Genomic DNA, 57,671 nt, shown 5'->3' with positions numbered 1-57,671 from the left:
CCTGACGGATGATCAGCGCATCCCCAAGGAACAGATCGCTGTTCACACAGGACCGCGCAAAGACCTTGATGCTATTTCTGATATCCGGGACCCGAAATGTCCGGTGCGTTACATCATTACTGTGTCCAAGCTCAAAGAGGGCTGGGATTGCCCTTTTGCCTATGTGCTATGTTCAGTGGCCGATCAAGTGTCGCCAGTGGCGGTAGAGCAAATCCTCGGCAGGATTCTGCGAATGCCGCAGGCCAAGCGTAAACGGCGTGACGCCTTGAACCAGTCCTACGCCTACATCGTGTCGCGCAGCTTTGACGATACCGCACAACAGCTTAGAAATGGGCTGATTGAGGGGGCGGGTTTCAACAAGATGGAAGCCGACGACATCATTGCACCACAACAAAACATGGGCTTTGACGCGGCCGCCGACGAGACGGGGCACGAATCTGACCCGTTGCCCGATGACTCTGCCGCGCCCTCGAGTGTTGTTGCGGCAATTGAAAAACTACCGCCGTCTGTTAAGACGCGGGTTTCGTTCAACCCCGAGACCCGCACAATCACTTACAAAGGGCCGATGACGCGCGAGAGCCGAAATATCCTTCATCTTGGGCTGGCGGCAGTTCCGCAAGTCGGCAAGGCCATAGACAAACTGTATGCCAAATCCAACAATTTCCAAACCAGCGCCGCAGACGATGAAGATAAACCGCCGTTCATCGTGCCGATGCTTGGGTTCCGCAAGCAGGGCGAGTTGCAACTGTTTTCGCAAGAACACTTTCTGGACCTGCCATGGCGCTTGGACGAGTGCGATGTGGTCGACATCACCAATCGGTTCAGTGTCGCGGACAGTAGCCGGACCGGAACAATCAATGTGAGCGACCAAGGCAAGGTCGAAATCAATTTTGTCAAACAGCTCCAAGGACAACTGGCGGGTGTTATCAAGGAACCGACTTGGACGCTCCCGCGCCTTGCTAACTGGATTGATGCTGGCATTATTCATCCCGACATCACCAAACCAAGCGCGGTTGTGTTCATTTCCCGTGCGATTGATGCATTGATCGCGTCAGGGTTGGCGTTGGATGTTCTTGCCCGCAACAAGTACGACCTTCGTAAAGCTTTGGGGCAGTTTATCAAAGATTTGCGGGGCGAACGGGAAACGAGCCAATACAGCGCGCTCTTTACCGCAAATACTGCAGACTTTGCCACCACTGCTGACTTGTCCATGATCTTTGATGAACAATCCTACGCGCCCAATCGGCCGTATTCTGGTGGTACTGTATTCAACAAACACTACTTTTCGTTGCTTGGAGACTTTGACAGCGGAGAAGAGTGCGACTGTGCCATATATCTCGACCGGCACGAAAAGGTCCGTTACTGGGTTCGCAATGTGGACCGCAAGAAGTCGTCCTTCTGGCTGCAATTGCCCCATGCGAAATTCTACCCCGATTTTGTCGCGATGCTGACCGATGGGCGAATTCTGGTCGTCGAATACAAGGGGCAGCATCTCTACGACGCGGAAGCGGTCAAACGACAGATTGGTGCCGTTTGGGCTGACGCCCGCAATGGTGAAGGCCTATTTTGTATGCCGACTGCCCGAGACTTTGAGTTAATCAATCGCACCATCGGGTGAGACATAGATGGTGAAGCGCACCAAATTCCCGCGATCCGACAAGCGATGCAATTTTTCCATTTGCAGAAAAGGTCGGCTGTCCGCCCGAAATGGCCAGCATATCGATGCAGAGATCGAACATTTGGAAATGGCAATTGATGCTGTGTAACCAGGTGCGTTTCCACTAATTTTATCTCTCATTGAGCCTCTATAGGAAAAACCGCCAGAGGTCTCCCCCCCCGGCAAAAAGTAACGATGTCTGCAAACACTTGGGCGCGCGCAATAGCGTGCCCGGTTTGCAATAAGGGGCATCGTTGCATGACACGACCGGCAGTTAGCTGGAACATTTCACTGGGTTCGATTTTGAGCCTGGTGACGATCCTTGCCTCTCTGGCGTTTGCCTGGGGCCAGTTCAATACCCGCATGGAAGTCACAGAAGCCAAGCTTGACCGGCTCGACGGGCAGGTCGTGGCAATGGATGATTTTGAGCGTTTGGAACGCCAGTTGGAAGATCTCGGCCCGCGTCTGCGTCAGGTCGAGCAACGGATCAGCGCACAAGATGCCACTCTAGACCGCATTCTCGAAACACTGGTGGACATCCGTGCGCGGCTCGACCGCCGGTCGCCACCGTTGCCCAACTATTACCCAGAAAATCAATAGGAGACGCTGCATGAAACTGGTCAAAAACTGGAAGCAGGTGCTGTCGGGTGCCTGGTCGGTGCGCCTCATGGTGATTGCTGCCATTGTCTCTGTGCTAGGTGTATTTCTCAGCATTGTGTCCTCTGACCTGCTGGGTTGGAACCCGGTTTGGTTTGCGGTTGTGGCGTCGGTGTTCAATGTACTGGCTATCCCAGCCCGGGTGATCATGCAGGAAGGCATCAAGGTATTTCAGAGCTTTCGTAGCGATGAAAGCGGAGCCATTGGACGGCGTGGTGCAGTTGCTGGCGCAAGCGCCGCTGTGGTTATGGCCCTGGCCACGCCATTCATTGCCCAGTGGGAGGGTGTTCGGCTCGAGGCCTACAAGGATATTGTCGGTGTCGAGACGATCTGCTTTGGCGACACACACGGTGTCCAGATGGGGGACACGGCCACCATGGAAGAGTGTGTGGCGCGGTTACAGGAAGACGTTGAGAGATTTTATGCAGACATCGCCGGATGCATGACAAACCCGGATATTCCTGCGGGCGTGCAGGCTTCCATGTTGGAATTGGCTTTCAATGTCGGATCGCCAAAGGTGTGTCGGTCGACCATGGTGCGTAAGGCCAATGCGGGCGACTACGCTGGAGCTTGCAATGAGCTGCGTAGGTGGGTGATAGCTGGCGGACAGCGCTGGCCCGGGCTGTCCAATCGCCGTGCAGACAGCAAACGGTCGTTGTGTTTGCGCGGCATATGATGGGCTATCGTCCGGTTCTCGCTCTCTGTCTGGCCTTGGCTGCCTGTGGCACACCAGTCGGGAAGCTGGCAGGAGCTATGGGTGGCGGGCCAAACGTAGCAGCCAATGTGCAGGCGGGGCGCACCAATGCCCAGACAGTGGGCGTCGCTGACTTCACCGACCAGCGGGTCAGCAGCTCGCAAGCAAGATCCATCGAGCAGAGCGCAGGGCGTACTGGCGTGCGTAGCGAGAACGTGCAGACCATCGTGGTGAATGAGGGCCCAAAGCCTTGGCAGCTGTTGCTGGGCTTTCTGGGCTGGCTGCTGCCGACGCCTATGCAGATCGGCAAGGCGGCTGCGTCTGGCATTGGTCGGCTGTATTCGCGGGTCCTTCCCTAGGGGGGACGCTGTGAGGGTGTTCATATGCGCAGGAATTCATGTGTGCGTGCCGCTGGGGTTTGGGGTTGTTGTTTATATAGATCTGGCAAGTGCATGAAGCGAATGAGAAAATCCGTTTCGGAACACCAAATCGCCTCGGTCTTCAAGCCAAACAGGTTTGATATTCATAAGAGGGTCAAGTGGCTGTAAAAAAAGAGAAAACACGTGGTCGGGAAGTAAACCGAACAGAGTTGGCGGAAATCAATGGCGTGTCTCTTCCGACCGTTGAAAGTTGGGTCCGCCGTGGTTGTCCTGTTGTCCAACGTGGCGGGCGTGGTCGTGCGTGGCAATTCAATACCGCCGAAGTTCGCAATTGGCGCGAGGATGATATTCGAGCTGAAGCGAGCCACACCACACATGCCAACAAAGATGAGTTGCTTCTGCGCAAGCTGGCAGCCGAAACAGAGCAAGCCGAACTGGATCTGGCAAAGGCAAAAGATGAGCTGGTCCCGGTCGAGCAGCTGGAACGCGCATTGACTAAGGCCTTTGGCGAAGTGAGGGCAGGGATGCGCAATGTGGTGCCTGGTCGGGCTGCACGCCGGTTGATTGGTGAGACGGATGAAACCAAATTCAAGGTGGTTTTACTGGAAGAGATCGACCATGCGCTTGGTGCGCTGGCTGATGATGATCTGATCAATGAGGCAGACCTCGATCTCGAAGATGATGAGGGTGACAATGCCGAGGGCGAAGGGGCGAAAGGTGCGTGAACGCCCGGGCTGATTTTTCCAATGCCCGTGCTGTAATTCGCGCGGTTCGGCGGGCGCGGTCTTTTCTGCGGCCCCCGCCAAACCTGAAACCATCACAATGGGCCGAGGCTAATATTCAAATCCCGGTTGGCAATGCCGTACCCGGACCCATGCGGTTTGATAATGCGCCTTATCAGCGCGAAGTGATCGACATGACCGTTGAGCCGAGTTGTAACCGCATCACGCTGATGTGGGGTGCGCAGGTCGGCAAGACCCAGACGGCACTGGCAGCTCAGGCTTACCGGATCGGGTTCAATCCAGTTTCTCAGCTGATGATGCAACCGAGCCAGGGTGACCTGACCACTTGGCTGGAAACCAAATTCAACCCGCTGGTCGATGCCAACGAACGGTTGCAGGAATTGATCGCCAAACCCCGCGGGCGGGACGGGGTGAACAACCAACGCATGAAGAGTTACCCGGGCGGGTTTCTGATGTTCAGCTGGTCGGGTTCACCTAAGACCATGCGCGGCCGCTCAGCCCCATTCATCGTTTGCGACGAAACCGATGGTTATGATCGAACCGATGAGGGTCACCCGGTTGGCTTGCTATGGCAGCGGGCTGCGACCTTTGGCGATCAGCGACTCTTGCTGGAAATCAGCACGCCAACGATCAAGGGCGCCAGCTGGATTGAAAGCGCATTTGAGGAAGGGGATCAGCGGCAGTTTCATGTGGTTTGCCCGCACTGCGAGCACAAGCAGGTTTTAAAATGGGGGCAAGTGACTTGGGACAAAAACGACGATGGTTTGCACCTTTCGGAAACAGCCGTCTATCACTGCGAAGGGGATGGCTGCGGCACGGTTTGGAATGACGGCGAGCGTTGTGCTGCCATCAGAAATGCCGAACGCCTGGGTGGTGGCTGGATCGCTAAGAAACCGTTTCGCGGCCATGCTTCCTACCATTTGTCTGAACTTTATAGCTGCTTTCGTAACCTGAAAGACATTGTTCAGAGCTTCCTGGACAAGAAGGCTGCAGGGGATTTGCAAACCTTCGTCAACGTGTCCCTGGCTGAAACATGGGAAGAGGAAGGTGACAAGCTCGAGGCCGACACTCTGATGGCCCGGGCCAAAGAATTTGGGGCGCAGGCGCCGATGGGTGTTGGTGTCGTGACCGCTGGCATCGACATGCAGGGTGACCGGCTAGAACTGGAGGTTGTTGGCTGGGGGCTGGGCGAAGAATCGTGGTCGCTTGGCTATAAAACTCTTTGGGGCGACCCGCTGCGACCTGATGTCTGGAAAGAGCTGGACGAATTTCTCGAGGCAACCTGGACCCACGAGACTGGGGTCGAGCTGCGGATCACGGCTGCCTGCCTCGATACTGGGGGCGAGGCTGGATACACGCAGGCCGCCTATGATTATGCCCGAATGCGACTTGGTCGAAAGCTGTTTGCCATCAAGGGTGTTGGCGGGTGGGGCCGCCCCATCGTCACAGCGCCCAGTAAAATAAAACAACGCGGCGTTCGACCGGTTCAGTTGTTCCCGATTGGGGTTGATGAGGCCAAGGTGGTGGTGGCACAGCGGGCGCGGATTTCTGAGCCGGGGCCGGGATATAATCACTTTCCTCTGACCAGAGATCCCAATTGGTACGACATGTTCACGGCCGAGGCCCTGCGCAGCCGGAAAGTGAAAGGGTTTACCGTGCGTGAGTGGCACAATGTGCGGCCCAGAAACGAGGCCTTTGACTGCCGGGTCTACGCCTATGCCGCGCTGCGCATCCTCAACCCGAATATCCCGCGCTTGGTGCGGGCGCTGGAAGAGCAGGGCCGCGATATTGAATTGCCAGAGACGCCACAGGCCGAGGCCGCACCTGCGGAAAAACCGCCAGAGGCAGAGGACGCCCCAAAACCGGAGACTGCGAGAAAGCGCCGGTGGAAGCCTATGAGCAAAAGGCGGCGGCGCGGTATCTGAATAGGGCGTGAATGTGAGCACAATTCCCGGCGAAATCGGGGCAGGGGTGACCTTTACGGTTATTGCTTGCCTGCCTGTATACCCTGCGCCGGACTGGTCGATTGACCTGATCCTGCGCGGTCCCAGCCAGATTGATATCAGCAGCGTCAGCAACGTCGAAAATCATGAGTTGCGCGCCGCCGCCTCTGTCACCAAAGACTGGAAACCGGGACGGTATCGCTATGAGATCCGGGCCAGCAATGGTGACGATGTGGTCACAGTTGAGTCCGGTGAAGTGAAGATCTCGCCAGACCTATCTGCTCAGGTTGCAGGGTTTGACGGGCGCGATCATGTGCAGCGGGTTCTCGATGCCGTTGAGGCCGTGATCGAGAATCGCGCGACCATCGATCAGCAGCACTACCAGATTAACAACCGCTCGCTGACCCGGACGCCGATGGATGATCTTCTGAAGCTGCGTGCCAAATACCGCGACGAGCTGGCCGGGCAGAAACGTGCGCACCGGGGCGGTGGGCTTGGCCCGCAATACAAGGTACGGTTCTGATGTTCGGCAAGCTGTTCTCCCGTTCCGCTCCAATGGTAGAGGCGCCGCGCCGCAAGGCCCCGCCAATGCTGGCGCGCCAGCGTCGATCTGGGGGCGTCCGCAATTTCGACGCAGGGCAGAATGACCGGCTTACCAGTGGTTGGACAAATACACCGCTGCCTGCGGATCAGATTATTCGTCGGAACTGGCGCACCCTGGTGGCGCGGTCGCGCGAGCAGGCTGCCAATAATCCATATGGCAAAGCCTTCCAGCGCAGTGCGCGCCGCAATATCGTGGGCCAGCAGGGGTTGGTGCTGCAGGCCCGCACTAAGGATGGCACCAAGGGCACACTGGATCAGGGTGCAAACCGCGCCATTGAACGGGCCTGGAAGTCCTGGTGCAAGGCTCAGAATTGCGATGTGACGGGCCGCCGGTCGTTCCGCCAGATCCAAAAAGAGCTGATCAACGGCTGTGTCACTGACGGCGAATTCATGGTGCGTTTTGTCTATGGGCGGGACGCTGGGCCATGGGGCTTTGCTCTGCAGGTGCTGGACCCCATGCGCTGCCCGGTGGATATGGATGAAGAAAAACGCCCCGGTGGTGGGTTCATCCGGGCGGGCATTGAGTACACCAAGCTTGGCCGACCCATTGCCTATTACTTTACCACATTAAGCCCGAATGAAGCCGACTATAACTATGGTGGACGCGGTTTTGTAAAAGTGCCGGCCGATGAGATTGTGCATTGGTTTGAGGCGGATATCGTCGGGCAAAAACGGGGCCTGCCCTGGATGGCCACGGCCCTGTGGCGCATGCACCAATTGGGTGAATTTGAGAAGTCAGCTTTGGTTGCGGCTCGTGACGGCGCCAACCGGCAAGGGTTTATTGAGTGGGCCGAGGGTTTCGGACCTGAACTTGATGAGGATGACGACGAAGACGGCATCGAGATCGAGAGCGAGGCGGGCGTTTATCAGAGTTTGCCTCAAGGCGCGAAGATTGCTGACAGTAAGTCCCAGTATCCCAACGGCGAAATGGCGGTGTTTTCCAAGCATATGCTGCGTGGTGTCGCCAGTGGTCTGGGTGTCGCCTACAACGATCTGTCCAATGACCTCGAGGGGGTGAACTTTAGCAGCATTCGCCACGGCATGCTCGCAGAGCGGGACCATTGGAAAGAGCTGCAAGAGAGCATGGTTGAGAGCTTTGCAGTACCGGTCTATGAGCGCTGGCTTACCTATGCTCTGCTGGGTGGTCGTATCACGCTTGAGAACGGATCGCCCTTGCCAGCGGCCAAGCGTCAGAAGTTCATGGATGTGCAATTTCAGCCCCGGCGCTGGGACTGGATCGATCCGGCCAAGGATGTGAAAGCTGACGTTGAGGCGATGGACAACCTGATCAAATCGCACGGGCAGGTGATCCGCGAACGCGGGCGAGATCCGCAGGATGTCTACGGCGAGATCGCCGCAGACATTGAGGGCATGCGTGCCGCAGGTATCTCCGAAGACATCATCACCGCAGTTATGACAGGAAAGCTCAAAGGAGGGCAGGGCAATGGCCAGCAAGGCAGTTCCCCCAAAGCCGGAACCCCCGGTGAAGACGACACTGAAGACAAAGCCGGAGACTGAGTTGATTGGCCGGTCGCTAACCCGAGACATCACACCAGAACAGATCAACGCAGGCGAGCAGGGTGCAAGCCGTGGGTTGTTGCGGACTGTTGAGGTCGGCGCCATCGATGAAGAGGCGCGCACAGTGGAACTGGCCTTTTCCAGCACGACGCCCGTGGCGCGCTGGTTCGGAGAGGAGGTGCTGTCACACAAGCGCAAAGCAGTAAAGCTACAGCGTTTGAATGACGGCGGCGCGATCCTGGTTGGCCATGATTGGGGCGATCAGGTTGGCGTGGTGGAAAAAGCCCGCGTCGATAGCGACCAGATGGGGCGTGCCGTTGTCCGGTTTGGCAACAGCCCCCGGGCGCAAGAGATCTTTCAGGACATTGTCGATGGTATCCGGCGCCATGTGTCCGTGGGCTACACGGTCAGCAAAATCGAGGAAGAGGTGCGCGAGGGGCAGCCCAACCTGGTGACGATCACTGAATGGGAACCCTACGAGATTTCCATTGTATCGGTGCCAGCCGATCAGAGCGTCGGCGTGGGGCGGGGTGCGGAAAATCCGCCAGAGGGAAGCCCCGCACCTGCAGGGCAAACTGCGGGGAACGATACGGGCGCGGATGGCTTGCCCGCTGATACTCAACAGAGGGAACTCAAGATGAACACCATCATTACCCGCGATGCTAAGGGCAATAAGGTTCGGGCCAAAGTGGATGAAAACGGCGAAATCGTCGAAGTTATTGAAGTGCTCGAGCGCGCCAGTACAGGTGTCAGTAGTGATGTTGAGGCCGCTGCAGTGACCCGTGGCCGTGAGCAAGAGCAGACCCGCGTTCGCGAGTTGACCGAACTGGGTACGGCCTATGATGCTGGCGATCTGGCCACCCGCATGATCGCAGAAGGCAAAGGCGTCGAAGACATGACGCGCGATTTGAATGACCACCTGCACCAGCGCAGCACCCAGCGCCACCTGTCTGACAACAGCGATGTTGGCCTGACCGATGCTGAGGCCGGGAACTTTTCCTTTATCCGGGCTATGCGCGCCCTGGCAGACCCGACCAACCGTCGCGCCCAGGAGGCGGCGGCCTTTGAATTTGAAGCTTCTGATGCAGCTGCCCAGAAAATGGGTCGTGATGCGCAGGGCGTAATGGTGCCCACCGAGGTTCTGACCCGTGCGTTGAACACTGACAGCAGTGGATCTAGTGCTGGTGATACTGGTGGGTTTTCGGTTGGATCTCCTCTGCTGGCTCAAAGCTTTATCGAAATGCTGCGCAACCGCGCTGTGCTGATGCGCTTGGCCACACCGCTTGGTGGGTTGACCGGAAACCCTGATATTCCGACGCAGGAATCGGGAGCCTCAGGCTACTGGATCGGTGAAGACGATGATGCGCCGGAAGATATCCTTGGTCTGGGCCAGCGTCAGATGAGCCCCAAGACCGTGGCGGCCTATTCGGAAATCACCCGCCGCACTCTGAAACAATCCAGCCTCGATGTTGAGGCCCTGGTGCGCCGTGACCTTGCATCGGCTCTGGCCCTGACTATCGATCATGCTGGATTCTATGGATCTGGTGCAGGTAATGAGCCGCTGGGGATCAAGAACACCAATGGCGTCAATGCCATCGACTTTGCAGGGGCTGCATCCGGTGGCGGCGTTGCGTTGCCGACCTGGGGTGAAGTGATCCAGATGGAGACTGAAATCTCTGCTGACAACGCTGATGTCAATTCGATGGCCTATGCGTTTAACGCCCGGATGCGCGGTCACTTCAAAAGCACAGAGAAATTCTCGAGCACCAGTGGTCAGCCGATTTGGGAAAACGGAAATTCTGTGAATGGCTACCGGCCCGAGGTCACCAACCAGATCGCAAATGGCGATCTGTTCTTTGGCAACTTTGCAGATCTTATCCTTGGTATGTGGGGAGGTCTCGACATCACCGTTGATCCTTACACCGGCAGCAAGAAAGGCCGGTTGCGGATCGTAACGATGCAGGATGTGGACTTTGTGATCCGTCATGCTGCGAGCTTCTGCTACGGCTCCGACGCCTCCTAAGTTGCAGATCTGAATTCTTTGGCGGGCTGAACCGGCCCGCCGCTTTATCTCTCAAAACAGAGGACACAGAATGTCAAAACCATCTGACTACACAGTCACCAGCTCGTTTGTCTGGGACAAGAAGATCATGAAGCCAGACGATCCAATTGCCCTGACGGATACGCAGGCTGCACCGCTGAAATCCCGTGGCAAGATTGAACCGGGCAAGCCTAAAGCGAAGAAACCCGCTTCCAAAACTGCGGCCACCAAAGACTGATGCCCGCCCCCTCCTGGGAAAATCCTGATGCCTTCCTGCAGCTTGACGACTTTGCCATTGCGGTGACGGTCACGCCGCAGGGGGGCGTTTCTCGTGTGGTCCGGGGCATATTTGACGAACCTTACCTGAATGCTCAGCTGGGTGAGTATGACGCGGATGTCGTTGAGCCGCGTCTGACCTGCAAGGCTGCTGATGTGGCTGATCTGGCGGCCAAAGATGCGGTTCAGATTGATGGGGTCCCCTATTACCTGCTGACTGGGCCGCAGGCTGATGGCACCGGCTTTGCGGTTCTGCGCCTGGCCAAGGGATAGAACAATGCTAGCGTTCGACTTTGACACGAGCGAGATGAAACGTATCGCTGATGAGTTCGATGCCAGCGAAAAAGATCTGTGGCATGCTTATTCCAGAGCCCTGCGGCGCACCGCTTCCACCATGAAAACCCGGGGCCGCAAGGGGCTGCGCACTGAGCTGGGGCTGCGCAACGCCGCCGAGCTGCGCAAGCGTCTGCAGGGTTTTAGGTTCAAGCGTGGCAAGGCGATGGGCGAGGTCCGCATGTGGTTTGGTTTGAACGATATGCGGGTGTCTGCATTCAAAGGGCGAGCAGCCCGCACCGGCGCCGGGGCTTCATTTGCCGGGCAAGATTTTGATGGCGCTTTTGTTGGTCGGAACGCGAAGGGGCGGCAAACGGTCATGCGGCGCGTTTCCAAATCCCGCTGGCCGGTCAAAGAGGAACGCATGTCCATCGAGGACAAGGCGCAGATCTACATTGAAGACGAGGTTTTTGACGAGATCGAAGAGGTGTTTTTCATGAATTTCCGCGCTGAGGTGCGATCACGGACGCTCTATGGCGTTGGGAAGAGGGACTGACGTGGCGGATAACATCGACCTGGACCAGCTGCATGATGCAATTTTGGCCAAGATCAAAGAGCAGTTTCCAAGCCTGCAAACTGTCGAGGCCTACGGCGCTGATCGTAAAGACCTGGTGGTGCCTGCGGTGTTGCTCGAGCTGGTCGACATGGAAGCTGACCCGGATAGTGACCCAGGCACCGAACAGCTGGCAGTGGTGACCAAATGGGCAGCGCGGGTGGTGTTTTCCTTCCGGCAGGGAAACGTAAAACGAGAGATCCGCAAGCTGGCGGGGGCTCTGGCGGTGTTGGTGCATGACAATCGCTGGGGGCAGTCCGTGAATCCTGCAAAAGTCACAGTGATCGGGCCTGACGCCTTTGACCCTGCCTTTGACAAGTTTGAGGTCTGGGCGGTTGAGTGGGATCAGCAGGTTGATCTGGGCGCGAGTGTCTGGACAGGTGAAGGGGTGACACCAGACCGTGTCATGGTTGGCTATTCGCCTACTATTGGGCCCAGCCAAGAGGGCGAATATACAGAATTGGTCAGCACCGCATGAGCTATGGCGCCGCCAGAAATGAGCAGGCCCGCGAGGGTATTGTGCGATTTGGTGTCGTGACGGCCGTCGATGCCGGGACGGCCCGTGCCAAGGTGAGCTTTGGTGGCGAGAGCGAAAGCGCCTGGCTGCCCTGGCTGGCAGAGCGCGCGGCGGCGATTACAGTCTGGGCACCAGTCTCAATCGGTGAACAGGTTGTTGTGCTGTCTGAATCGGGGGAAACTACGCAGGGCGTGATCCTTGGTTCGGTGTTCAGCGATGGCAACCCGGGTGCAGGTTCAACGGAGGCCGTGCATCGTGTCAAAATTGGCGGGTCATCGATCACGATAAACGGGTCGGCAATCACCTTGTCCAGCAATGGATCAACCATAGTTGTGGACGCCGGAGGGGTCGCCATAAACGGCGCCCGGATTGATCTGAACTGATGCCTGGGGTCACGCGCAAAGGCGATAGTTGCACTGGTCACGGGCCGTTTCCGCCACGCGCCAGCACCGGGGGCAGCGGTACTGTGTTTGCGAATGGCATTCCTGTGCATCGCCAGGGCGACAGCTGGGCAGTCCACTGTATTCCGGGGCCGGTGTGTCATGGCGGTGGCCTTGCTTCCGGGTCGGGTTCAGTGTCAGCCAATGGTCAGCAGCTGGGGCGGATTGGTGATCCTGTTGATTGCGGATCAGTGGTTGCGGGTGGGTCAAGCAATGTCTTTGCCGGAGATTAAACTACACTTTTGAGCCGTCAAAGGCTTCGGATCTAAACAACCAATGCTGCACCATGCACATATCGACTAGAAGGGCGGTTTGCGGCCGTTCGCTGCGGTTTGCTCCAACGGCGGCTATGCGCAGATACCGACCTTTGCAAAGTGGCCGCCCCAGATGCCTTGAAGCGACACAACCCGCTCATTGCGGACCTTGGTGCAGCAAGCGGCGAATGGCTGATCTGAGTCCAGTGGAGGAATTGTATTCTATGAAGAAAGACACCTTGATTGCCGACGGAACGTTTGGAGTAGGCTTTAAGCTTTCAGGCATCACACAAATGAGGGTCACAATGTCTGATGAGGTGCCCCACTCGACAATGTCGTCTTACTCGAAGTACGTGAAGTTTACATAGCCAATTAGGAAAGCAATGCCCAGAATTACGCCAATAAACAGGAGTGGCGCCAACAGACCGGCCAGAAATCCCAGCTTTTCAAGTCCGGCCATCAAGCGATCACCAATGTGTTTGGTTGGCAAGTGCGTCAATTCTGCTGCCACTGTGGCAGATGCCACGACCGGGTACCGCCAATATGTCACCAATTTTGAAAACGCCAAAAAGGCATAGAGCAAGCTTGCCCCACTCAGCAACCCCAGAGCCAACCATCCTGGACTGCCTGCGCCGTGGAAAAGGATCATTCCCCAGAACCCCAAGGCAAGTGCGCCAACCGTCATTTCGATACCCACGCCAGCCAGCGGCACCATCTCAAGGTCTTCACCGCAGGACTGGCATTTGTAACGATAGACCGAGTGGTAGATCTGCATTTCCCGTGACACGGGCATCATTTCCGGCGCCTCGCAATTGGCGCATTTGCGAATTTCAGCCATGTTAGTTGTCTTCCTTGATGTCCGTATTACGGGGGGAATAGGCAATAATTACGTCAAACCAATCCCGCATTGGCTTCGAATGGCGTCTACTGCTGCTGCGGTGCCTTGAGCCGAAAACCTCAGAACCAGCTCACCGTTTGGATTTAGAACGTCCACTTTTCTTGCCGCTGCAAACGCATTCAGCATTGAGGCGCTCACTGGCACGTTTCCGACCCAAGCATCATCACCATCCCCGTCAAAGTACCATGACGGGGCAACTTCTTTGAACAGGCTGCCTCCAGGAAGATGAAATTGTAGGCCTAGCTGGGCGGTTGCATCATCTTGCGCAAACAGGTTTGGCAAAGACGGCACATACAATTTTAGATCCAGTTTCTGCGTGTTTTGATTGCGTTCGTCACATCCGAGATTCAGCACATACTTGCCCTGTTGAATATGCATCTGGGCATAGGTGTGGCCTGTATTGTCCGTGCCAGATGCTAACACCCATTGGTTTTCCGCTGCGACGGCCATCGCGCCAGTAAAAATTACCAGTAATGGAACGATCAGGAGTTTACGCCACATAATATTTCCTTTTGTCATACACAGTGCCCAGCAAGCACAAGCGGTCAAACTAAATCTGTTCAAACACTTACCAGTTGCGCCCCATTTGAGTCCAACCTAACCTGCAGTGCAATGTTTCCCGTGAAGGGGAATATGCCGCTTCGCGGCTAAAAAGGGAAAATACTAGAAAGATAGAACATGCTGAAATTATCGTCATTAACTGCAGTAACTTTACTACTAACCGCCGTCTCCGGCCATGCCTATACGTTGGTATCGTCGCAATCCACCACCACCGGATTCGATCACACAGTTCAATGTGAAAGTGGGGCAACTATTGTGTTGAAACAAATGTCAGGCAACTACCATGTCGGAGGGGGAATCTACTCTACTTTCGACGAAGCCTTAGCAGGCCAAGGTTGCAAGTGACCTTTGTGCGAAATTGCCACCGGGCACGCAGTTAAGGCCCACTGACCCCGCCACTTTTGGCGGGGTTATAACTTTTGACTGACTTAATGTTGGCTCTGAAGGGCATAAGTTCCTGACGTTGAGCAGTAAGCTTTTCAAGAGAGCAGGCTGCAGGATGATGCTGGCATCTGCGGAAAACCTGCTGCTTCCAGAAAATGCAAAAGATGTTTTACGGGCCGTTCCTTGTTGGCGGAAATGACAGCTTTGGGCATATGGGGCCAGCCCCACGCGTTTTGCGCACGGAGTTGTTGCTTTTCAAATTTAAGCTGGGATGGAGGCCGAAGACGTCAGAAGTTCTTGTTTATCTCACACAGCTTGCGGACCAAGTAGCCGGCGTCGGTGAGCAGTTTGACGTACAATGTCCCACCCCGGTTAAAATCGGCTTGGAGTTTCTTAGAGCTGGGTTTGTTGACGATCAAAATGCCTCCACCACAATTGTCGTTAATTTTTACACACGTGCTCTCATTTGCAAAGCAGTCCCCCTTGGATCTATATGCACTGTAGGTCACGTCTTCGGAATCCCACACCCGGATTTTATCTGCCTGAGCTGCTGTGCCCATAATCACTAGAACGACAAAGGCGGCTGGAAGAGCGCCAGTAGTTTTGAGAAATTTATTCAATATTACGTTTCCCTCATTGTAGAGATATGCACTTAAGGCACATCCTTAGTAAGGAAACGCCAAACCTGATTGGTGTCAAGAAAGATAAAGGTACTGCGTCAAAGTGGGTCGATCCATTGATCCATATGTATTATTTCGTTGGGACTAAGGCAGATACGTGGCAAGAAATGCGTGCCCTAGGGGCTCCTGGACTGCCTCAACGCAGGAATTTTGCTGCAGCGCGGACATAGTGAAAACACGACGGCATTCGCCAGTTGTTTTGTCTCAGCCTAAAGCGGTCCTGAAGACGAAACCCAGCGCCGTCATAATGGGCTTTCAACGTCAACTGGGCGAAAAATCTTAGACATTGCAAAGCGCGCTTTCTGCGCTTCGCTGCCGTTGGTGCATTTCACAACGAAGGACCGGAACCCGCCCTTAGTGCCCCATATGCCGCATTATGCTGCACCCAGCACGAATGTCGTAGAAGGGCTGGTAGCTGCCGTTAGACGGGTTAGTCACGAACGGCAGGTCAGGGTCGAAAGTACCAGTTGACGGATCTGGTAAAAAGATCCGAAATAGCCAGCAATGCAGTCGCTTTGATCTTGAAACGTCCACGACCCAGAATAATCAAATCGGAAAACCGCCAGAGGTCTTTCCACTGACCCTGTGGCCATGGTCGTCGTATGATTGGTCTCGACGCATCCACTGGTAAACAGCTTTCAGGCATGGCGCATTTGCGTCAGTCAGTGCGTGATATTCTGACTACCCCTATCGGGACCCGCGTGATGCGTCGTGATTACGGCAGCCGTCTTTACCGGTTGGTCGATGCGCCAATGAATGACGCCACCCGCCTGGATATGATGGCCGCCACCTATGAGGCGCTTGAGACTTGGGAACCGCGGTTAACGGTCGATCAGGTGTCAGTGGAAATGCCTGCGCCTGGTGGCGTTGTCGTCTCAATTGAGGGGCAATATCTGCCGACAGGCCAACACGTCACCCTTGATGGCATTGAGGTACGCTGATGGCTGGTGGATTTACAGCAATTGATATGTCCCAACTTCCAGCACCAAACGTGGTGCTGCCGGTGAGTTACGAGGCCACGCTGACTGCAATGCTGGCAGACCTTCGCGCCCGAGATCCGATCTTTGATGCTTTGGTCGAGAGTGATCCGGCGTACAAAATTCTGGAAATCGCGGCCTATTACAAAACACTGACGGATCAGCGGGTGAATGATGGCGCCCGCGCTGTCATGCCCGCCTATGCAACTGGCAGCGATCTGGACCAGATTGCCGTACGCTTCGGTGTCGAACGCCTGGTCATTGACCCGGGCGACCCAGATGCGCTGCCGCCAGTGGTGCCTGTGCTGGAAAGTGACGAGGATTTCCGCCGTCGCATGTTGCTGGCTTTTGAGGGGCTGAGCACCGCTGGCCCTGCTGGGGCTTATATCTTCCACGCGCTGGGCGCTGATGCGGAGGTCGCTGACGCCAGCGTCCAAAGCCCGGCGCCAGGTCAGGTGCTGGTTTCAATCCTGTCGCGCACCGGCAATGGCACCGCCGACGCTGAATTGGTTGCCAATGTGACGGCGGTTATAAGCGCCGACGATGTGCGCCCGCTGACAGACCAGGTGACGGTGCAAGCCGCCACAATCACGGATTATGCCATTACGGCCACGCTGACGGTGTTGCCCGGTCCTGATAGCACAGTTGTGCGTCAGTCGGCCGAGGATGCCGCTGCTGCCTTTGCAACTGCCCAACACCGCCTTGGCCGGGATGTCACTTTGTCCGGCCTCTATGCGGCACTTCACCGGCCCGGCGTCCAGAATGTGGCGCTGACGAGCCCGGCGGCGGATATTGTGATCGGTGAAGCGCAAGCCCCCTATTGCACAGGTATCATTGTAACCGTGGGGGGTACCGGTGCCTGATAGTCTGCTGCCCCATAACGCCACCAGCCAGGAACGTGATATCGAGGCGGTCACTGGCCCGGCGTTGGCACCTGATGTCCTGTTGCAAGCGCTCTGGGACCCGGAAATCTGCCCCGAGGACCTGCTGCCCTGGCTTGCCTGGTCGTTCTCTGTCGACAACTGGGATCCCAAATGGGCCGAGGAAGACAAGCGGGCGGTGATTGCCGGTTCCGTTGAGGTGCATCGCCGCAAAGGCACCGTCGGCGCGGTGCGCCAAGCTCTCACTGCAGCTGGCTACGGCACGGCGCGCATTGTCGAAGGCAAGCCCAGCTCGCTGTATGACGGCACTGTCCGCTACGACGGCGCAGAGATCCACGAAGGCCCCGATCACTGGGCCGAATACCGGATCTATCTGGACCGGCCGATTACCATAGATCAGGCCGCCCAGGTGCGCGAGATCCTGACCAATGTTGCCCCGGCTCGCTGTCATCTCAAAGGGCTGTACTTCACCCAAGCCGCTCACCGTTACAACGCTGCCGTGGCTTACGACGGCAGCTATACTCATGGAGTTATCCAATGACGAACTTGCCAGAGGCCAGCGGCTGGGTTGCCGGGATCTATCAGATCGAGCAGACCGACCCGGTTCTGGGCGGTCCGCCCAATCTTGAAACCGGCGCGGGAATTGCCAACGTCCAGGCTCAGCAACTTGCTGAGCGTACCGTATGGCTTAAGGCCGAAATCGCGGCGGCGGTTGCCACTGTGATAGCCACCGGCACTGGGTTGAACGGCGGCGGTGCATTTGATGGTGGCTTGACCCTTTCAGCTGACTTGGCTGGCCAGACCGTGGCCGAGGCGGGCAGCAATAACCTTCAGTTGATGACAGCTCTGCGCACCAAACAGGCTATCGACGTTGCTATCAATGCTCTGGTCGGTGCCGCACCTGCGCAACTGGATACGCTCAACGAGCTTGCCGAAGCCATCACTTCAAATGGTGATACGTCAGCGGCCCTGACTGCCCTGATCGCCGCTAAACTGGATGCCGCGAACTATACGGCGGCAGACATTATGGCCAAACTCAAAACCGTGGATGGAAACGGCTCGGGCCTCGATGCTGATCGCCTCGATGGGCTTTCCTCTTCCAGCTTTGCGCGATCCACCCGCACAATCAGCGCGGGCGCGGGCCTGACGGGTGGCGGAACTCTTGCCAGCAATCGCACGATCTCCGCGAGTATCCCAACTCAAAATGAGGCTGTGGCAGGCACCATCCAAACTAAACTGATGACGCCTCTGCGCACCAAACAGGCAATTACAGCCGCTATCGATGCCTTGGTCAATGGCGCTCCGGCGGCCCTGGACACGCTCAAGGAGTTGGCTGATGAGCTAAGTGACAACGATAATGCGATTGCTGCGCTGACTTCGCTGATCGGCACCAAACTTAATGCTTCCAGCTACACCGCAGCTGACATTCTGGCCAAGCTTCTGACCGTGGACGGCGCTGGTTCTGGCCTTGATGCCGACAAATTGGACGGGCTTTCGTCCGCCAGCTTCGCCCGATCTGCCCGCACAATCAGCACAGGCACTGGATTGACTGGGGGTGGTGCGCTCACAGCGAACCGCACGATCTCGGTTGATTTTGCCGAGAAAGGCGATGCGGAAACCGGGACGAATTCCTCCGAAGTGATGAGCCCACTGCGTACCCATCAGGCAATCAAAGCGGTGCAGTCAAATGCATTGCCAACGGCGTGGGTGAACTTCAACGGCCAGGGCACAGTGGTGATCAGGGAGGCTTGTAATGTCTCAAGCATCACCGATTTGGGCGCAGGACATTATAGGGCCAACTTTGCAAGCCCAATGGCAAATGCAAAATATGCCGTCCTTGGCCTGCACGGTAATGTCTCCACTGCAGGGGACGAACGCAACAACTTCTACCTCGTCGATAAATCAACCACGTATGTGGAATTTTACACCACGAATGTTCACGGCACTGCTGGCGATTGGGACAATGTGTCCATCTTGATCATGGGAGGCTTGTAATATGAGTCAGGTCATTATCTATCAAAACAATGAAGGCGCCGCGGCCATTATGAGCCCGGCTCCGGGTCTTATTGCAAGCGATCTGGCAGCAGTCTTACCGGAGGATGCCCGTCATTTTCTTATGGATGTGAGCGCTTTGCCTTCTGTTGGTGTCGCGCAGATGTACGTGGATTTTGATCTGCAAACAGTCATGGTCAAGCCCCCAAACCTGGAGGCTGAGAAGGACCGCGCGCTTTCGACGGCACGCGGCATTGCTCTGGAAGTGCGCCGCCAGATTGCCACGTCGGCCTCGCCCGAGCGGGCATTGTCCTGGGTGCTCAAGGCGGTTTACGGCGCCGTTTGGCAAGTCAACGAGGCGGCCGCTAATCCGTTGCTTGCCTCGCTCAGCGCCACCGCCCAGGCCGGGTTCCAACTTGAGGCTGACATCACCGGAGAAGACCCCGTATCCGTCCGCGACCGTTCGCTGGAGAAAGCGGGTCTTTTCTTCCAGGCTAACCAACTTGTTGAGGGCATGGAACGCCTGGCTGAAGACCGTATTCCCGCCGCTGCCACTATTGTCGAGCTCGATACAATCACTGCCCAGCTGCGCGCCCTTGAAACACAGACACTCACAAAGCTCGCACAGATCAGGAGTTGAATTTTCTAACAAAACTCCAGTCTAACTAGCCGGAATTCCGCCAGAGGAATGGACGCGCTGGGCCGTGCAGTATCGCTGCAACACGCATACAGCAGCGAGGTTCAAATGGCTGGTTTTCTTCACGGCGTCGAAGTGCTCGAGATTGACTCAGGCCCACGCCCAATTCGTACTGTTTCAACGGGCATAATCGGCATTGTTGGCACTGCACCGCAGGCCGACGCGGCTGCATTTCCACTGAACACTCCGGTTTTGATCGCAGGCAGCCGCCTTGAGGCCTCCAAACTGGATACCACTGTAGATGGCACCGGTGGCGGCACATTGTCCGGTGCGCTGGACGGCATCTTTGACCAGATCGGCGCGGTTGTCATTGTGGTGCGCGTCGAAGAGGGGGCAGACGAGACGGCAACGCTGGCCAATATCGTAGGCGGCGTAAACGCGGGCACCGGTCAGTTTGAAGGCGTGCATGCTCTGCTGGGCGCTGAGAGCGTTGTCGGACATGCCCCACGCATCCTTTGCGCCCCCGGCTGGACCCACCAGCGGCCCAGTGACCTGGCGAATCCAGTGGTTGCGGAACTCGAGGGTATTGCTGACCGCATCGGCGCGATCATCGTGGCCGATGGGCCGAACACCACCGACACTGCAGCGCAGACCTATGCGGGCGACTGGGGCACCACCGGGCGCATCTATGTGATTGACCCCTGGGTCAAAGTGTTGGCCAGCGACGGCAGTATCGTGAGCGAACCGGCATCTGCCCGGGTTGCGGGCGTGATCGCGCGCACCGACAACGATATCGGTTTCTGGGTGTCACCATCCAACAAGGGCATTTTTGGCATCATGGGCACGTCCCGTCCGGTTGATTTCAAGCTGGGTGATCAATCCAGCCGTGCCAACTTGCTGAATGCCAATGCTGTGACAACCATCATTCGACAAGACGGCTTCCGTCTCTGGGGCAACCAGGTGCCGACGGGGGATGCAAAATGGCAGTTCCTTTGCGTGCGCCGCACAGCTGACGTGCTGAACGAAAGCATCCAGCGGGCGCACCTCTGGGCTGTCGACCGGGCGATCACCAAAACTTACGTCGAGGATGTGGTCGAAGGGGTGAATGGCTTCATTGCCGGGCTGGTCGCCCAAGGCGCCTTGCTCGGAGGCAAGTGCTGGGCGGATCCGGATCTCAACACCGCTGCCAGCATCCAGAATGGGCAGGTGTGGTTCAATTTCGACTTTACTCCGCCTTACCCAGCTGAGCGGGTCACTTTCCGGTCGCACCTGGTCAATGACTATATCGCGGAGGTATTTGCATAATGGCTATTCGTAACATCCTGAAAAACTTCAACCTGTTCGTCGATGGCCGCGGGTTTGCAGGCGAGCTGGGGGATTACACTCCGCCCAGCCCCTCTGTCGCCGCCGAGGAATACCGCGCGGGCGGGATGGACGGTCCAATTGATATCGATATGGGCATGGAAAAAATGACCACCAGCTATGTCCTGCGGAATTATTCCGCTGACGTGCTGGCGCTTTGGGGCATTGTGCCGGGCCAACTGATCCAGGTGACCGCGCGCGGGGCGCTGGAAAGTGAGGACGGTACCGTCACGCCGGTTGTTCACAACATGCGCGGTAAGATCCTGCAACCGGATCGCGGCACCTGGTCACCGGGGCAGTCCGCCTCGATCACCATCAACATGACGCTTGAGGCTTTTAAGGAAACCATCGGCGGCGTGAGCGTGACAGAAATAGACGTCATCAACATGGTTCGCATCGTCGGCGGAGTGGATCGCCTGGCCGAACAGCGCGCCGCACTCGGCATTTAAGGATACATAATGAACGAACTACCAGAATTCCTCGCTGAGGGCGAAGACGGCTCCTTGATCGTCACCTTGGCGCGCGGCATCGATATCGATGGCTCAAAGCGCATGTCGCTAATCCTGCGGGAACCCGCCGTCTCGGACATGTTGGCGGCCGACAAAGCTGCCAAGGGCCAAAGCGCAATGAGCGAGGTGACCCTCTTGGCCAACCTCGCTGAGGTCGCACCGGAAAACATTCAAAGCGCCAAGATGCGGGATTATGGCCGCCTGCAGGCCGCGCTGGGTTTTATGAATGGCTGACGCCTGAAACGGCACGTGGCGGGGTTCTTTCCCTGGCGCGTTTCACCGGGTGGTCAGAGGCAGAGATTACAGGAATGCGGGTGACCCGCTTTTTGTGGTGGATAGAGGGCATTAATGGGCAAGCAAAGACTTAGCGCTGAAATCACCATTGGCAGCGTCCTCGAGAACTCCTTTAAGAAAAATGTAGGGCTGATCCGATCTGGTTTTGACAAGGTCGGGAGTAGCATCAGTTTGGTGAAGGCTCGGCAGCGCGAGTTGACGCGCGACCGAAACCTGTTGAAGAAACAAGGCAAATCCGTCGAGGCGCTGGACCGGGAATATGAAGACCTTGAGCGCACGCTCGAGGATCTGGTCCGAAAGCAGCGCCGCTGGGAACGCGCCATGCGCGACAGCGCCCGGGTTGGCGAAACTTTCGGCAGGATGACCTCAAATATTGGCCGTATGGGTCGCCGCATGGCCGTTGGACTGACAGCTGCTGGAGCGGGTATTTTTGCCCTGACGAGTTCAACCGCGACCTATGGTGACAATGTAGCCAAAACAGCCGGAAAACTTGGCATCGGCATCGAGGCGCTGCAGGAATACCGTTATGCGGCCGAGCGGTCGGGCGTCTCAACTGAGAGTTTCGACAGCTCCCTGACTGCGATGCAAAAGCGCTTAGGTGAGGCGGCGCAGGGCACTGGGGCTGCTAAGAAAGCCCTGGATCAAATCGGGTTGAGTGCTCAGGATCTGGTGAACATGGGGCCCGCAGACGCGATGGCGGCCATTGCTGATCAGATGCAATTGATTGAGCACCCAGCCGAACGCGCAGCCATCGCTGCCGCCCTGTTCAGCCGCTCTGGCATTGGCATGGTCAACATGCTGGGCAATGGCTCTGAGGCACTGCAGCAGCTGCGCGAGGACGCCCGCAAAACCGGTTATGTGCTCAGTGAAGACGCGGCCCGCGGTGCCGAGGCCTTTGCCGATGCTCAGCTTGATGCGCAACTGGTGATAAAGGGATTGAAAAACACTATCGGCGCCGAGCTGATGCCGGTGGTGACCCGGTCGATGAAGACGTTCAGCGCCTGGGCCATCACCAACCGCGATGACATTGCAGATTTTGCCCGCACCGCGTCGGAAAAGCTCGAGGCAGCTTTGCCAGTGATTGGGCAAGTGGCCGAGGGGATGGGCCGTGTTGCAACAACAGTTGGTTCCGTAATGTCCAAAGTCGCCGAAATGGTTGGCGGTTGGGATAACTTCGGCATTGTTATCGGGACCGTTTTTGCAGCGCGTACCATTGGCAGTATTGCCAGCTTTGGCATTGCCGTTGGCCGTCTGGGGCTATCCCTTGCTAACCTTGCCGGGATTACTCCACTGGTTGTAACCGGCATCAGGGCAATAGGCGCTGCTCTGCTTATGAACCCCATTGGTCTGGCCGTTGCCGCAATTGCTGGATCCGCATATTTGATCTACCAAAATTGGGAAAAGATCGGCCCGTGGTATGGTGAGCTTTGGGATGGGGTCAAAACCATCTTTCAAGGCATTGGTGGGTTTATCAGCGGTGTCTGGCGCGGGGATATGGACGCTGCCGCTGAGGGAATTTCCACCGCTTGGGATGGAGCAAAAAGCTACCTATCCACTGTTCTCGATGGCATCGGCGCGGTGTTCAGCTTCGCCTGGACCAATGGCATTAAACCGATCACCGACAAGCTGGGCATGACGGATGAGATCGAAGCGGCCTGGCAGGGTCTGGGCGGTTGGTTCGGCACCTATTGGGAAGGTGTGAAAACCACATTTCAGGGCATTGGCAGCTTTATCAGCGGTGCATGGCGGGGTGATATGGATGCGGCTGCCGATGGGTTGTCGAAAGCCTGGAAGGGAGCCGAGGGCCACCTTGCAATCATCTTTGGTGGCATCGGCAATGTGTTCACGTCAGCATGGAATGACGCTATCAAGCCCGTGGTAGACATACTGGGGATCACCGATGCGATCACCAGCGCCTGGCAGACTGTAAAAACGGAACTGCAGCAGGTTCTCGATTGGTTGGGCCAAAAGTTCGACTGGCTGATGGGCAAGCTGCAGCCGGTCCTCGATGGCTTGACCTGGTTGCGGGACAAGGGCGTGGCCGCTCTCGATAGCATTGGCTATTTTGGTTCGGGCGAAACTGGTCAGGGTGAGATCCCTGCTGAGGATAGCCTGCGATCCAGTGGGTTAGGCCAACAACGCCAGAATGACGTACTGCGCCAGCAACGTGAACGGTTGCGGGCCTTGGGCGTACCAGAAGACCGGCTACCCAAAATCTCTGGTTCATTCCTGGGCGGCGATATTGGCCGTGGTTTCCGCCGTGTTGGCGAGCAGGGTCCAGAAACCATCTGGAACTCCAAGGGCGGTTATGTAGCCCATGCGAGCGCAACCGAGCGATTGAGCCGGCTATCTGCTCGCGCCGAGCCTTTGATGTCCGCGCTGGGCGGCGGTTTGCGCCGGGCGATGGATCAGGCACAGGCGGTAGCAGCCCCAGTGATGCAGCAGGTTCAGCAGGCGGCGCAAACTATGACACCGGCCATGATGGCAGCACTGGCGCCAGCGGCGCAGCCAGCACCGGTCATTATTCACGCCCAGATCAATGCGCAAAGCATGTCAGTTTCCGATCTCGCTGACGAGCTGGAACGCCGTGGCCGGGCTGCGCAGGCGGGGGCGCTTTATGACGGTGCGCATGACTATGGCCAGTACGGGGGCGGATGATGGCAGGAACCATGCTGCAGCTGGGCGGATATCAATTCAGCATCGATAACGCGGCCTATCAGAGCCTGAGCCGATCCAGCGAATACCGCTGGGCCGCGATTGAACAGGTTGGCGCTGCTGACGCGCTTCAATTTACCGGGCTGGGGCCAGATACAATCACCTTGCAGGGGGTAATCTACCCTCACTTCAAAGGCGGCCTGGATCAGCTGAACCGTATGCGCCGGACTGCAGAGCTGGGCTTTCCGATGCCCATGATGGCGGGCACCGGGAAGGTTATGGGCATCTGGGTCATCGAGGGGGTACGCGAAGAGCAGCGCAAGTTTGCCGCTCAGGGTGCGCCCCTTCGGCAAGACTTCACTCTCAACATCAGGAGATATGATGGCGGACTTCGCAGCCTCCTACCGTTCTAAAGACGGCGAGATCTTGGACGAAATCGCCTGGCGTCACTACGGCAACCAAGTAGCGGGTGCGTTGGAAATCGTGCTCGAGGCAAATCCCGGCTTGGCTGACAAAGGGCCTGTTCTGCCGATCGGTACCCTGGTGCAGCTTCCTGTGATTGATGCCCCTAAGGAATCCGAGACGGTGCGCCTATGGGATTGATGGATTTCCTGCCCTTCTTTCGCATCACCGTTGATGGGACGGACATCAGCGGCGTACTTGCGCCACGTCTTGTAAGTCTGACCCTGACCGATGCTGCCGGGGTTCAGTCCGATAATGTGCAAATCACTCTCAGCGACACAACGTTGTTTGGCAGGCTGGTAGAGCCGCGGGCGGGGGCTGAGATCCGCGTTTGGTTGGGCTACCCGCTGCAGCTGAAATACATGGGGATGTTCACGGCTGACAGTGTCGAGGTTGAAGGCCCACCAGACCGGATGATGATCACAGGTTTGGCTACGATCAACGGCGAAACAACCAGCGGCAAAACGGCTCTTACTGACCAGAAAAAGCGCAGCTGGCCGGAGGGTACCAGCATCGGTGCCTTGGTCGAGAAAATCGCAGGTGAACACGATATGGAACCTGCAGTGTCACAGAGCCTGGCAGATCTGGCTTTGCCTCACATCGACCAGATTGATGAAAGTGACATGAACCTGCTGTCCCGGGTGGCGCGGGACTTTGACGCCATCGCCAAACCAGGGGACGGACGTATTGTCATGGCCAAGCGGGGTGAAAGCCTGACTGCATCCGGGCAACCCATGCCGACCTTGCTGCTGACGCAGAAGAAGGTGAGCCGCTGGCGCTACCGCAACAGCGTGAAGGCCAAGGCCGGATCCGTTGTCGCTGTGTATCAGGACCTTGCAAGGGGGAAGCCGGAGGAGCGCACGGCGGGCGAGGGGGAACCGGTACGCAGATTAAAGCGCCGGTTTCCAAACAAGGATGCAGCACAGACAGCCGCGGATTCAGAGTTCCAGAAACTGCAGCGCGCTGGGCGGTCTTTGTTGATCACAATGCCGGGTGATCCCGATGCCATGGCGGAGGGGAAACTGCTTGCGGCCGGGTTCAGATCTTACATCGATGGAGAATGGTTGATCACCCGCGCGACCCATAACCTGGACAGTGGCGGCTATCGCACCAGCATCGAATCCGAGCCGATGGAGTGAGGTTCAAATCCTCGTCCAGGCATCAAAAAATTACTGGTGAATAGGCCGAGGAACAGAACGGGACCGAAACAGGAATGTTGCGAAACGTGTTGCGAGCGTTTTTTCAGTGTTTGGGAATGTCGTGTAAGTGATTGATTTTAAATGGAGGCGAGTACGAGAATCGAACTCGTGTACACGGATTTGCAATCCAGAAAGAGCATAAGCGAAAACAACGGCTTAAGGGTGCAAAACACCCCCTAACAAAAAGTGAACAAAAAGCGAAAGTTTCAAAGCCAAATTCGCCGGTTCAAAACGAAAAAGGCCCCGTCACAGCGGCAACTGTGAACCGGGGCCAAATAGAAAAAGCCTGTCAGCTTTCGAAGCACATTAGCACGGGCCACCATCGCTCCGCAAACGCTCAGTCGGCTTTTTCGCGACCTCTGACCGGCGAGGTGGTCCAATGAGCTGGCGCATCGCAAATGAATGCGCCGAGCGCCGCTTTGGCAGCGCCGCGCGCAAGCAGATCATCATGTTCCTGGCCGACAAGGCGAGCGATGACGGCTCAGGCATCTGGTGTTCCAAGGGGACGATCCAGCGCCACACAGAGCTCAGCGAGAGCACGGTGAAGCGCACCATCATCGACTTCCTGCGCGAAGGCATTCTGATCGAGACGGGGCGGCGGCACTGCAAGAACGGCTACACCGTCATTTACCGCATCGTTCTGGAGCGCGTGGCCGCGCTCGAACCCACGGCTGAGCCCGACATCGACACGGGGGTCACTGTGAACCCCGTCCAGCCTGAACCCGGTACGGGGTCCACGGTGAACTGGGTACGGGGTTCACGGTGGACCCCAAACCATCCTAAAACCATCCATAAACCACCTACGCGCAAGCGCGAGGCGGCGGCGGAGGTTGAAGATTTTGAAGCTGAGAAGATCCTGGCGGCCTATCCCGAAGACAGGATCCGAGACCGGCGAACCAGTCTGCGCCTGATCGCAGCAGCTGTGAAGGCGGGAGTGAAGCCCGATGATCTGAAGCAAGCGGTCAAAGCCTATGCCAAGGAAAGCGAAGGCTACACGCGGAGCAAGGTCTGTTTCTCGGACAATTGGTTCAAGATGCGCCGGTGGGAGACGGGGCTTGCCCAGGTGCAGGCCGACCGCGAGAAGGCGCGAGAGGCCGAAGCCAAAGGCCGAGCGAGCCTCGCCGAATGGATCCACGAGCGCCATCCTCTATGCCGCCACATCACCAACCGGCAGATCGAGGATTTGATCGCATCAAAGCTGGTGACGCCCGAGCAGGTGCGCGCTGCGGGGCTGCAGGCATAAGTGCGGCTCGATTGTTACGCCATGGCGTAAAAAGTAGATATTTACGTTGCGGCGTAATTTGTTTTGATTTACGCTGTGCCGTAAAAGGAACCACATCATGGACCTCACAGCACGAACGGCCGAGCAGATCGGCGAGGCACTCCGCCGGACGCGCAAAGCGCGCGGCTGGACCCAAAGCGACATCAGCGCGCGCACGAATTTGCGCGTCGCGACGATTTCGTCGCTCGAGAATGGCGACGCGGGAACCAAGCTCGCCACAGTGCTCGCTGTCATGGCGGCACTTGGGCTTGAGTTCCGATTGGTGGAGCGCGGTGGCTCGCTTGAAATCGAGGATATCTTCTGATGGCCAAACGCGGGCGTAGTGGCACGATGCAGGTGCTTCTGAATGGAAGGCTGGTGGGGGCCTTACGTCTCGCTGGCTCGGGCGCGATCAGTTTTACTTACGATCAGGACTGGCTGTCGTGGGAGCACGCCATGCCAATCTCGCTGTCACTGCCATTGCGCGAAGAGGCGCACCAAGGCGGCCCTGTCATTGCCTACCTGGAAAACCTGCTGCCGGACAGTCAGGCGATACGAGAACGCGTTGCTGCACGGGTGCGTGCGGGCGGCACGGACGCGTGGCACATGCTGGAGAAGATCGGCCGCGATTGTGTGGGGGCCTTGCAGTTCGTTTCGGGTGAGATCCCCGAGGTTGGCGCACTCGAGGGAGAGCCCGTTTCCGAGGCACAGATTGCGGATATGTTACGCAACCTCGCAAGTGCCCCCCTTGGCTTAGACGAGGAAGACGACTTCCGCATTTCTATCGCAGGGGCGCAGGAGAAAACGGCGCTGCTACGCCACGAGGGCGCGTGGATCCGCCCATCGGGGCTCACCCCAACAACCCATATCCTCAAGACGCAGCTTGGCGTTCTGCCCGCAGAGATCGATTTGTCTGACAGTGTTGAGAACGAATTTTTCTGCATGAACCTCTGTCGGGCCATGGGCATGGATGTGGCTGAAGTCGAGATTGCCGACTTCGAGGACGTGCGGAGCCTTGTTGTGACCCGGTTCGATCGGCGCTGGACCAAAGATGGCCGGTTGATCCGCCTCCCGCAGGAAGACTTTTGCCAGGCGCTCACAGTTCCACCCAGCCAGAAATACCAAATGGATGGCGGGCCGGGGATCACTGAAGGGATCGGGTTGTTGACCGGTAGTGATGACCCTGAAGCAGATCAGCGTGCCTTCTTCCGCGCGCAGGTGCTGTTTTGGCTTTTGGGAGCGACGGACGGGCACGCCAAGAACTTCAGCATTGCATTGCGCCCCGGCGGTTTCCGCATAACCCCGCTTTATGACGTGCTAAGCGCCCAGAAAGCCGTGGATGACGGTCAAATCCGCCAGAACCGGATGCGTCTCGCGATGGCGATCGACGGGCACTATAGGATCAACGAGGTCGTACCGCGCCATTTCCTGCAGGCTGCGAAGGCGGCAGGTTTTGGTGTGGCGCTGGCGGAAGAGGTCTTGTCGGGCGTCGCGTCTGAGCTTGAACCCGCCTTGGACAAGACGCTAGCAGACCTGCCGGATGGGTTTCCACAGCCATTGGCAGATGCCATTGCTGCTGGCATACGACGTCGGGCGATTGCCTTTCATGCCGTATGATCCGCAGATCATATTTCCGTTTTATGGTCGGTAGATCATATTTACTGTGAGCAATCTGCAGGCCCAGTACAGTAGTTGCAGCGTTCCAGGCCAGCTTTGACGGGCCAGCCCAGAGATTGATGACCAAACTCAGATCCTCAACGCCGTGTTTCTGATTGCTGAACATAAGCGGGCAGCCGTGCCAGACGCGGTGCAAGCACCGCTTCAACAAGAAAATTCCCCTGCGCCAGCGCGTTCCTCGCGAGGCAATTTTCCCGCTGACATCCCCTTGGTGCCCGCTTTGGCCATGTTCATCGAAACACTCAAAGTGAGGATTGAAAATTGGCTACGCAAACTCTGAAACTGAACGTCAAATCCGGCGAAAAAGACGGCAAGAACTTCTGGGACCGCTGCGGTGTCCTCTTCGTCAACACCGACGACAGCGGCAACATTACCTCAATTAACGTCAAACACAGCATGTTCCCCAACGTCGAGATGGTCGCCTTTCCACGCCGCGATGACGATCCCGTCACCGAATGACCTCAGCGCTAGGGCGGGCATTCCGCCCTAGCTTTTGGGCAAAGCCTCACGAAACCAAGTCGAGAAAGGGCTTTTCATTGAAAATTCATTGGCCTGACGACCGAAGTTGGGCTGGTCGAACGCTGGATTTTCGGCGACAATCTAGGCGTGTGTGCCAGTTCGAGTCGGGCTATGGCTCGATTTATTCCAGCGCCATTTAGTTGCAGAAAGTCATTTGGGAGCCAGAACAATTTCAAGTTCGCTAGCAAACGAAAGTCAAAAGCGTGCGATCGGATGCTCAGATGGGCCAGTCTTAATTATTGCAGGCCCGGGTTCAGGAAAAACGTACACCCTTGTGGAGCGCGTTGTGGCGTTGATCGCGGCCGGACAAGCCACGGCTGAATCTCTTTTGGTCGTAACTTTCACAGAAAAAGCGGCTCAAGAGCTAACAACCCGCATTTCGAACCGATTGATGTCTGCCGGGCTTAGTTTCAACGTCAACGAGATGTACATTGGCACGTTTCATTCTTTGTGCCTCCGCATCTTAAAGGATCATAGCGAATTCACGAGGTTAAAGCGCAGTTTCAATCTTCTCGACCAATTTGATCAGCAATATTTCCTCTACCAACGTCTCAGAGAGTTCAAGGGCATCGATGGAATCACCGATTTAATTGGCGAAGACCGGTCTGGACGTTGGTATCAATCGACGCAGCTCCTAAAGTGGCTGAACAAAGTCACAGAAGAGACGCTGGACATCAAGGCGCTCGAAGGCTCAGAGCAAGCGTCACTTCAGGCGCTTGCCGAGTGTTTCGCGACCTATCAGCACCTATTGGAAGAGGCGAATGCGCTCGATTTTTCGGGCATTCAGTTCGAGGCTTTGCGGTTGTTGAAGGATCACCCCGGTGTCTTAGACAGCCTGAAATCCAAGTTCTCCCACCTTATGGTCGATGAGTACCAGGACACGAACACGATCCAGGAGCAGATACTTTTCCACTTGGCCGGTGACACAAAAAACCTGTGCGTCGTGGGCGACGATGATCAGGGTTTGTACCGGTTTCGCGGCGCGACTATTCGGAATATTCTTGAGTACCCCAGCAATTTTGCGAAGGGCGAATGTGAACAAGTATCCCTTACGGTAAACTATCGCTCTGACCCGAAAATTATCGACTTCTACAACTCTTGGATCGCTGATGAAGAATGGAGCGATAAGGACGCGCAATACCGGTATGACAAGGTTATCGAACCGCGCCCCGATGATTTTGCGGACGTCAGCTCGGTTCTGAAAATCACCCAAACTGACGACAACAGCTTTCAGGATGAAGTCTACGAGTTCCTGCGCCATCTCGAGGCGTCTGGCGAACTGACAGACTGGAACCAGGTCGCATTTCTGTTCCGGTCTGTGAAAAACGACAAAGTGCTTGCGCTTGCCCGGCACCTCGAGTCCAACGGCATCCCGGTCTATTCGCCGCGCTCCAACCTCTATTTTGAGCGCGAAGAGATTAGGTTGATGATCGGTGCGCTGATCTTCCTGTTCCCGCAGTTTGCAGATGTTCGACAGGAGCGCGCAGATCTCGAGATGCGTGTTTGGGAGTACTATGACGAGCAGTGTTTCAAACTGTTCGTTCAGGAACTGCGCAAACCAGAGAATAAGCGGTTGCTGGAATGGGCGCGGCCGTTGGCCAAACGACATCTCAACCTGACCGCAGATGCTGACTACGCGTTTTCCGGGCTGTTCTATCAGCTGCTTCAGTTTCCGCTCTTCAGCAGGTTTCTGGAAGAAGACCAACTGACCGGCGTTGATAAAGGACGCGCGGCGCGCAACTTGGCGACGTTTTCCCAGCTGTTAGTGAAATTCGAATATCTTCACTACATAACGGTTCTGAACCCACGCTTCTTGGACCAGAATATCCGGGATCTGTTCAACCGTTACCTCAAGTTTTTGCACGAGGGTGGGATCAATGAATACGAGGATGACAGCGAATACGCACCCAGTGGGTGCGTCTCATTCCTGACCATCCACCAGTCCAAGGGGCTCGAGTTCCCGATTGTGATCTGTGGATCGCTCGAGGCGACGCCGCGCAAGCAATGGACGGACATCGATGAGTTGCTCGAACCCTTTCTGAACAAACCACCGTTCGAACCGATGGAGCGAACCAAGTTCTTTGACTTCCGACGGCTCTACTACACGGCCTTTTCGCGGGCACAGAACCTTTTGGTACTTGCCACGGAGGTCAAAGAAGGGCGTGGCCGGTCTCCGTCGCGGTACTTCGATGACTGCTTCCATGATCTACCCCATTGGCGCGATCCGAAGTTCGTGGTCGAGAACTTTGACTTCGAGCAGGTCAAAGACGTGAACCTCAAGCGGGAATACTCCTTCACCTCGCACATCACCCTGTTCGAGAACTGCGCTGAACAGTACCGCTTCTTCAAAGAACTCGAGTTCCAGCCGATCCGAGCGGGGGCGCAGCTCTTTGGTACGTTGGTGCACCAGACAATTGAGGACGTGCACAAGGCCGTCCTGCGGGGTGAACCGCATCTGGTCACCGAGGATCAGATCAAAGGGTGGTTCGACACGAACTACCACTACCTCTCCAAGCGCGAGCGGCAATATCTGGCTCCGCCGTCGCTGAGGGCGGCGCATGGCCATGTTGAACGATACGTGGAACGCGAACGTAAGAATTTCGACCGGCTGAAGGAGGCCGAGGTCGACATCTCATTGGTCAAGGACAGCTACATCCTCAAGGGCAGTGTGGACCTGATCAGGGGCGAAAACGGCACGGTCGAGCTGATAGACTTCAAGTCGGAACGTAAGCCGGACATGGAGAAGGACCGCAGCCGATTGCGCCAATATCAGCGTCAGCTTGAGGTCTACGCCCACTTGGTTGAGGAACGGACGGGCGAGAAGGTCAGCAAGACGCATCTATACTATACCGGCGAGCAGGACAGTAACCCGTTTATTTCGTTCGAAAAGGACGGTAAGGCTATTGGCAAAACTATCGCATCGTTTGATGCCGTCGTGGACCGGATTGAGGGTCGCGACTATGCGATCAAGGAACGTCCCGCAAAGCTGTGTGAAAACTGCGATATGCGGGCCTATTGCGATATGAAGAACTGGAATTTTAGGGCGGGCGGTACGTGATGGCTGACGAACAAGAAAAAATGGACTTGGGCGCAGAGGCTGTGGCGACGTCTGTGGATGGGTACAAATTCCAGCCGATCAAGGGCTATCCGATGCTCAATTGGCGCGGTAAGCGGCCCTTTACCTCGACCCAATTCTATCCGGCACAGTTGAAAGAAACCTATGGCGATGAGGTTGACGGTTGGCGCAACAAAATCTTCTGGGGCGACAACCTTCAGGTCATGAGCCACCTTCTGAAAGTTTTCAGGGGCAAGGTGGATTTGGTTTATATTGACCCGCCATTTGACTCAAAGGCCGACTACAAGAAGAAAATCAAACTGCGCGGGAAAGAAGTCAAAAGTGATACCGCTTCCTTCGAGGAAAAGCAGTATACAGACATTTGGAACAACGACGAATACCTCCAGTTTATGTATGAGCGTCTGGTCGTTCTCCGTGAGCTTATGAGTGACAAAGGAACGCTCTATCTGCATTGCGACCAGCGAGTAAGTTCATACCTTCGGCTGATTTGCGATGAGATATTCGGCACGGGAAACTTCAGGTCTTGGATCTGTTGGAAATCTTCGCCTGGACACAGTGATCAGAGTTTCTTCAACGATATGCAAAACCATATCTTGATGTACACGAAAACGGACACGCCGATTTGGAACCAACTGTACGGGCCATATGATGATGAATACTTGGCTTCGCACTATCAGAAGAAAGATCCGGACGGCAGGAAATTTGAAGACGATAATCTGACGGCCTACGGGCTAAGTGGCGGCGGTTATCAGTATGAATGGAATGGGCATGACAAGCTTTGGAGACGGCCCAAGGAATCCATGCAAAAGCTCGAGGACGCTGGCAGAATTTACTACACTAGAAATGGCGTTGCGCGGTATAAACGGTACCTTGATGAGATGCCTGGAATGGTTTTGTCTGATCTTTGGACCGACATTTCAAGACTGAATTCGCAAGCAAAAGAGAAGGAAAACTATCCAACGCAGAAACCTGAAGCGCTATTGGAACGGATCCTTGCCGCCTCCAGCGACGAAGGCAGCTTGGTTTTTGATTGTTTCATGGGCTCAGGGACAACGCAAAGTGCGGCGGCCAAGCTCAAAAGACGCTTCTTGGGGGCAGATATCAACCTTGGTTCCGTTCAAACCACAACAAAAAGGTTGATAAACATCTTGGGTAAGCCTGCCTCTCTTGGTGAAGACACGTCGGCCGGTTTCGAAGTCTACAACGTCAATAACTACGACATCTTTAGGAACCCTGTGGAAGCGAAGGCCTTACTTGTGGAAGCCCTTGAAATCCAGAAAATCGAAACCAGCTCCATATACGATGGCGAAAAAGATGGGCGCATGGTCAAGATCATGCCGGTCAACCGCATCGCAACCAAAGCAGACCTGTCCGAGCTTATCTCAGGCTTTGACTACAAGGCCTTTGATCGCCGCCAAAACGCCAACCCGAACCAGCCGGTCGAAAAAATCCTGCTCGTCTGCATGGGGCACGAGCCCGACCTGAAAGCGCAGCTCGAACTCGAAGTGAAACCCCACAAAATCGATGTGGAGGTCGTGGACATATTGCGCGACAAGTCCCAGCTCGAATTCAAACGTGACTCCGAGGCGCGCTTGGCCATCAAGGACGGCCATCTGGAAATCGAACGCTTCTACCCGATGAACCTGCTGCAAAAGCTCTCGCTCCAGAAGGAACAAGTCACCGATTGGCGCGAGATGGTCGAAAGCATCATGGTGGACTGGAACTACGACGGCGCGATCTTGCAGCCGGTCGAATTGGACGTGCCCGAAAAGAACGAGTTGGTCAGCGGCCGCTATAAAGTGCCCGAAGACGCAGGCACGGTGCGCGTGAAGATCACCGATCTGTTGTCGGAATCTTGGGAAGGCAGCATCGATGCCTAAAAAGACCGACGCCGCCCTTGGCGAATTCGCCTTCTTCAAGTTCCTTCTGACGTTCTACCAGCAGAACAAAAAGCGGATCAGGGTGAGCTACCGCGACCTGTCCAAGAAGTTCCTCGACTTCAACGACCCCGAGAACGCCCACGCCTACCTGCGCACGCCGCAGTTCGAGGCGCTGGAAATCTATGTGTTCTTGAAGGAGTTCTTGGACAACAAACGCATCGAACAGATCTTCAAGGAATGGTATGAAAAAGAGGGCGTGTTCGCTGACCGCGCCGAAGGCGGCGTCGCAGCCGATACCGGGCAAATCAGCCTGTTCGAGGACGTATCCCAGAAGCAATACGAGGACGTGTTCAAGGCCATGCGTAAAAACGCGCGGGCCTATCCGAACTACATCTTCGCGCTGACCATGGGCACCGGCAAAACCATTCTGATGGCCACGTGCATCTTCTACGAGTTTATCTTGGCCAACAAATGGAAGAAGGACCCAAAATACTGCCACAACGCGCTGGTATTCTCGCCTGATAAAACGGTGCTTTTGTCGCTGCGCGAGCTTGAAACCTTTGAATTGTCCAAGGTAGTGCCGCCTGAGTACGTGAACTTTCTGACGTCCCACATCCGGTTCCACTTTCTGGAAGAGGCGGGAACGTCCCTCGACACACTCGACCAGTCCATGTTCAACGTCATTGTGTCCAACACGCAGAAGATCATTCTGAAGCGAAAGAACAAGGAAAAGACCGCCATAGATGATCTGTTCGGCGCAACGCCGGATATGTTCAAAGAGAGCGGGAGCGTCTATGCCGATGCCGCTGACTTATACGATTTCGACACGCCGGAAGAAGAAGGCGAGCTGACCACCAACCAACGGTTTGAGAAGCTAACGCGCCTTGGACAGCTGGGCATCTACGTGGACGAGGCGCACCACGCCTTTGGCAAAAAACTGGCCAAAGATATGGGCATCGGGGCGAAAGAAACGGACAATAGCCTGCGCACGACCATCGACAAGCTGGCCTCACGCCTCGAGCGGGCCGGAACGCGCGTTGTCGCCTGTTTCAACTACACTGGTACGCCATATATCGGCCAAACCGTGCTGCCCGAAGTCGTCTATGCCTATGGTTTGAGCGACGCGATCGCCAACGAATACCTGAAGAAAGCTGATCTGCACGGCTATTCGAACACCAAGTCCGAAGAGTTCCTTCGCATCGCCATCGATGACTTTCTCACGAAAACCGACGAATTGCGTCCTGAAGGTCTGCTTCCAAAGATGGCGATTTTCGCCACCACGATTGAAGAGGTGCGCAACGAGCTCCAGCCGCTTGTCGCGAAAATTCTTGAAGAGAAAGGGCTCCCTGCAGACAGCATCCTCGTAAACCTCGGAGACGACAAGACAACGAACGACGACATTCGCGAGTTCATCCGCCTTGATACGCCGGGTTCCAAAAAGCAGTTCATCCTACTGGTGAACAAGGGGCGCGAGGGGTGGAACTGTCGTTCGCTGTTCAGCGTGGCGATGTTCCGGACGCCAAAGTCGAAGGTATTTGTTCTTCAGGCCACTATGCGTTGTTTTCGGTCAATCGGCGAAACCCAGCACACAGCGCATGTCTATCTGTCCGCTGACAACCTTCAGATTCTGAACGACGAGCTAAGCCAAAACTTCAGGCTGTCTGCGGACGACCTGAACAATGCAAATAGCCATAAGCAAAGATACGAGATTTTGGTCAAAGAACCCGTTGAGCGGATCAAGCTGCAACGCGTTCGCCGTTCGTTTGAACTGATCGAAAAGGAACTGCTTCCAAACCAGGAGCTTGGCATAAATCGCGCTGATAAGAGCGCTTGGCAAATGCTGACCGGGAAGTACAACCTCCTCGAGACTGTACAAAGCGGCATCGAGCCATCTCAAATAGGCAAAACGGCTTCCTCCAAAACCATCGACCGGACGGAACTACGACAGAAAGTCGAGTTCTCGGAGATCATGCTTGTTTCCGAAGTCGCGAGGTATTTGGGGCGCAGCCCGTTGGAAATCGAAGCGATCCTTAAATCCACCGGTGAAGGCATTCAAAACATCCTCGACGCGATCAACGATTACAACGAATTGCTCTACGACGTGGTGATCCCGCGCCTCTTTGGTCTTTTGTACGATTTGGAGCAACACGAATTCACCGAAGAGCATGAAGTCGAACTCGTGAGATTGCCCGAAAATGGCTCATACTCTGTAATGGCCGATCCAAAACTGGTGGTGACAGATCAAGACGTTGACGATGCGCTTGTTTCTTCGAAATCGTTCCACTTGGATACATATGCGTTTGACTCGCGGCCAGAGCAGACGCTCTTTTGGGACTTGATCCGGGAAGGAGCTGTCAAGAAACTGTACTTCACAGGGATGCTTACCCACGGCCAGTCTGAGTTCTTCATCCAGTATGTGGATCCCGAGTCAAGAATGGTCCGCAGCTACTATCCTGATTTCCTGTTCGAAAAAGACGACGGGACTTACGTGATCGTTGAAGTGAAAGGTGACAATATGATCGACGATCCGATTGTGCAGGCTAAACGTGAATATGCTGAGCAGATGGCTGACGCATCCGGTATGGAATATGCGATCATTAAGGGCACTGATGCCGAAGCACACAACTACAAATTCTTGATGGCTTAGAACCCGTTAGGAATATCCAAATGGTGTCTTTCGCCAGGAATGTCCGACTGGCTGTGTGATATTTGGGGAGCGAGCTAGTCGGGGGTGTTCGCTTCTGCTTGTTGCCAGTCGTGGTACGTCTGCTTCGATCCTTTAACTTTCCACTCCAGGCGTCCGTTGCTGTTTCGGTCCAAGACGACAGCAGCGGCGGCCGAAGGACTATTGAACGACCAAGGTTTCGTGAATCGGAGTTTTTGGTTGCCGTCTGCGACTAGAATGCCGTCTGAAATGAGCTTTTCCTTCAAGCTGCCATAGCTCTGTTGGACATAGCCGGTTTCGGTGAGCGCCTCGGACCCTTCCAGCACAACAAATTCACCGTCTTCTTCGACTGCAGTTGCTTTGACGCCGCTCTTGTGGCGGATCTCGAACTGCACTTCTCCTTCGGTCCGCTCGTCGAGCGGCTTCGCTGTCTGTGTCACCGCGCGCGGTTGTGGCTTGAGCATGTCCAGACCGATCACGGGCAGAATGATGCGCAAGTTTGATAGAAACTGCTCCATATTGGCGACGTCAGCCTCTGGCAATCGCCGCCTACTGGTGTCCGGCTGCGTGCCGTTATCCAACGTCACTCGACCCGCTTGGGCGGCTTGCTCGATGAGCCGCGCCTCAAGGTATTCCGCGTGCCCTTTGGATAGGTCGTCGTCACTTGTCGTAATGGTGATGGCCGTTTCCCAGAAATCTCTTTTGATCGCGCTTTGCTTGATCCTCTCAGCCACAGAGTTCCCAGAGCCAATATAGGCGCGTGTTGCACCGCCCTTTTCTGGATCAGGACCCGATAGGATGTAGATGCCGGTCCGATCGACCTCTTCTCGAGCGGTAAGGTCACCGAAAGCGGAAGCACCGCTTACAAAAAGCAAACCTGTCCAACCATGGATCGTCGCTTTTCGCAGCCCAGTTGGCTTCCCGTCTACGAGGAAAAGCTGGATTGTTCGACCGAATGAGCCCTCTGTTTGCATGAATTATTCCTTGAAAACATGATTCTAACGATTGCTTGCGCAGCATACTTTAAACACGAAATCAGATGATTGTCGTCCCGTTAGGACGGCTTGTTAGCAATAGACTGCACCAGGATTCAACGGACCGTTGGCCCGCTCACCCCGGTTCAGACATCCTTTTTTTTGTTTGGTCCGCCCAACATCCCTGACCGTGGCGGTCAACCTTAGTCCATCCCTAAAATCAGCCAACAATTTCCCCTGTCTCGCGGGCGAGCCATTCCTCGCGGGACAAATTGGTGTCTGATTTTGGGGCAGACATTTTCTTCGCAAATGTGGCCGATTGACAGCCCCGTTCAGGGCCGTGGGTCGGGCTTTGCCCTCTCCCACTCTGTTCCGCCGAATACATGCGTATTCGGTCAGATCAGGTGGCCGAGGCGCAGCCCATCGGCGGAAGGGGGCGCGAAGCCTCAACCGCGTAACTTTGATCGAGGAGGCCACAAATGGCACCGAAGTTTGATGTTTATGCCCACGTCACCGACACCATTATTGCAGAGATCGAGGCAGGCACGCCGCCATGGCGCAAGCCGTGGACCGGAAGCGCGTCCGGCATTGCCCTGCCGACCCGACACAACGGCGAGGAGTATCGCGGGATTAATATCCTGCTGCTCTGGGTCATGGCGGCCAAGCATGGCTATGCTTCGAGCCGCTGGATGACCTACAAACAGGCGCAAGAGCTGGGCGGCCAAGTCCGCAAAGGTGAAACGTCGTCCACCGTGGTCAAATACGGGACGTTCATCAGAGAGAACGAATTGGGCATCGAGGAGGAGCTGCCTTATGCGCGCGCCTATCGCGTGTTCAATGCAGATCAGATCGAGGGGTTGCCGGAGGATTACTACATCCGGCCCGAGGCCCCACGCGACCTTGGCACGACGGAAGATCCAGAGCTTGAGGCGTTCTTCAGCCGGACAGGGGCGGAGATCCTCACCAGTGACAACCCGCGCGCCTATTACAGCCCCGCCAAAGATCACATCCACATGCCGCCGATTGCCACCTTTCACAATGCGGCAGGCTACTATGGTACGTTGGCCCATGAGGTGATCCATTGGACTGGCAGTGAAAAGCGGCTTGAGCGGATCAAGAAATTTGCGAACCGTGAGGCCTATGCATTCGAAGAACTGGTAGCCGAGATTGGCGCGTGTTTCCTTGGAGCGCGGATCGGGGTTGCGCCGGAATTTGGCCAAAGTGCGGCTTATGTTGAGGGCTGGTTGAAGGCATTGAAAGACGACAAACGAGCGATTTTTCGTGCGGCGTCTGAGGCGCAAAAGGCAGCTGATTTTGTCTTGCACGCAGCAGGTCAAAGCAAGGAGGTGGCAGCATGACACCGGACTATCACAGCGATGATTTTGCGACGGCGCGTCTGGACGATACCGTGAGCCTGCGGAGCGCCGCCCGCGAGGCGCGCGCCACGCTTTACACGGTGTTGAACCGGTTGGAGCTGAACGATCTGGATGGCGAGGAGCAGCCCTATATCGACGATTGTCTTGGGGCTCTCGCAATCCTTGAGGAGGCGTTGCGATGACTTTGGAAGAGATCAAAACGGCAGTGGACACGGGCAACCGCGTTCACTGGGTCAACAGCGGGTATGTGGTTTCCGATGGTCGCGTCAGCTGTTTTTCTAAGTCAATATCCGGCCCAATCGGAATTAAGTGGGGCGCTTAAAGCGAGATGTTCGCCAGCTTTTGCCAGTCTCGTCGGTTGCGTGGGCGCTCTTGATTTCTAGGTATCCACCCTCTTTTGTGGAGAAGACAGAAAAAGAATGAGAGGAGCGAGGAGCGATTTCGACGTTGCCGCGCTCAGAGACCGCCCCGTAAATGTTTTGCTGACTACCGCCGTAAGGCATCGTGGCGTTTTTTCTTCCGTTCTGTGTCTCAACCCACACGTCTTGCAGATGTGCGGTCACGCCGCCGACATTACGGACCTTTACTTTATGGGTGATGCAGGAGGTAGGAGCACTCGAGAAGCTCAGCTCTTCTGCTGGGGGATTGAGGTGTGCTTGAAACGCTTCTTCGGTTTTTTCTGTGAGCACCTCGATTTGAAGTCGGATTTTTGAGCCCGTGATGGCGTGACGGTAGCGCATAAAATTCAGCGCCAAGGCAATCGTTCCTACAGCCGCCCCATATGTCGCTAGAAGGTTTTGGCTGATAAAATCGTAAATACTCATACTTCGGAAATCTCTTGTCTATTCGATTTTAGGCAGTTGCAGCTTCGCGTTCTGTACCAAGTCAATCGCGCCTCTTAAGCAAGAGCAGCGTAGCACGCATCGGGGAACATACTGGCGTTTTGGTACATCTGTCCATCACCCACCGGTAGCAGCAGCACGCTGCTGCTCCAAACGGAATACAAGCAGTTGATGCAATATTATAATATTGCATCAATTATGGCGAAATGCCATAACAGGGCTGCCTGTATGATGCTGGCAAGAAATAGGGGTGATTACTTCACATGGGCCGACCGCGCGCACCACGGCACAAGCGACTGACGCAAAACCAGCGTTTTGCCATCGTGCGCAAGCGTGCCGAAGGGGTGGCGATCGAGGATCTGGCCCGCGAATTCGGCGTCACGACCCGCAGTATCTTCTACACATTGAAGGCCGATCAAAGCCGCAAGTTGGATGCACGCGTGCGTTCAGAACTGGTGAATGTCCGGCTCACGCCAAGAGAGCTTGCGAGCTTTGATGCGGTGCTGACGCGGCATGATATCAACAGCCGCGCCGACGGGTTGCGGCGGCTGATCTATGCGGCGAACGATCTTTTCGTTCCTGACGATGAACTGGCCAATCAGATGCATGGGCTCTCGGCCTCACTCAATCGCACCGGCAACAACATCAACCAGATTGCACAGCGCCTGAATGAGGCAAAGCGACAGGGCAAGACACCGCCCTATGGCAATTCTGCCCATGGCCAAGTCCGCGCCTTGGCCGGGCTGATCTTCGATATCGCCGACCAGGTTCAGGACATGGCGCAGCGCCGACGAAGCGCGCTGTCTGGCGAGGTTGCCCGCGTACTGGGAGGCTTTGCCGATGGCCCGGAATAGCGCCGTTGCCGCCGCACAGGAGGCCTTCTTCGATCGGGACTGGAGTCGCATTCGCGGCAGCGTCCCGCGCGCCCGCGCAAAGCAGATGGCGCGCGCCGCCATGGGGCATTCACCCGCGATCTTCAAAGCCATTCGCGACGGCGGCACGCACAACAAAGCGCAGCTGCGCAACCAGCTGGAATACCTGACCACCAAGTCGAGCTTTATCATCGACAGCCGTGGCACCTATGACGGCCAAAGCGTTCTGTCAGGTAAAGAGATTGAGCAGGTCACACGTCGGTTTTCGGCGCAGTGGAATGAGGGGTTCCACCCGAAGCTCGGGCACACCTCACATCTCCTGATGGCCTTCCCGATTGGGACGCGCGGCGAGGATGTCGCCGAGATCACGCGCGAAATTTGCGAACGGTTCTTTCAGGGTGAAGGCAGCCACTTCGACTATGTCGCTGCCGTTCATGAAGACCGGGTCCACCCGCACGCTCATATCGTTCTGAACCGGCGCAGTAAGGATGGGGAGTTCTTCTTTCTGAAGGAAGGGCACCACTTCAACTACGACAGTTTTCGCGAGGCGATGGTTGAGGTGTCGGACCGCTATGGGCTGCGCCTTGAGGCGACGCGAAAGCTCGAGCGCGGGATCACGACGAAGAGGCCGAGCGATGTTGACCAGCGTCGCGTGGAAGCCACGGGCCAAAAGCTGACCGAGCGCGAGCGCGTTGGTCCAGAGCTCGACCATACCTTGCGTGAGGTGGCGCAGAACGCGCGGCTTTATCGCGGCCTGGCTGCCGAGGCCTCGCGTGAAAACCAGCATGACATTGCAGCAGCCTTGGACAAGGCCGCGACGCTCCTGGCGCAGGGCAAACCGATTGAAGCAGATGGAAAGGTATATGGTATGGCCGAAGAACAGCATTCGTTTGATGAGGTCGTGGATGCCTTTCACGACAAGATCCACCAAGCTGAACGCATCGTAGCGGACGCCCCGGTGGAGCGGCGCGCCGCGCTGGAGCATGAGCTGAACGACATTTATCGCTCTTTGTCACATCTGAGCCCAATGGGAGCGCAGTCCCACATCTTGCTCGAAGATGCGTCCAAAAGTGGGATCTATTCGACCGCGAACATTCAGGCCGACGCCGAAAGTGCACTGCAGGATCCCGCGCTCACAGGACGTCTTGAACAGGCTTTGAAAGGCACTGGCATTGAAGCGCATGAGGTGACGCGTCGCGTCGAAATGGGCGCAGGTAATGCCGCGCTGGAGCGGCAATGGCTTGGTCAGGATTTGAAGGCGATTGCCGAGAAGGAGGGCTTTGACCTGTCTCGCGCCGATGAGCTGGAGAAGGCGATTGACCGTCTCGACCAGGTGCACAGCGATCTGGGCCGTGTTTTGGCCGAGGGGGAGGTTCTCAAAGACAGTGGGGCGGTAGAGGCCGACCGGCAGGAAGGCGTGGTCGACAGGTTGCCGCCGACCACATCAGAAATCCTTAGCCGAATGAGGGACGACCCAACCGCAGATCCATTCCGCAGCGACCTGGAGCGCGAGACCTTGCGGGCCGAGCTGGAGGAACTAGTCGGTGAAGAGCAGGCCCCCGACTTGGCGATCGGCGATGAAACCACGCTAGAGCACCACGTGGGCGATCGGCTGGACCGGCTGTATGCGGCCAAGGCCTATCTGCAGAGCGACGCCGCTCTGGCGAACAGTGTGGCGATGGAGCATGTCCTTGATGAGATCGCCAATGAAGAAATTGATGTTCAGCGCGAGCGGCACGTCGATACCGATGGCGAAAAGGGTGTGACGCATGGGTAAGGCGCGGATCGCATTCGGCGTCATGAGCTTTGCTGCTCTGGGCGCGGCTTTGGGCTATGTTCTGGCGTCGGCCTTTCTGACGTTCCGCTGGTTCGGGGTCGGCGCGGATATCGATTTTCTGATGCTGGCGCGCGGCTATGGAGGGCTTCGTGCGACCCATCCGGCCGATATGCAGATCGTTCACTTGATCGTCGGGATATGCACCTGCGCCGGTGTTTTGCTAAGTGCTGTGTTGATGAACGACGCGCTGACCAAATTCGGTGAAACCCATTGGCAGTACATGTCAGAGATGAAGCGGAACGGCTTTTTCGGCAAGCCCGGCCAAGGGTTTGTCCTCGGCAAAATGGGCAAGCCAACTAGCCGAAAACCCTTCGTCATGTCTAAGGTCTTTCCCCATGCCCTTATCGTGGCCCCAACCGGTCGCGGCAAGACCACGGGTTTCGTCATCCCGAACCTTCTGACCTATCAGGGCAGTGCGGTGGTGCTGGACGTGAAGGGCGAAAACTTTGGGGCGACGGCGCGCCATCGGGCCATGCAGGGTGACAAGGTCTTTCGGTTTGCGCCCACAGATTGGAAGGACGGCCGCTCGCACCGCTACAACCCATTGCTGCGGATATCGGCGCTAGAAAATGTCGACCGCCAGCAGATGGAGTTGCAGCTCTTGGCGTCGCTGTATCTGCAAGCCGAAAACGACCGTGTTCAGGGGCTCCTTGATGGCGGGATTGACCTGTTCGTGGCTGCGGGACTTTTAGCGTTTGAGCGCAAGCGGCCGACCCTAGGCGAGATCTACCGCATCACCGCATCAGGCGGTGACAAGCAGAAGGAATATCGCCGCCGCGCCGACGAGGTGGTCAATCCAGCTGCCAAGTTGATCTTCATGCGCATGGCCTCGACCAACAACGACACGCTGACGTCCTACCTGTCACTCCTAATGACATCGGGCCTCAAGCAATGGTCTAACCCTGCAATCGACCGTGCAACAGCAACCTCAGACTTTGATTTCAGCGATATCCGTAAGACGCCAATTTCCGTCTATCTTGTGGTCGAGCCGCTGATGGTGAAACCGCTCGCGCCGTTGATCCGCTTGTTCTTCTCGGATTTGCTGGCATCGCTGCAAGACCATGAACCCGGCAAGGACGAACCTTGGCCAGTGATGATTATGCTCGACGAATTCAATCGCCTGGGCAAAATGCCGATTGTGCTCGATAGCATCGAAACTCTGCGATCCTACCGAGCCAACCTCGCGATCGTCACTCAGACGATCCCGGCACTAGATGAAATCTACGGAGAAAATGCGCGCCGCGCCCTTCAGGGCAACGCGGGTATCAAGCTCTATCTGACCCCCTCAGACGAAAAAACCATCGAAGAGCTCAGCAAAGCCGTCGGCAAAACTACCAAGCGCGTTGTGACCCGATCACGATCGGTCGGCCGCAACCCTTTCGCTGGTCGCAGCATGTCTGAGCGGACCGAAGAGACCGCGTTGCTACCAGAGGATGAGGTGCGGCGCATGGACCTTGGTGACATCGTTCTGGTGGTTGACGCGCAAATGCCCGTGCGGGCCAAGCGGATCAAATACTATGAGGATCGGTTCTTTAAGCAGATCTTCGACAAGCAAAGCGGCGATCTGCCATATCCCTCAGCAGGAGACCAGATGCGCGGGCTTCAGGGGCAGATCAAGGCGCTGGAGGCTAAGATTGGGGCGCTTGAAATGCCGACAGCGGTTTCGGGTGATGGTCCTGAAGTTGAAGGGAAACGGCGCGAAGAGATCGATGATTTGGCCACCGAAGAGCGGAGGGTGGCGTCCGACGACGAGCCGAGTTTGGGCGAGTATCAGGCTGGAACAGAGCGAGTTGAGAGATTTATGGAGGAGGCCGCTCGGGGATAATCAGCTAAAGATGACGTTGATCTTACCCAAAAACTGAAGTCCTACCGCTCCGTCAAGCTGTTGGGTTATCCTAATTTTTTTTGCCGCGGCTCGCGCTGTCCGACGAAATACTTTGATTCCACTCTTTTTACGTGTGAACTTGGCCCAACAGCAGACCTGTTTGATGAACATTTGTTTTCGAGGCTTCATTGGAAAATAAGGAATTGGCCGACGGAGTACAGCTTGCTTTCGACGCAATAGTCGAGGAGAGGCTGGCGTTGATTTGTGGCGCAGGCCTTTCGATGGCTGATCCGAGTAACATTCCTGGCGCGTGGTCAGTGGCCGCATCGGCAAAACGCAAATACGATGCTATCTATGGTGCCGAAGCAAACCCGCTATCAGACGACATCGAAGAGCAGGCCGAGTTCTTCCACGCGCAGGGGCGACTTGCCAGCACATACCTAACAAAGCTCGTAGATATCAACACTTTTTCGGCTCCTCCCAATGCTGGCCACATTGCCGTCGCTGACTTTCTGCTGACCAAGACGGCTCAAATTGCCGTAAGCACAAACGTTGATGCATTGATAGAATTCGCTGGTGATCAACTCTACGGTGGAATCGTCACTGCTACCCGAAGAGATGACGCTGCCGCATTTTATCCTGCCAAAGCGCCGCTCTTAAAAATTCATGGATGTTGGAAATCTGATCCCAGACAAACCGTTTGGGCACCAAGCCAATTGCAATGTGAACCGAACCAGAGCAGGATCGCCGACTGCTCTCAGTGGATTGAGCAACAAATGCTTAACCGCGACCTCATCGTTGTCGGTTACTTTACTGATTGGGACTACTTGAACTCGCTATTGGAGAGATGCTTGGGTGCCGTTAATCCAAGCAATGTAGTTGTCGTAGACCCAAGTTCGACCGCAGATCTGGCAGGAAAGGCACCCGCATTGTTCAACGTTGGGGAACGAGCAAGTGGTGGATTCTACCATGTTCAGTGCTCTGGAGCAGATTTCCTTAACGAATTGCGTCGAAAATGGTCCCTTAGCTTCGTTCGGCGAGCGTTGACGTCAGGCAATCAGTTACTGGAGGATACCAATGATCAAAGAGCGGCTCTTGATAATTGCGAACCGCCAAACGCAAACGTCGATCAACTTTGGGCGATTAGGCGTGATCTCGAAGGAGTTGACCCAGGCGGACCATGTACGGAAAGTCAGCCTGTTGATGCAGCCACGGTTGGACGAATGATCATCATTCTAAGACATGCGGGGGCAGTGCTGGAGGGAAATCTCTGGTATCTCAATGGGCAAAAGGTTCGAGTGGTACGTGCTTCTGGAAAAGCTCTAAACGAATTCGAAAAAATGCACGCTGGAGAGTCCTCCCCGTTAAGTGCCCCAGACATAACGATCGCATGCGGTGCGAGAGACTTTGGCCTCAAATCCGATATCGCCCGTTCGGGAAGGCCAACAAATGTGGTGAGAAGTCGATCCTCAAGGTTTCTTACGGATGAGCAGGCAGAACAGGAGCTAGGAATATGAAGGCCAAGCTCGACTTGATTTCGTCTGTTTTGGAAGAAGCAGAATATTCGTGCTCCATTGTCGAAGTAGAGAATGGCAACTGTCTTGCTTTTGAAAACCGCGTGAGCTTTGGATTCATCCATTGCTATTCAGATCTAGGCGGCCTGCTGCGTAGCTGGAGAGCCGAGAGCGAAAAAACACTTTCAATGTTTCAATTTCAGATTAGGTCATCCGGTGACAAAGCCTGGAATGCATATTCAGTGTTTTTGGCTTTCGAGCGACCGGATGAAAGCGCTGTAGCGCTTCTTGCGCGGATCGAAGAGGATTTGTCCGGAACCAGAAAGATCGCGAGAGGGGTGAATGCGGACGAAGATGGAATAAGGCAAGGTCTGCTGCCGCTTCTTAGGATTCAGAACCCTCCAGTTCTAGGTGTCGTTGACATGGTCGCAGAAATCAGGGCGCGTTCGGCCGGCTTGCCGACTAAGGCAGTCGACGCTTTCCTTCTGGATGCGCCTAATTCAGAGGTATTGAGATTGATGGGGCGTTCGGATGAAACTTAAGTTTGTCGAAATGTCCGGCTTTCGAGGTTACTGCGAGCCCGTTCGGATTAACTTCGGATCAGACGCAACCATAATCGACGGCAGAAACGGCGTCGGGAAAAGCTCGATCTTTGACGCTGTCGAGTTCGCTTTAACTGGCTCGATCGCTAAGTATCAGGATGCAAAGGCAAATCAAGAGACAGTCGACGATTATATTTGGTGGCTTGGCGAGAGTGACGGTCCTGACGAGAGATATGTATCTGTTGGATTCACTCTAGATGGGGTCGAAACTATTGTCACCAGAAGCAGCCTCCAGCCAGAGGTTGCCGAAAATATTGAACTGGTTGCCAAGGAGCTATTCGACGAAAAAGCGGCTCCAGCGGCCGCATTGCAACAAGTTTGTTCGTCGACAATCATTCGTGACGAGCACATTGCGGCATTGAGTTTGGACCTTAAAGAGACAGAACGGTATTCAATTTTGAGCTCCGCTATTGGAGCAATTGGTGCGGACGAATGGATAGCGAAAGCTAAGGAAATTCATGAGGCAACAAAGAGAGAGGTGAAGGCTGCTGCAGAACGCTCGGAACGGGCAAAAACCGATGCCGCAGTGGCGCAAAACGAATTGGACAGTACGCGATCTAGAGCACAGAGTGACCGTCGTGTGCAGGTAGCACTAAGAGATGCTGAAGAGGTGATGGGACTTCGACTGCCGGTAGATGAGGCGTTTGAACTAGTCGGTAGCGAATTGGAACGCGTTCATTCTCAAATATCGAGGGTTCGATTGGTATTGGACAGGTACGACGAGCTTGTCGATGCTAGACAGGCGAAGGTAGAGGCCGAAGCAGCAGTCGCTGGATTTGACGTTGATATTGAGGAAGTTAGGGGCGAGCTTCAACCGAAGGAAGCTACTTTGGCTTCAATCGATTTGTCAGCCTCCTCAGATACCTTGGCATCACGTTTAAGCCAGCTGGCTATGCTGGGCGAAGAGATTGGCTGTGAGGATAATACTTGTCCGCTTTGCAAATCCAACATTGATCTCTCCCGGTATCGTTCAGGTATAGCCGCGCTAAGAGAAAGCGCGGAAGCCATCAATGCCGAAATCTCAAGAGAAACAAAGCTTAGGGGAGAAGTAACCGAATTAAAGCTCAAGCTCAAAAACTTGCATGAGAGCAAGGATCGTCTCGAGCAGCGCTTGACCAGCCATGTTCGGCGTATCACGCAAGCGACAAAAATAGTTGAAGATAACGGTTTTTCTGCTGAGACAAATCGAAGTAGTCTGACCGCTGAGCTGGAAGAGCTTACCGGTCGGAGCGAGAGACTAAGAAATGTACTTCCTGATTTAAATTTGACTGGTCTGTCAGCCTCATTGGATCGCGCTTCTAATGCCTACGCAGAAAAACTTGCACGTGACCGCGAAGCGGAACGAGTTTTGTCTCGGGCTCGTCAAAAAGAAGCCGACGCGAAAGAACTGTATGACTCTGTTCGAAAAGCCGCAAACGACGCACTGAATCAAAGGTTAGATCGAATTCTTCCACTAATCACAGAACTCTATGCGCGTTTGCGGCCGCATCCAAACTTTCAGGAGATCAACTACAAGATACGTGGAGAGCTTAGACGCCATCTCAGTTTCAGTGTAGGAGATGATATCAACCCGCAATTTGTCTACTCAAGCGGACAAAGACGAGCGACTGGCCTTGCTTTTCTGATTGCTGTGAACCTTTCCATGGCATGGAGCCGATGGTCATCGATCATGCTAGACGATCCAGTTCAACATATAGACGATTTCCGAAGTGTTCATCTCTCAGAACTGCTTGGACAGCTAGTTTCTGAAGGTAGGCAAGTTATTTGCGCGGTTGAAGACCCGGCGTTAGCAGACCTGATCTGCAGAAAGATGCCGGTTTTAGGGCCAGGGGCAGCCAAACGTCTTCAGTTAGGCATTGGAGAAAACGGAAGAGTCAGAGTAGTCGAGCAAAAGGATCTGGCCCCCATGCGTCTGTCTGTACTGCTCAACCAACCATCTGGTCTAACTGGGTGATTGGACGTCGAGCGACCAGTTCAGTATCGCCGCACTGTGGCATCGAGATTGAAAGTGGATGACACCAGTGGCGATTTCACTCCAACCGCTTCGCCCGTTCAGCCACCCTCTGAACCATCGAAACGGTCGCATTGCCTGCCTGCCGTATCCCGGCCCCCGCAATTTCAGCGTTCGACCTGGTCCCAAACCTTGCCCGCGCCCGCGAGCCTTTGGTGCCGATCAAGCCTTTGGTGAAACCGCCCGGACCCGGAATGCTCGGCGGCCCGGCCATCATGAAGTTGCCTGATATCGAACGTACTATCAGCGGGGTGGCGATGATCATGCCGCCTGCGAGGAACATCATCATGAAGAACGGTACCAGCGCACCGATGTTGCTTGCGCCCGAGGGATCGCCAAGTTCGGTCATGAGGGAACGGGACATGCCGACGACGGTGGAAAACACGCCAGCGATTACGAGAGGGTAGAGCGCGTATGACACTGTGCTAGACAGCCAGCGGTGGAAGTAGTCCTTGCTTACGTCGAACAGCGAAAGCGCGATCATGATTGGGGCGATGCCGATCATGAAGGCCAGCATGATCTTCGCGAAAATCAGGACAAGGCCGCAGAGCGCGCCGATCACACCAAGGAGGAAAGCGCCGATCGCGCCGATCAGGGCTCCGGCCATCCAATGCATGTTGTCACCGGCCGCGTTCAGGTAGTCGCCGAACTCTTCGATGAGATCGTCGAAGGCCTCGGCAAAGTAGGACGCACCTGCACCGCCCCCGCCAAGTCCTGCCACCATGCCGCCCGCGAGCTGGTCAAGCCCGTTGGTGAGAGCGCTGGCCACGGCATTGAATTGGACCCAGTTCATCGCAAACAGGGAGATGAGCATGAGCTTGAGGGCGAACCAGAAGGCGGTCCGCCCATCCATGGATTTGTATTGAAACACCATGTTGAGGAAGACGCCGATCACGGCGAGCGTCGAGGCCACCGCAATGACACCGCCAAGCTGCCCGGCGACGTTGCCAAAAGTGGTTTGGGCCGCGTCTTCCAGAAAGTTGTCGGTTGTCTCAACCATCCAAGTAACGACGCCCATCGGATCCTCCTCGGTTGGATTTAGGCGCTGTCACCAGTGCTACGTTTCAGGAAGGCTTTCAGGATGTGCTCGCCGTCGAAATCCGGCACGACCGAGACCAGCTCCCAGCCATCTTGTCCAAGGGCGGTCAGCTGCGCTTCGATCTTCGGGGGCTTAGTTTTGGCGGTGTTGATCAGTTCAATCTTGTATTCAAACATGGGCTGTTTCCTTTGAATGGGCCGGATCGACCGGCAGGTAGAATTCGGTGATGCCGCGCGCGCCTTCATGGCGACCGGCCTGGATGATCACATCGATCGAGCGAGTGATGTAGTCGTTCATATCCTGGTAAGTCATCGGCACGTCGGTTTTCAGAGCTGCGATAGCCAGGCGCTGGACCGCCAACTGAGGGGTTTCAGCGTGGAGCGTGGTGAGTGAGCCACCGTGGCCGGTGTTGATCGCCTCGAGGAATGTCATGGCCTCTTTGCCGCGTACTTCGCCCAGGACAATACGGTCTGGCCGCATACGCAGGGTGGAGGTCAGCAGGACATCAGCGCTGCGCGTAGCTTCATCGCGATCAGACATCAGCGTCACGATATTGGGCTGCGTCGGACGTAGCTCGGCGGCCTCTTCGATCGTGATGATACGTTCGTCGGTGGGCACGAAGGAGAGGATCTTGCGCGCCGTGACGGTCTTGCCGGTCGAGGTCCCGCCGGACACGATCATGTTGAGCTTGTGGGTGACGCAGAACTTGATCGCGGCGTCGATATCGCCGGTGGCCACGACATCGCGCAGCTCGGCATTGCGCTTGCGTCTTGCGCCCTCGTTGCTGCGCTCTTTTCCGAACAAGTAAGAAAGCTTGATCTGTTCCAATGGCAAATCGGCGAAGAACCGCAGGGAAATCGCGTAACCGCCATCAACGGCGGGAGGCTGGATGACCTGCGCTCGGATTGGGCGGTCGCGGTAGGTGATGCTGACCGAGACGATGGGCTTCGTTCGGCTGAGCGTGGTGTTCGCAGCGGAGGCAATCTGATTGCCAAGGTCTTTGATCTCATTGGGCGAGAGCCGACGACTGAGGGACCGCATGAAGTGATCACCCTGAAACTCGGCCCACAACGTGCTGTCAGGATTTATGCAAAGCTCGATCAGCTTCGGATCACGCGCCTCGGGAATTTTGTCCAATGAGCTTTGCAGATAGCTTGCGGCCATGATCAGAAAATCTCCAGATCGCGGTCGACCATCACTGTGACCCGGGCACCTTGATCGACGTAGATCACGGGCGAGACGGAGAGATATTCGCCGATCACGCTTTGGGCGCTGTCTTGCAGGTCTTCGCCAATGCCCTCGAGCACATCAGAGGTGATTTCATCTTCGGTGTTCTGGGCCGCCACGGCAGGCAAGGCTCCGATCAACGATATCAGGGCTGCGGACCCGAACCGCGTGCCAAAACGGCTGTCAACGAAACCGGTCGTGCCGGAACGCCCTAGTTCATCACCACCAAAGGCGCTGATTTCGACGGTCTGGTTGCTGGGCAGAATGATCCGGTCCCAGGCGATCATTACGCGTTGTTGCGCGATATCGAGGCCGGATTGATACCGCCCGATCAGGCGTGCCCCGCGCGGGATCAGGATCCGCGAGCCGTCATAGGCATGGACATCTTCTGAGACCATGGCCCGCACTTGACCGGCGAGCGAGCTGTCGATCGCAGTCTCGAGCACGGCCTGGATCATCGTGCCCTGAACGACCGTGTTTGACGGGTTCACGATCAACAGGGCTTGTGTCACGTCAGCGGGTTTAGCGCCGTTGCGGACAAACTCTGTGTCGCCATCAAGTCGCCGCTGCTGCGCGGCGGTTTCATCGTTGCCGCCTCCGGTGCCCCCAAAGGCGATGATTGGGCTGGCGATACGGGCTTGCAGCTCCTCAAGCTCGGCTTGCCGCCGCCGCTCGAGCTCCTGAAGGCGCATTTCTTCGGCCGAAGGGCCAGTTGGCGCAGGCGTGCGAGGGGTTTCCAGGCGTGCAAGCTCAAGATCGTTCTGCAGGCGCTGGATTTGCCGCGCACGTTCTTCCAACTCTTCGCGCAAGGCGGTTTGCGTTGCAGCTGCCTCGCTGCGCAGGGCGTCGATCTCTGCGCCCAAGGTTTCCAATGCCTCGAGGTCGACGGTTGGGGCTTCAGGTGCAGGTGCGTTGCGCAGGGCTTCGAGCTCGGACCGCATGGCGTCCATTTGCGCACGCAGCTCTTCTGTTTCGCTGGCTGGTTCCGGCTCAGGCGGTGGCGATGTTTCAATCGGTGCAGGCGTGGGTTCGAGCGTACCAAACCCCGGTCCTGCCGCTTGGAATTCATCCGGTGAGGCTGTTTCCAGGCTTTCGGGTTCAGAGCCGCCAGAGAACAACAGCAAGAGGCCGCCAAGGGCGGCGATTGCCCCGATGCCCAGGGCGATAGTGACAACAGACGGCCGTGCCATTGGGTTTTGTCGTTTTCCTTCAAGCGCTTCGAGGCGCTTCTTAAGCTCAGCTGTTTCACTCATCGCGGTTTGCCTCGCTCATCTCTTGGACGCAAATCTCGTCCTCGCCGAGCCTGAGAACCCATCGATCGCTGACACCTGACACGCGGATCACGCCGTCTGGCCGCGCGTGCGCATTCACGCTCCGCTCATTGCCCCCAGACCAACGAAAGATCGCGGGAAGCGGTGCGTTCGTGGCAAAACGGAAATAGGTGAAGGTGCCGTCGTCCCAGATTTCGCGTGGGGTGATCTCGGATCGCGCACTGACGCCGTAAGCGTGGTTTGCAGGTTGGCTTGCGGCCACTCGGGATTGCCGTGGTGCCGCTTCGGGATAGGTGAAACGAATAACGTAGAAAGTCGGCGAACTCGCCTCGGTCACGTTGAAATAATAGCTGCGCCGATTTGTGTAGACCGTGATGTTGGTATGCGCGCCGCGCGAGACCGGCTTGATCGCAAAGGCCTGACCGCCGGGCACGCCGTCCAAAAGGAATCCTTCGGTGTCTCCCGCGATGATTGAGCGGATGGTCTCACCCTGGCCAAACTCGATGCTGGTCACGTGGGTCAGGCTTGTGCGGATGCGATAGACCTGCCCATCTTGATAGGTGGCCAGCCGGACGCGGGCATCATAGGGACCTTGGCGCGGCTGGGTCTCTGCATAGGCGGTGCCAGCGAGCGGAACAACGAGGGCGAGGATCAGGAATATGCGGCGCATTGGTTACTCCAAACGATCCGAGCGGATCGCGTATTCTGTGACGGTGAAGCCGAAAGGGTTCTGCCAGACGTCGTCGATCGACCGGCTATTCTCGGGCCAAAACTCAAACATCAGAGTTGCGGTGAAGAGCCCGTTTTGAGAACCGCGCGGTGAATTCAGTCGCTTGCGAAGGCGGACCTGGGCACGGTTGGCACTGATATGGGTGATCGACAGAACTTCGACTTCAAGGCGGGCATCTGTGCCGTAGCTATCCGGCGGATAAGCCTCATGGCCGCTGGTCCAAAGCGCGCGCAGTCCAGCGGCGGCCGCGCCGTCCGACTGGTCCAGGACCCGCCGCACGCGCACGTCATTGTCGAGCTGATTGTATGTCTCTCGATCAGTCACATAGCGATAGATCTGTGCCTCAATAATAGCGGGGCGTTCCGTGAGTGAGACCGCTTCAACCACGGCATTGGGGAGGGCCATGCCGGTTTCGCTATCATAGGGCACGATCATGGGCGGCGGGTCCACGTCGAGTAGGGCCACGAGGGCGGCGGCAAGGCAGCCTGCCATGCCAAACGCCATGCCTGTAAGCCCCAGTTTCTGCCACATGAGCTCGCGTCGTCGTGCGCCGTACACGAGCTCTTCTTCGATGATTTCTGCCTCGCTGCTCATCGGTTCAGTCCGCACGCAGGTCTGGAAGGGTAAAGTCCATGTAGCGGCGCTCTTCGGCCAGGGTGGCGGCATCCACCACCCCGGATTGGCCCGCGCCGACGGTTTGAATGGCTTCGAGCTCCCACATGCGCGTCATAGCAATGGCCAGCTCGGCTGTGACGCGGGTGTTGTGATCGACGGCTTCCTTGAGCGTTTCCATGTCCGGGATCAGCGAAACAAGCTGCTCGACCCGCTCGAGGGACTGCGCGGCCTCTTCGTAGCTGTTCTCAGCGGCTGCCGACATCACCGCGCCGGTTCCTGCTTGGCTGGCAATACGCTCAGCTCCCGGATTGCCGCTGCTGGCCATGTCCGACAGGCTGTCTTGGTCAAAGCCAGCATCTTCCAGGGCTTGCGTCATGCGGCCTTCCATTTGAGGGGCGGCGTTGCCGATGAGACCGCTGAAATTGCCGCTTTGGATTTGCCGGATGGTGCCAAGCAGATCGCCGAATTCTTGGTCGAGGAGGCCGTCAAGGTCCCCACCCATGGCCATCTCTATGATATCCGTCGCGCCGGTCAGGGCAGCGTAGGTCTCATTGAGTGTGTCGAGTTGCTGCTGCACCAGGTCGAGCTGTTCGAGAAGCGTGTCGAGCTGGTCGGTCTGGATCCCGAAGTCCTCCAGCATCTGCTGCAGCTGGCGAATTTCTTGGGCGATGTTGCGTGTGTCGACCGTGGGAACGCCTTGGGCAGATACGGGTGAGGCAACCAGCAACGTGCAAGTGGCGACGGTGGATAGAAAGCGGATCATCGGAGTGCCTCCAGATCGAATTGCATGAAGTCTTGTTCGCGGGCCTGCGCCGAGGCCATGGCCAGCTCGGCCGCGCTAAGCGGACGGGTGTGGGCGGCCTTGAGACGCGTGCGGATCGCGATCAGCCGGGCGAGTTCTGCCCGCGCATAGGTGTTGAGTGACATGGCCGCATGAATGTCATCGGTCTCGCCAATACGGGTGATGATATCCTGTACGCGCAGGGCAGCTGCGCGCACGGAGACCATGGAATAGTCACCGTAAACCCCCGCGCCAAAAGAGGTGAGGCTCATGGTGGAGTTGGCAAGCAGAACGGGATCGATGGTGCCGAGCGCATCGACGCCGCCAACGCGGGCAAGGTAGAGATTGTAGCGTTCGGGGATCACCTGCACGTAGTGCTGGGTCTCAGCAAAGGGCGGCACACCAGCATAACGTTGCACATTGCCGGGACCGGCATTGTAGGCGGCCAGACCGTGAATGATGTTGCCGTCAAACATGGCCAGCATCTGTGCCAGGTAGCGCGCGCCGCCCGCGACTTGGATGTAGGGGTTTTCGTAATAGGCTGGATAGATCCCGAGATCCTGCGCTGTGCCGGGCATAATCTGGGTCAGGCCAAAAGCGCCGACAGGGGAGCGCGCGCCGACGGTGAAGCGGCTTTCCTGCCAGATCAGCGCCTGCAACAGGCAGCGCCATTGCTTAGGCGACAGACCCGCAGCGCGCACGCCGGACATATGGTGCGTTTCTTGAGCGGCGCGAATGATCAGCTGTTCGATCGAGCCAGACGCATCGCCGAACATCTGGGCAGCGCCGGGGTTTGGATCGACCGGACCGTAGAGCGTGTTTGCGGCGCTTTCAGGTGATGAACCAGCTTCCAAACTCGCGATCAGTTCGCCGGAATTCCCGCTGACCAACGTCGTGGCATCGAGGATGTCTTCCAGCGCCTGGAGTTGTTCTTGTTCGAGCTCTTCAAGCTCTTCCTCTTTGGTTAACCGATCCCGCTGCAGCGCCAGATCTTGTTCGCCCTGCTGCAACACGCGCTCACGCTGCAAGAACATGCCCGCATCGAATGTGGGCACGCCTTGGGCCGAGGCAATTGGCGCGGCCAGCAACAACAAGCCCGCTAGGATATGCGGGCGAAAACTATTCACTCAGTCCACCAATCGGCCCGAGCGGCTCGAAATTGCAATTGCTGCGGCTCACCTCGGCAAAGGAGTTGAAGCATTCAGCTTCAGACGGTCGGTACTCCGCGCAGGCTGTCAGGGTCAAAAGGGTGAGGGTCAAGGCGAACAATCTACGCATCAATCTGTCTCCAAAATTCGGGGTTCTGGCGATAATCCGCGCCGACCAGCGCTTCGCCTTTCTCCATGCCGCCAAGGATCGTGAGGTAAGTGCCAAGGGCGCTCAGATCAGCGTCGATTACCACCGATCCTTGATCATCACGCACCAGTGCCAGGCGGGAGCTGCTGCCTGTGCCGAGCAATACGCTCAGCTCTTTGTCAGTGAGCCCCAGCATGGTGTAGTCGCTGGCCGAGGCGCGAATGTTGGGAAGCAAAAGCTGCGTCGGTACGGCCTCGACAATCGTCTTGCCGATGCGGGTTTTCTCAAGCTGGCTTGCGTATTGGGTCATCATAACGACGACCGCGTTTTGTTTGCGCGCGGTCACGAGCCAGTTGCTCAGCCGATCCGCAAAATACGGGTTATCCAGAGCCTTCCAGGCCTCATCGATGATGATCAGCGTCGGCTTGCGATCCTCGATCACGCGCTCCACCCGCCGAAACAGATAGGACAGGACCGCCATGCGTTCCTTCTCGCTTTCGCTGTCGAGAATGCCGGTCAAGTCGAACCCCACGACATCACCATCGAGCGAGAAGGTATCCTCAGCGCTTTGACCGAAGATCCAGCCGTAGCGGCCCTCGGCGGTCCATTCCTGGATCCGTTCGAACAGATCCCCTTCATCCGCCCCGGCCACAAAGAGCGAGGCCAGATCCTGCCAGTTGCGAAGCGCGGCGTCGCTGGCTCCGGCGTTCTGGCGCACCACCTCTTGAATGCGGTTGATCTGAACCGGGCTCAGGGGCTTGTCGGTGCGATGCAGCAGTGTTGCCAGCCAATCAGAAAGCCAGGCTTGGCCGCGCCCGTCGATTTCGGTGTGCAGCGGGTTTAGGCCTGTCGCTTCACCCGCCTTGATGGCGCTGTAGCGCCCGCCATTGGCCCGCACCGCCATTTCCATGCCAGCGCGATAGTCGAAAACAAAGACGCGCGCTTCGCAGCGCCGGGCTTGGGTCATGAGAAAGGCTGACAACACCGACTTGCCAGAGCCAGGGCGGCCGAGGATCAAGGTGTGCCCGCCTGTCGGCTCTTTGTCTGACTGACCCGTTTCATGGTAGTTGAACAGGAAGCCCGAGCGTTCGGGTGTCGGGAACAGAGTAATCGGCTTGCCCCAAGGTACTTTGTGTCCGGGTTTGCCCAATTGACCGCGATGAAGCGCTGCGAGGTCGGCAAAGTTCGTGTTGGTGATGGCGGCCTTGCGGCTGCGCATCTGCCCGTTGCCCGGATGCTGCGCGAAATAATGGGTCCGAGCCGCAAAACTCTCGTTTACCAGATTGACGCCTTCACTGGCCGCGATGTTGCGCACCTCGGCGGCGATTGCTTCCAGCTTTTCCTCGGTCTCCGCGAAGGCCGTGACTGTCATGTGATGATCGCCGAAGCTGAGCCGCTTGGATTCAAGATCGTCCAGCGCGTCGACCAGCTCTTCGGCGAGAGATATCGCGCCATCATCGCTGGCCTTCATCAGACGCTGTTGGCGTTTGATCCGGCTGGCCATGATGTTGCTGTTGATCGGCGTGAAGGAGTGCGTAACCACCATGTCGACAGGCAGGTTCAGCTCATCGAACATGGTGCAATTGGTTTTGGCCGGATAGGTCTTGATCGCGAAACTGGTACCAAACCACTTGCTCGCCGACCCATCGTCAAGGGTAAAACCTCGCCCGTGAAACGTTAT

The 57,671-nt window shown here is 56.4% G+C and carries 56 protein-coding genes (2 of these 56 running past the window's edge); 42 read left to right on the top strand and 14 right to left on the bottom strand.

The window, feature by feature from the left end; translation table 11 throughout:
- The 15 genes from FEE96_RS07065 to FEE96_RS06995 form a co-directional block, all read left to right on the top strand.
- Positions 1-1,618: the 3' portion of a DEAD/DEAH box helicase gene (locus FEE96_RS07065; RefSeq protein WP_138162317.1), read on the top strand. 1,040 nt of this gene lie to the left of the window's left edge; 1,618 of the gene's 2,658 nt are visible here — the last part of the coding sequence; its start codon lies beyond the left edge, outside the window; its stop codon occupies positions 1,616-1,618.
- A gap of 297 nt (positions 1,619-1,915) precedes the next feature.
- Positions 1,916-2,257, top strand: coding sequence for a hypothetical protein (locus FEE96_RS07060; RefSeq protein ID WP_138162316.1), 342 nt, complete (start codon positions 1,916-1,918; stop codon positions 2,255-2,257).
- Between the two features lie 10 nt (positions 2,258-2,267).
- On the top strand, positions 2,268-2,990 hold the full coding sequence (locus FEE96_RS07055) for a lysozyme (RefSeq protein WP_138162315.1): 723 nt from the start codon (positions 2,268-2,270) through the stop codon (positions 2,988-2,990).
- Positions 2,987-3,367 (top strand): bacteriophage spanin2 family protein, encoded by a 381-nt coding sequence (locus tag FEE96_RS07050; protein ID WP_246079337.1) that lies wholly within the window; start codon positions 2,987-2,989, stop codon positions 3,365-3,367. Before FEE96_RS07055 ends, FEE96_RS07050 begins: the two co-directional genes overlap by 4 nt.
- Positions 3,368-3,546: 179 nt before the next feature.
- Positions 3,547-4,113, top strand: a complete 567-nt coding sequence (locus FEE96_RS07045) for a terminase small subunit (RefSeq protein WP_138162314.1) — start codon at positions 3,547-3,549, stop codon at positions 4,111-4,113.
- Positions 4,110-6,056 carry a phage terminase large subunit family protein gene (locus FEE96_RS07040; protein WP_138162313.1) on the top strand — a complete coding sequence of 649 codons (1,947 nt, stop codon included), beginning with the start codon at positions 4,110-4,112 and terminating at the stop codon, positions 6,054-6,056. Before FEE96_RS07045 ends, FEE96_RS07040 begins: the two co-directional genes overlap by 4 nt.
- A 13-nt stretch (positions 6,057-6,069) precedes the next feature.
- The gene (locus tag FEE96_RS07035; protein WP_138162312.1) at positions 6,070-6,597 is read left to right on the top strand and encodes a hypothetical protein; all 528 of its coding nucleotides are present in this window, start codon (positions 6,070-6,072) and stop codon (positions 6,595-6,597) included.
- A complete protein-coding gene (locus FEE96_RS07030; RefSeq protein ID WP_138162311.1) occupies positions 6,597-8,195 on the top strand; it encodes a phage portal protein in 1,599 nt (532 codons plus the stop codon). The genes FEE96_RS07035 and FEE96_RS07030 overlap by 1 nt, the downstream gene beginning before the upstream one ends.
- A complete protein-coding gene (locus FEE96_RS07025) occupies positions 8,161-10,218 on the top strand; it encodes a phage major capsid protein (RefSeq protein ID WP_246079335.1) in 2,058 nt (685 codons plus the stop codon). The genes FEE96_RS07030 and FEE96_RS07025 overlap by 35 nt, the downstream gene beginning before the upstream one ends.
- Before the next feature lie 70 nt (positions 10,219-10,288).
- Entirely contained in the window at positions 10,289-10,474 is a 186-nt protein-coding gene (locus tag FEE96_RS07020; protein WP_138162309.1) for a hypothetical protein, read from the top strand.
- A complete protein-coding gene (locus FEE96_RS07015) occupies positions 10,474-10,785 on the top strand; it encodes a head-tail joining protein (protein WP_138162308.1) in 312 nt (103 codons plus the stop codon). The genes FEE96_RS07020 and FEE96_RS07015 overlap by 1 nt, the downstream gene beginning before the upstream one ends.
- Before the next feature lie 4 nt (positions 10,786-10,789).
- Positions 10,790-11,341 (top strand): phage tail protein, encoded by a 552-nt coding sequence (locus tag FEE96_RS07010; RefSeq protein WP_138162307.1) that lies wholly within the window; start codon positions 10,790-10,792, stop codon positions 11,339-11,341.
- Positions 11,319-11,876: a hypothetical protein gene (locus tag FEE96_RS07005; protein WP_246079333.1), complete on the top strand. Its 558-nt coding sequence runs from the start codon at positions 11,319-11,321 to the stop codon at positions 11,874-11,876. Before FEE96_RS07010 ends, FEE96_RS07005 begins: the two co-directional genes overlap by 23 nt.
- On the top strand, positions 11,873-12,298 hold the full coding sequence (locus FEE96_RS07000) for a phage baseplate assembly protein V (RefSeq protein WP_138162306.1): 426 nt from the start codon (positions 11,873-11,875) through the stop codon (positions 12,296-12,298). The genes FEE96_RS07005 and FEE96_RS07000 overlap by 4 nt, the downstream gene beginning before the upstream one ends.
- On the top strand, positions 12,298-12,588 hold the full coding sequence (locus tag FEE96_RS06995) for a PAAR domain-containing protein (RefSeq protein WP_138162305.1): 291 nt from the start codon (positions 12,298-12,300) through the stop codon (positions 12,586-12,588). The genes FEE96_RS07000 and FEE96_RS06995 overlap by 1 nt, the downstream gene beginning before the upstream one ends.
- A 361-nt stretch (positions 12,589-12,949) precedes the next feature.
- On the opposite strand, the gene FEE96_RS06990 is transcribed toward FEE96_RS06995, so the two are convergent.
- The 3 genes from FEE96_RS06990 to FEE96_RS06980 form a co-directional block, all read right to left on the bottom strand.
- Positions 12,950-13,447, bottom strand: a complete 498-nt coding sequence (locus FEE96_RS06990; protein WP_138162304.1) for a hypothetical protein — start codon at positions 13,445-13,447, stop codon at positions 12,950-12,952.
- Positions 13,448-13,495: 48 nt separating this feature from the next.
- On the bottom strand, positions 13,496-14,008 hold the full coding sequence (locus FEE96_RS06985) for a hypothetical protein (RefSeq protein ID WP_138162303.1): 513 nt from the start codon (positions 14,006-14,008) through the stop codon (positions 13,496-13,498).
- A 731-nt stretch (positions 14,009-14,739) separates the two neighbouring features.
- Positions 14,740-15,072, bottom strand: a complete 333-nt coding sequence (locus tag FEE96_RS06980) for a hypothetical protein (protein ID WP_138162302.1) — start codon at positions 15,070-15,072, stop codon at positions 14,740-14,742.
- Between the two features lie 662 nt (positions 15,073-15,734).
- On the opposite strand from FEE96_RS06980, the gene FEE96_RS06975 reads away from it, so the two are divergent.
- From FEE96_RS06975 to FEE96_RS06885, 19 genes are all read left to right on the top strand, one after another.
- Entirely contained in the window at positions 15,735-16,073 is a 339-nt protein-coding gene (locus FEE96_RS06975; RefSeq protein ID WP_138162301.1) for a GPW/gp25 family protein, read from the top strand.
- Positions 16,073-16,972, top strand: coding sequence for a baseplate assembly protein (locus FEE96_RS06970; RefSeq protein WP_171021636.1), 900 nt, complete (start codon positions 16,073-16,075; stop codon positions 16,970-16,972). Before FEE96_RS06975 ends, FEE96_RS06970 begins: the two co-directional genes overlap by 1 nt.
- Positions 16,965-17,531: a phage tail protein I gene (locus tag FEE96_RS06965; RefSeq protein ID WP_138162299.1), complete on the top strand. Its 567-nt coding sequence runs from the start codon at positions 16,965-16,967 to the stop codon at positions 17,529-17,531. The genes FEE96_RS06970 and FEE96_RS06965 overlap by 8 nt, the downstream gene beginning before the upstream one ends.
- A complete protein-coding gene (locus FEE96_RS06960) occupies positions 17,528-18,985 on the top strand; it encodes a hypothetical protein (RefSeq protein WP_138162298.1) in 1,458 nt (485 codons plus the stop codon). The genes FEE96_RS06965 and FEE96_RS06960 overlap by 4 nt, the downstream gene beginning before the upstream one ends.
- Before the next feature lies 1 nt (position 18,986).
- The gene (locus FEE96_RS06955) at positions 18,987-19,622 is read left to right on the top strand and encodes a hypothetical protein (RefSeq protein ID WP_138162297.1); all 636 of its coding nucleotides are present in this window, start codon (positions 18,987-18,989) and stop codon (positions 19,620-19,622) included.
- 105 nt (positions 19,623-19,727) lie between these two features.
- Positions 19,728-20,924, top strand: a complete 1,197-nt coding sequence (locus FEE96_RS06950) for a phage tail sheath C-terminal domain-containing protein (RefSeq protein WP_138162296.1) — start codon at positions 19,728-19,730, stop codon at positions 20,922-20,924.
- A complete protein-coding gene (locus FEE96_RS06945) occupies positions 20,924-21,430 on the top strand; it encodes a phage major tail tube protein (RefSeq protein ID WP_138162295.1) in 507 nt (168 codons plus the stop codon). The genes FEE96_RS06950 and FEE96_RS06945 overlap by 1 nt, the downstream gene beginning before the upstream one ends.
- Before the next feature lie 9 nt (positions 21,431-21,439).
- Positions 21,440-21,724 (top strand): phage tail assembly protein, encoded by a 285-nt coding sequence (locus tag FEE96_RS06940; RefSeq protein ID WP_138162294.1) that lies wholly within the window; start codon positions 21,440-21,442, stop codon positions 21,722-21,724.
- Positions 21,725-21,838: 114 nt separating this feature from the next.
- Positions 21,839-24,442 (top strand): phage tail tape measure protein, encoded by a 2,604-nt coding sequence (locus FEE96_RS06935; RefSeq protein ID WP_138162293.1) that lies wholly within the window; start codon positions 21,839-21,841, stop codon positions 24,440-24,442.
- Positions 24,442-24,852 carry a phage tail protein gene (locus tag FEE96_RS06930; RefSeq protein WP_138162292.1) on the top strand — a complete coding sequence of 137 codons (411 nt, stop codon included), beginning with the start codon at positions 24,442-24,444 and terminating at the stop codon, positions 24,850-24,852. The genes FEE96_RS06935 and FEE96_RS06930 overlap by 1 nt, the downstream gene beginning before the upstream one ends.
- Positions 24,821-25,042 carry a tail protein X gene (locus tag FEE96_RS06925; protein WP_138162291.1) on the top strand — a complete coding sequence of 74 codons (222 nt, stop codon included), beginning with the start codon at positions 24,821-24,823 and terminating at the stop codon, positions 25,040-25,042. The genes FEE96_RS06930 and FEE96_RS06925 overlap by 32 nt, the downstream gene beginning before the upstream one ends.
- Entirely contained in the window at positions 25,033-26,040 is a 1,008-nt protein-coding gene (locus FEE96_RS06920; RefSeq protein WP_138162290.1) for a contractile injection system protein, VgrG/Pvc8 family, read from the top strand. The genes FEE96_RS06925 and FEE96_RS06920 overlap by 10 nt, the downstream gene beginning before the upstream one ends.
- 439 nt (positions 26,041-26,479) lie before the next feature.
- Positions 26,480-27,343 (top strand): hypothetical protein, encoded by an 864-nt coding sequence (locus FEE96_RS06915; RefSeq protein ID WP_138162289.1) that lies wholly within the window; start codon positions 26,480-26,482, stop codon positions 27,341-27,343.
- Positions 27,344-27,440: 97 nt separating this feature from the next.
- Positions 27,441-27,686, top strand: coding sequence for a helix-turn-helix domain-containing protein (locus FEE96_RS06910; RefSeq protein ID WP_036560649.1), 246 nt, complete (start codon positions 27,441-27,443; stop codon positions 27,684-27,686).
- Entirely contained in the window at positions 27,686-28,978 is a 1,293-nt protein-coding gene (locus FEE96_RS06905) for a type II toxin-antitoxin system HipA family toxin (RefSeq protein WP_138162288.1), read from the top strand. The genes FEE96_RS06910 and FEE96_RS06905 overlap by 1 nt, the downstream gene beginning before the upstream one ends.
- Positions 28,979-29,299: 321 nt before the next feature.
- Positions 29,300-29,497, top strand: coding sequence for a hypothetical protein (locus tag FEE96_RS06900; protein ID WP_138162287.1), 198 nt, complete (start codon positions 29,300-29,302; stop codon positions 29,495-29,497).
- A gap of 151 nt (positions 29,498-29,648) precedes the next feature.
- Positions 29,649-32,615, top strand: a complete 2,967-nt coding sequence (locus FEE96_RS06895) for an ATP-dependent helicase (protein WP_246079331.1) — start codon at positions 29,649-29,651, stop codon at positions 32,613-32,615.
- The gene (locus FEE96_RS06890) at positions 32,615-34,513 is read left to right on the top strand and encodes a site-specific DNA-methyltransferase (protein WP_171021635.1); all 1,899 of its coding nucleotides are present in this window, start codon (positions 32,615-32,617) and stop codon (positions 34,511-34,513) included. The genes FEE96_RS06895 and FEE96_RS06890 overlap by 1 nt, the downstream gene beginning before the upstream one ends.
- Positions 34,506-37,160 carry a TnsA endonuclease N-terminal domain-containing protein gene (locus FEE96_RS06885; RefSeq protein ID WP_138162286.1) on the top strand — a complete coding sequence of 885 codons (2,655 nt, stop codon included), beginning with the start codon at positions 34,506-34,508 and terminating at the stop codon, positions 37,158-37,160. The genes FEE96_RS06890 and FEE96_RS06885 overlap by 8 nt, the downstream gene beginning before the upstream one ends.
- Positions 37,161-37,234: 74 nt before the next feature.
- Here the strand turns inward: FEE96_RS06885 and FEE96_RS06880 are convergent, their stop codons facing one another.
- A complete protein-coding gene (locus FEE96_RS06880) occupies positions 37,235-38,152 on the bottom strand; it encodes a GIY-YIG nuclease family protein (protein WP_138162285.1) in 918 nt (305 codons plus the stop codon).
- 479 nt (positions 38,153-38,631) lie between these two features.
- Between FEE96_RS06880 and FEE96_RS06875 the strand changes: the two genes are divergently transcribed.
- Both FEE96_RS06875 and FEE96_RS06870 read left to right on the top strand, forming a co-directional pair.
- Positions 38,632-39,510, top strand: a complete 879-nt coding sequence (locus FEE96_RS06875; protein WP_138162284.1) for an ArdC family protein — start codon at positions 38,632-38,634, stop codon at positions 39,508-39,510.
- Entirely contained in the window at positions 39,507-39,710 is a 204-nt protein-coding gene (locus FEE96_RS06870) for a hypothetical protein (RefSeq protein ID WP_138162283.1), read from the top strand. The genes FEE96_RS06875 and FEE96_RS06870 overlap by 4 nt, the downstream gene beginning before the upstream one ends.
- 123 nt (positions 39,711-39,833) lie before the next feature.
- Here FEE96_RS06870 and FEE96_RS06865 read toward each other — a convergent pair whose 3' ends face one another.
- The gene (locus FEE96_RS06865) at positions 39,834-40,352 is read right to left on the bottom strand and encodes a hypothetical protein (RefSeq protein ID WP_138162282.1); all 519 of its coding nucleotides are present in this window, start codon (positions 40,350-40,352) and stop codon (positions 39,834-39,836) included.
- Positions 40,353-40,633: 281 nt separating this feature from the next.
- Between FEE96_RS06865 and FEE96_RS06860 the strand changes: the two genes are divergently transcribed.
- From FEE96_RS06860 to FEE96_RS06835, 6 genes are all read left to right on the top strand, one after another.
- The gene (locus FEE96_RS06860) at positions 40,634-41,224 is read left to right on the top strand and encodes a helix-turn-helix domain-containing protein (RefSeq protein ID WP_138162281.1); all 591 of its coding nucleotides are present in this window, start codon (positions 40,634-40,636) and stop codon (positions 41,222-41,224) included.
- A gap of 100 nt (positions 41,225-41,324) precedes the next feature.
- A complete protein-coding gene (locus tag FEE96_RS06855) occupies positions 41,325-43,019 on the top strand; it encodes a relaxase/mobilization nuclease domain-containing protein (RefSeq protein WP_246079329.1) in 1,695 nt (564 codons plus the stop codon).
- Positions 43,012-44,904, top strand: coding sequence for a type IV secretory system conjugative DNA transfer family protein (locus FEE96_RS06850; RefSeq protein WP_138162280.1), 1,893 nt, complete (start codon positions 43,012-43,014; stop codon positions 44,902-44,904). Before FEE96_RS06855 ends, FEE96_RS06850 begins: the two co-directional genes overlap by 8 nt.
- 188 nt (positions 44,905-45,092) lie before the next feature.
- Positions 45,093-46,421: an SIR2 family protein gene (locus tag FEE96_RS06845; protein WP_138162279.1), complete on the top strand. Its 1,329-nt coding sequence runs from the start codon at positions 45,093-45,095 to the stop codon at positions 46,419-46,421.
- Complete coding sequence (locus tag FEE96_RS06840) at positions 46,418-46,960, top strand: hypothetical protein (RefSeq protein ID WP_138162278.1); 543 nt, start codon at positions 46,418-46,420, stop codon at positions 46,958-46,960. The genes FEE96_RS06845 and FEE96_RS06840 overlap by 4 nt, the downstream gene beginning before the upstream one ends.
- A complete protein-coding gene (locus FEE96_RS06835; RefSeq protein WP_138162277.1) occupies positions 46,950-48,974 on the top strand; it encodes an AAA family ATPase in 2,025 nt (674 codons plus the stop codon). The genes FEE96_RS06840 and FEE96_RS06835 overlap by 11 nt, the downstream gene beginning before the upstream one ends.
- 76 nt (positions 48,975-49,050) lie before the next feature.
- Here FEE96_RS06835 and FEE96_RS06830 read toward each other — a convergent pair whose 3' ends face one another.
- From FEE96_RS06830 to FEE96_RS06790, 9 genes are all read right to left on the bottom strand, one after another.
- Positions 49,051-50,049: a TrbL/VirB6 family protein gene (locus FEE96_RS06830; protein ID WP_138162276.1), complete on the bottom strand. Its 999-nt coding sequence runs from the start codon at positions 50,047-50,049 to the stop codon at positions 49,051-49,053.
- A gap of 20 nt (positions 50,050-50,069) precedes the next feature.
- Complete coding sequence (locus FEE96_RS06825) at positions 50,070-50,246, bottom strand: DUF4177 domain-containing protein (protein WP_171021633.1); 177 nt, start codon at positions 50,244-50,246, stop codon at positions 50,070-50,072.
- Complete coding sequence (locus FEE96_RS06820) at positions 50,239-51,234, bottom strand: ATPase, T2SS/T4P/T4SS family (RefSeq protein ID WP_138162274.1); 996 nt, start codon at positions 51,232-51,234, stop codon at positions 50,239-50,241. Before FEE96_RS06820 ends, FEE96_RS06825 begins: the two co-directional genes overlap by 8 nt.
- Before the next feature lie 2 nt (positions 51,235-51,236).
- Positions 51,237-52,550 carry a TraB/TrbI/VirB10 family type IV secretion system protein gene (locus FEE96_RS06815; protein WP_138162273.1) on the bottom strand — a complete coding sequence of 438 codons (1,314 nt, stop codon included), beginning with the start codon at positions 52,548-52,550 and terminating at the stop codon, positions 51,237-51,239.
- Positions 52,543-53,238 (bottom strand): TrbG/VirB9 family P-type conjugative transfer protein, encoded by a 696-nt coding sequence (locus FEE96_RS06810; protein ID WP_138162272.1) that lies wholly within the window; start codon positions 53,236-53,238, stop codon positions 52,543-52,545. Before FEE96_RS06810 ends, FEE96_RS06815 begins: the two co-directional genes overlap by 8 nt.
- Before the next feature lie 3 nt (positions 53,239-53,241).
- The gene (locus FEE96_RS06805; protein ID WP_138162271.1) at positions 53,242-53,892 is read right to left on the bottom strand and encodes a VirB8 family type IV secretion system protein; all 651 of its coding nucleotides are present in this window, start codon (positions 53,890-53,892) and stop codon (positions 53,242-53,244) included.
- A 4-nt stretch (positions 53,893-53,896) separates the two neighbouring features.
- Positions 53,897-54,676 (bottom strand): type IV secretion system protein, encoded by a 780-nt coding sequence (locus FEE96_RS06800; protein WP_138162270.1) that lies wholly within the window; start codon positions 54,674-54,676, stop codon positions 53,897-53,899.
- Positions 54,673-55,821, bottom strand: coding sequence for a lytic transglycosylase domain-containing protein (locus FEE96_RS06795; protein ID WP_138162269.1), 1,149 nt, complete (start codon positions 55,819-55,821; stop codon positions 54,673-54,675). The genes FEE96_RS06800 and FEE96_RS06795 overlap by 4 nt, the downstream gene beginning before the upstream one ends.
- Positions 55,822-55,964: 143 nt before the next feature.
- A protein-coding gene (locus FEE96_RS06790; protein ID WP_138162268.1) for a VirB4 family type IV secretion/conjugal transfer ATPase crosses the window boundary here: on the bottom strand, positions 55,965-57,671 show its 3' portion. Its footprint extends 660 nt past the window's final position; 1,707 of the gene's 2,367 nt are visible here — the last part of the coding sequence; its start codon lies off the right edge, out of view; the stop codon is at positions 55,965-55,967.

This window comes from Parasedimentitalea maritima, from assembly GCF_005771405.1.
Taxonomy (GTDB): domain Bacteria; phylum Pseudomonadota; class Alphaproteobacteria; order Rhodobacterales; family Rhodobacteraceae; genus Parasedimentitalea; species Parasedimentitalea maritima.
Note: the sequence above shows the minus strand (reverse complement) of the source record. Positions and strands in the feature narration are given on the sequence as shown.

Bases quoted from the DNA above. Each gene is read 5' to 3' on its own strand.
- FEE96_RS07060 (WP_138162316.1), top strand. From the start codon at position 1,916: ATGACACGACCGGCAGTTAGCTGGAACATTTCACTGGGTTCGATTTTG.
- FEE96_RS07055 (WP_138162315.1), top strand. From the start codon at position 2,268: ATGAAACTGGTCAAAAACTGGAAGCAGGTGCTGTCGGGTGCCTGGTCG.
- FEE96_RS07050 (WP_246079337.1), top strand. From the start codon at position 2,987: ATGATGGGCTATCGTCCGGTTCTCGCTCTCTGTCTGGCCTTGGCTGCC.
- FEE96_RS07030 (WP_138162311.1), top strand. From the start codon at position 6,597: ATGTTCGGCAAGCTGTTCTCCCGTTCCGCTCCAATGGTAGAGGCGCCG.
- FEE96_RS07020 (WP_138162309.1), top strand. From the start codon at position 10,289: ATGTCAAAACCATCTGACTACACAGTCACCAGCTCGTTTGTCTGGGAC.
- FEE96_RS07015 (WP_138162308.1), top strand. From the start codon at position 10,474: ATGCCCGCCCCCTCCTGGGAAAATCCTGATGCCTTCCTGCAGCTTGAC.
- FEE96_RS07010 (WP_138162307.1), top strand. From the start codon at position 10,790: ATGCTAGCGTTCGACTTTGACACGAGCGAGATGAAACGTATCGCTGAT.
- FEE96_RS07005 (WP_246079333.1), top strand. From the start codon at position 11,319: ATGGCGTTGGGAAGAGGGACTGACGTGGCGGATAACATCGACCTGGAC.
- FEE96_RS07000 (WP_138162306.1), top strand. From the start codon at position 11,873: ATGAGCTATGGCGCCGCCAGAAATGAGCAGGCCCGCGAGGGTATTGTG.
- FEE96_RS06995 (WP_138162305.1), top strand. From the start codon at position 12,298: ATGCCTGGGGTCACGCGCAAAGGCGATAGTTGCACTGGTCACGGGCCG.
- FEE96_RS06990 (WP_138162304.1), bottom strand. From the start codon at position 13,447: ATGGCTGAAATTCGCAAATGCGCCAATTGCGAGGCGCCGGAAATGATG.
- FEE96_RS06985 (WP_138162303.1), bottom strand. From the start codon at position 14,008: ATGTGGCGTAAACTCCTGATCGTTCCATTACTGGTAATTTTTACTGGC.
- FEE96_RS06975 (WP_138162301.1), top strand. From the start codon at position 15,735: ATGATTGGTCTCGACGCATCCACTGGTAAACAGCTTTCAGGCATGGCG.
- FEE96_RS06970 (WP_171021636.1), top strand. From the start codon at position 16,073: ATGGCTGGTGGATTTACAGCAATTGATATGTCCCAACTTCCAGCACCA.
- FEE96_RS06960 (WP_138162298.1), top strand. From the start codon at position 17,528: ATGACGAACTTGCCAGAGGCCAGCGGCTGGGTTGCCGGGATCTATCAG.
- FEE96_RS06955 (WP_138162297.1), top strand. From the start codon at position 18,987: ATGAGTCAGGTCATTATCTATCAAAACAATGAAGGCGCCGCGGCCATT.
- FEE96_RS06950 (WP_138162296.1), top strand. From the start codon at position 19,728: ATGGCTGGTTTTCTTCACGGCGTCGAAGTGCTCGAGATTGACTCAGGC.
- FEE96_RS06945 (WP_138162295.1), top strand. From the start codon at position 20,924: ATGGCTATTCGTAACATCCTGAAAAACTTCAACCTGTTCGTCGATGGC.
- FEE96_RS06940 (WP_138162294.1), top strand. From the start codon at position 21,440: ATGAACGAACTACCAGAATTCCTCGCTGAGGGCGAAGACGGCTCCTTG.
- FEE96_RS06935 (WP_138162293.1), top strand. From the start codon at position 21,839: ATGGGCAAGCAAAGACTTAGCGCTGAAATCACCATTGGCAGCGTCCTC.
- FEE96_RS06930 (WP_138162292.1), top strand. From the start codon at position 24,442: ATGGCAGGAACCATGCTGCAGCTGGGCGGATATCAATTCAGCATCGAT.
- FEE96_RS06925 (WP_138162291.1), top strand. From the start codon at position 24,821: ATGGCGGACTTCGCAGCCTCCTACCGTTCTAAAGACGGCGAGATCTTG.
- FEE96_RS06920 (WP_138162290.1), top strand. From the start codon at position 25,033: ATGGGATTGATGGATTTCCTGCCCTTCTTTCGCATCACCGTTGATGGG.
- FEE96_RS06915 (WP_138162289.1), top strand. From the start codon at position 26,480: ATGAGCTGGCGCATCGCAAATGAATGCGCCGAGCGCCGCTTTGGCAGC.
- FEE96_RS06910 (WP_036560649.1), top strand. From the start codon at position 27,441: ATGGACCTCACAGCACGAACGGCCGAGCAGATCGGCGAGGCACTCCGC.
- FEE96_RS06905 (WP_138162288.1), top strand. From the start codon at position 27,686: ATGGCCAAACGCGGGCGTAGTGGCACGATGCAGGTGCTTCTGAATGGA.
- FEE96_RS06890 (WP_171021635.1), top strand. From the start codon at position 32,615: ATGGCTGACGAACAAGAAAAAATGGACTTGGGCGCAGAGGCTGTGGCG.
- FEE96_RS06885 (WP_138162286.1), top strand. From the start codon at position 34,506: ATGCCTAAAAAGACCGACGCCGCCCTTGGCGAATTCGCCTTCTTCAAG.
- FEE96_RS06880 (WP_138162285.1), bottom strand. From the start codon at position 38,152: ATGCAAACAGAGGGCTCATTCGGTCGAACAATCCAGCTTTTCCTCGTA.
- FEE96_RS06875 (WP_138162284.1), top strand. From the start codon at position 38,632: ATGGCACCGAAGTTTGATGTTTATGCCCACGTCACCGACACCATTATT.
- FEE96_RS06870 (WP_138162283.1), top strand. From the start codon at position 39,507: ATGACACCGGACTATCACAGCGATGATTTTGCGACGGCGCGTCTGGAC.
- FEE96_RS06865 (WP_138162282.1), bottom strand. From the start codon at position 40,352: ATGAGTATTTACGATTTTATCAGCCAAAACCTTCTAGCGACATATGGG.
- FEE96_RS06860 (WP_138162281.1), top strand. From the start codon at position 40,634: ATGGGCCGACCGCGCGCACCACGGCACAAGCGACTGACGCAAAACCAG.
- FEE96_RS06855 (WP_246079329.1), top strand. From the start codon at position 41,325: ATGGGGCATTCACCCGCGATCTTCAAAGCCATTCGCGACGGCGGCACG.
- FEE96_RS06850 (WP_138162280.1), top strand. From the start codon at position 43,012: ATGGGTAAGGCGCGGATCGCATTCGGCGTCATGAGCTTTGCTGCTCTG.
- FEE96_RS06840 (WP_138162278.1), top strand. From the start codon at position 46,418: ATGAAGGCCAAGCTCGACTTGATTTCGTCTGTTTTGGAAGAAGCAGAA.
- FEE96_RS06835 (WP_138162277.1), top strand. From the start codon at position 46,950: ATGAAACTTAAGTTTGTCGAAATGTCCGGCTTTCGAGGTTACTGCGAG.
- FEE96_RS06830 (WP_138162276.1), bottom strand. From the start codon at position 50,049: ATGGGCGTCGTTACTTGGATGGTTGAGACAACCGACAACTTTCTGGAA.
- FEE96_RS06825 (WP_171021633.1), bottom strand. From the start codon at position 50,246: ATGTTTGAATACAAGATTGAACTGATCAACACCGCCAAAACTAAGCCC.
- FEE96_RS06820 (WP_138162274.1), bottom strand. From the start codon at position 51,234: ATGGCCGCAAGCTATCTGCAAAGCTCATTGGACAAAATTCCCGAGGCG.
- FEE96_RS06815 (WP_138162273.1), bottom strand. From the start codon at position 52,550: ATGAGTGAAACAGCTGAGCTTAAGAAGCGCCTCGAAGCGCTTGAAGGA.
- FEE96_RS06810 (WP_138162272.1), bottom strand. From the start codon at position 53,238: ATGCGCCGCATATTCCTGATCCTCGCCCTCGTTGTTCCGCTCGCTGGC.
- FEE96_RS06805 (WP_138162271.1), bottom strand. From the start codon at position 53,892: ATGAGCAGCGAGGCAGAAATCATCGAAGAAGAGCTCGTGTACGGCGCA.
- FEE96_RS06800 (WP_138162270.1), bottom strand. From the start codon at position 54,676: ATGATCCGCTTTCTATCCACCGTCGCCACTTGCACGTTGCTGGTTGCC.